Here is a 55974-nt window from a genome sequence, read left to right as displayed (position 1 = left end):
AACGGCGGCGGTGTCCTTGCGCCAGATGGCGCCAGCCAGGGCCTGTTCGGCGGCCGCGCCACCGGGTAGGCCGAGCCGGTAACCGCGCTCGATTGCGCGGTCGAGCACGCTGCGCGCGGCGTTGGCCTGCGCCACGCCGACCAGACGCGGGCCGCTGCCGTCGTCGATGGCCAGCCACAGCACCGGTTTCGGGCGCGGCTGCGGCCACACCGGCAGGCCCAGCGCGGCGATCAGGCCGTCGACGTCGGATTGCCGGAAGCGGGCCACCAGCACGGTGCGGAAGGTCGGCGCGCCACTGCGCGAGGTGCCCTGATCCTGGCGGTAGTCGTAGTGATCGACGTAGTTGGGCGCATTGCGCAACGCCTGCGGCACGCCGGGGCGGCTCATGACGCTGCGGTCGCCGGACACCTTGCCCAGCACCGCCCCCAAAGCACGCGCCAACGCGCCGGGGCGATCGGACTCGCTCTGGCTGTTGACCGGCACTTCGGCATCGTAGGCGCCCTGCGCCTTGGCGACGTCGCCTTCGGTGCGCAGATCGGCCTGGGCGTAGGCCGGCAACACGGGCATGGCGACCACGAGGGCGAGAAAGAAAGCGAGACTGCGGCGCATCGACGGTTCCATGACGTAAGCGTATCCGGGTGAATTGTTGCCCGAATGGGACGCTAGCGCCAACGTGGCTGTTAAAATCGCCGCCTTTACCGCCGAGCCACCCCACCCGTGACCAGCCCAACGCCTTCCAATCCCTCGCCCATGACCTACCGTGACGCGGGCGTCGACATCGATGCCGGCAATGCGTTGGTCGAACGCATCAAACCCCTGGTCAAGCGCAGCTTTCGACCGGAGGTGATGGGCGGCCTGGGCGGCTTCGGTGCCTTGTTCGACCTGTCCGGCAAGTACAAGGAGCCGGTGCTGGTCTCCGGCACCGACGGGGTGGGCACCAAGCTCAAACTCGCCCAGCAACTCGGCCGCCACGACACCATCGGCATCGACCTGGTCGGCATGTGCGTCAACGACGTGCTGGTGCAGGGTGCCGAACCGCTGTTCTTTCTGGACTACTTCGCCACCGGCAAGCTGGATATCGACACCGCCGCGGCGGTGGTCGGCGGCATCGCGCGCGGCTGCGAGCTCTCCGGGTGCGCGCTGATCGGCGGCGAAACCGCCGAGATGCCCGACATGTACCCGCCAGGCGAATACGACCTGGCCGGCTTCACCGTTGGCGCGGTGGAAAAATCGCAGCTGCTGGACGGCGCGCAGGTGCGCGAGGGTGACGTGCTGATCGGCATCGCTTCCTCCGGCCCGCATTCCAATGGGTATTCGCTGATCCGCAAGATCTACGAGCGTGCCGGGGCGCCGGCCGATCTGGTGCTGGACGACGGCGTGGCGCTGATCGATGCGCTGATGGCGCCGACCGCGCTGTACGTCAAGCCGATCCTGGCCCTGCTCAAGTCGCACGGCGAGGCGATCCACGCCATGGCGCATGTCACCGGCGGCGGGCTGACCGAGAACATCATCCGGGTGATCCCGGACGGCCTGGGCCTGGACATCGACGCCACGGCATGGACCTTGCCGCCGGTGTTCGCCTGGCTGCAGCGCGAAGGCGCGGTGGCCGATGCCGAAATGTGGCGCACCTTCAATTGCGGCATCGGCTTCGTGCTGGTCGCCGCACCGGCACAGGCCGCCGCGCTGGAACAGGCGCTGGACGCGCAGTCGATGGCGCATTGGCGCATTGGCCAGGTGGTGACGGCACAGGGCGACGAACGCGTCCGGATTGGTTGACCCAAGGAGCACTCGCATGGAAGCCGCGCCCGTTTACGTCTCTACAACTGCCACCGCCGAGGATCTGCAGCAACTGAAGTTGCTGTCGATCTTTCATTACGTGCTGGCCGGCATCACCGGGCTGTTTTCGTTATTCCCGTTGATCCACCTGTTCATGGGGCTGGCGATCGTCACCGGCCACCTGCCGATGACCACGACCAATGCCGACGCGCCAGAGATTGATCCCCGCTGGTTCGGCTGGTTCTTCGTGGTGTTCGCGGCAGGCTTCATCGCCTGCGGCCTGACATTGGCCGGCTTCATGGCGTATGCGGGTCGCTGCATCGCCCAGCGCAGACGGCATCTGCTGTGCCTGATCGTCGCCGGCATTTCCTGCTCATTCATGCCGTTCGGCACCGTGGTCGGCGTGTTTACGCTGGTGGTTCTGCTGCGGCCGCAGGTCAAGGCGTTGTTTGTCTCCAACGCGGCAGCCGCTTGAGCTGCGTCTGCGATACAACGATGGGCGTGATCGTATGAGCCTGCGCCTTGCCGTCCTGGCCTCCGGGCGCGGCAGTAATCTGCAGGCCATCCTCGATGCGATTGCCGCCGGGCGGTTGGCGGCCGAGGTGGCCGGTGTGTTTTCCGACCAGGAACAGGCGCCGGCCTTGCAGAAAGTGGACGCGTCGCGACGCTGGAGCGCCAGCCCACGCGCGTTCGCCGACCGCGCGGCGTTCGACAGTGCATTGGGCGATGCCATCGCCGCAGTGCAGCCGGATTGGGTGATCTGCGCCGGCTACATGCGCATCCTGGGCGAGCCTCTGGTGCGCCGCTTCACCGGCCGCATGCTCAACATCCATCCCTCGCTGCTGCCCAAATACCGCGGCTTGCACACGCATGCGCGGGCGCTGGAGGCCGGCGATGCCGAGCACGGTGCCAGCGTGCATCTGGTGGTGCCGGAACTGGATGCCGGCCCGGTGATCGCCCAGGCCCATGTGCCGGTGTTGCCGGACGACACCGCCGAGTCACTGGCGGCGCGGGTGCTGGACCGCGAACACCCGCTGCTGCTGGCCACGCTGCGGTTACTGGCCAGCGGCCGGGTCACCACGCCCGACGGGCGCGTGCATATCGACGGTCAGTGCCTGTTTACACCACTGCGACTAGAGTCCGCTGGCATCGCGCTCGTTTAGCGCGGACACGCGCCCCTCATTCCCTCTCGGACATCCTTGCGGCCCCGTGCCTCGCTCCCGCGCATGAAAGTCCTCCCCTTCGCTGTCGCGTTGTTCACCACGGCCCTGCTTTGCCAGGCCGGTATCGGCCGTGCGCAACAAGCGCCGGCCGCCGCGCCCATGCCCGCGCAACCTGCCGCTCCGGCCTTGCCGGCCAGCACCTGGACGCCGCCGGCGCTGGAGCCATTCGTGGCGACCTACCAGGCGTTCTACCGCGGCAAGGAAGCCGGCGACGCCACCATGCAGGTCAGTCACGGCGACGGCAACCAATGGCGTATCGACATGGCCGTGCGCGGGCGCAAGGGCTTTGCCAGCATCCTGGGACTGAACCTGGAGCAGAGCACCGTGTTCCGTGTCGATGGCGACACCTACGTGCCGCTGACCCAGAGCACCGTGCGCAAGGCGATGTTCTTCGGCAAGAAGGTCACCGGCGTCTACAACTGGCAGGCCGGCACCGCGCAGTGGGACGGCGACCTGAAGAAAGAGCGTCAGCAGCCGATTCCGCTGCAGCGCGGCGACCAGAGCGCGCTGTCGCTCAATCTGTCGCTGATGCGCGACGCACAGCCCGGCCGCAGCCTGAGCTACCGCTACGTCGATGTCGGCCGGGTGCGCCAATACGATTACCGCGCCGCCGATGCCACCGAAGTGGTGCAGGTGGGCGACCTCAGCTACGACGCGTTGCGCGTGTACCGCGTCAACAGCGGCGACAACGAAACCATCCTCTGGATTGCCAACGGCGTACCTACGCCGGTCCGCATCCTGCAACGTGACAAAGGTGAGGATCAGGTCGATCTGCGCCTGGTCGAATACCAAGGAGCCTGACCCATGAAGACGTTCTCCCGTACCAGTTCGTTGATTGCCGCAGCGGCCCTGGCGGTTGCCAGCCTGCCCGCGCTGGCCGTGCAGCCGTTCCAGGCCGATTACTCGGCCAATTACATGGGCATGCAGGCCAACGGCACCATGACCCTGGCCGCGGCCGGCGCCAACCAGTGGCGCTACACGCTCACCATCCAGAACCAGCTGGCCAACCTGACCCAGAGCACGGTGTTCGAAGAGGCCAATGGCCAGCTGCGCCCGGTCAGCAGCAACGACACCTCTTCGATGATGGTCAAGCGGCGCAACGTCACCGCCAACTACGATTGGAAGACCAGCCAGGCTACCTGGAGCGGCGACATCAAGCCGGACCGCCGCGGCCCGGTCAAGCTGCAGCCGGGCGATATGGATGCGCTGTTGATCAATCTGGCCATCACCCGCGACCTGGCCGCTGGCAAGCCGCTGAACTACCGTATGGTGGACGAAGGCCGCATCAAGCCGATGAGTTACAAGGTGGTGGGCAAGGAAACCATCACCGTCAACGGCAAGCAGGAACAGGCCACCAAGGTGTCGCGTGTGGACGGCGACAAGGAATTGATCGCATGGGTGGTCAAGGACCTGCCGGTGCCGGCGCGCTTGCTGCAGAAGGAAAAAGGCCAGGACGCGCTGGATCTGACCATCAAGGCACTGCGCTGACGACTCGCCAGGCCGCCGCCTGATCTCGGGTGTGCGGCCGGACGTAGGAGCGCGCTTGCGCGCGATGAGGCGTTATCGATATAGCCCCATCGCGCGCGAGCGCGCTCCTACGAATGAAGATGGTGCATCTGCGGGTTCATTGCGCTGCGCATCGACCATCAAAAAGCCCGGCAGCGTGCCGGGCTTTTTTGTGTCTGCATGTGTCTCGCCACAGCTCGCACCTGGCACGACTCATCTCGCACATCAAGGCACATGCAAGACGCGCAAGGCTCTCAACGCCCTCACGCACTCACCTCACGGCTTGGCCGCAGCCTTGTCATCGCCGGTACTGAACACCGTGCGGCAATCCACGCGAATCTGCGCTTCGGTTGAGCGCCAATAAAACAGATCGCAATGGCGCTTGCCTTCGACGGTTTTCTTGACCGCCACCGCGTAGAACGATTGCGCGATTTCCTCGCGGCTGGCCGTGCCGTCGCCGTTCCAGTCCATGTCCTTGAACTCGACGCCCTGGGTGATGGCCATGCCGACCGACCAGGCGTAGACCAGCCACGCCAGGATCAGCACGATCACCCCCAGCAGCACCTTGCGGCGGGTGGTGAATTGGCCGCGCAGGATCATGCGATGCGCCGGATGGTCGCGCCCAGCGCCCCCAGCTTCTCCTCGATGTTTTCGTAGCCACGGTCCAGGTGGTAGATGCGATCGATGGTGGTGTCGCCGTCGGCGACCAGGCCGGCCAGGATCAACGAGGCCGACGCACGCAGGTCGGTGGCCATCACCGGCGCGCCGCTGAGGCGTTCGGCGCCGCGCACGATCGCGGTATGCCCTTCCACCTGGATATCCGCACCCAGGCGCAGCAGCTCGTTGACGTGCATGAAGCGGTTTTCGAAGATCGTCTCGTTGATCACGCCTACGCCCTCGGCCACGCAGTTGAGCGCCATGAATTGCGCCTGCATGTCGGTGGGAAACGCCGGGTACGGCGCAGTGGTCAGGTTGACCGCGCGCGGGCGCTTGCCGTGCATGTCCAGGGTGACGCTGTCGGCAGTGGTGGTGATCGTCGCGCCGGCTTCGGTGAGCTTGTCCAGCACCGCGTCCAGGGTGTCCGGGCGCGCGCGGCGCACGGTGACGCTGCCGCCGGTCATCGCTGCGGCCACCAGGAAGGTGCCGGTCTCGATGCGGTCTGGCAGCACCGCATGGTGGCCGCCGCCCAGGCGCTCGACGCCCTGCACCGTGATGCGCGGCGTGCCGGCGCCTTCGATCTGTGCGCCCAGCGCGATCAGGCAGTCGGCCAGGTCGGTGACTTCCGGCTCCATTGCCGCGTTTTCCAGCACGGTGGTGCCTTCGGCCAGCACGGCGGCCATCAGCACGTTCTCGGTGCCGGTGACGCTGACCATGTCGAACACGTAACGCCCGCCCTTGAGCCGGCCGTTGCTGGTGGCCTTGATGTAGCCGTTTTCCACGCTGATGTCCGCACCCAGCGCCTGCAGGCCCTTGATGTGCTGGTCCACCGGACGCGAGCCGATCGCGCAACCGCCGGGTAGCGACACTTCGGCGGTGCCGTAGCGCGCCAGCAGCGGGCCCAGCACCAGGATCGAGGCGCGCATGGTCTTGACCAGCTCGTACGGCGCGATCTGGTGGGTGACCGAGCGCGGATCGACCAGGATCGAGCGCCCCTTGGCCAGCGTGCCTTCATCGATGGTGACCTCGGCGCCCAGCTCGCTGAGCAGCTTCACCGTGGTGATCACATCGTGCAGGTGCGGCACGTTGCTGATCTCCACCGGCGCATCGGCCAGCAGGGTCGCGCACAGGATCGGCAGCACCGCATTCTTGGCGCCGGAAATATGGACCTCACCGTGCAGCGCTTGGCCGCCGGTCACTACGATTTTTGCCATGGGAACTCAGGGAATCCGAAATGAAGTCAGGGGAATGCGGAGGCGGTCAGGCGCACGCTGGAGCCTGGCGGTCACGCGCAGGGGCGCGCGTCCAGCCAGGTGCTACCAAAGGCTCAGGCCTCGTCGGGGGTCAGCGTCTTGAGCTGCAGCGCGTGGATCGCCCCGCCCATCAGCTCGCCCAGGGTGGCGTAGACCATGCGGTGGCGGGCCAGCGGCGCTTTCCCCACAAAGGCCGGGCTGACCACGGTCGCCTCGAAATGCACGCCATCCTCGCCCTGCACGTCGACGCGGGCTTCAGGCAAGCCGGATTCGATGAGTTTACGGATGGTTTCGGCGTCCAAAGGGCGTTTCCTCATAAAATGAGCGCACATTCTACTCTTCACCCGAGCCCTGCATGGCCGTCTCGCACTTGCCCTCCGCCACCGTCAGCGACGCCAGCCTGGTCGCCAGCGGGCAGCGCGTGCTCGAGATCGAGCAGGCGGCCCTGGCCGCGCTGGGCGCGCGCATCGGTGCGCCGTTTGCCGCCGCCTGCCGGCTGGTGCTGGCCTCGCGCGGGCGGGTGGTCGCCACCGGCATGGGCAAATCCGGGCATATCGCGCGCAAGATCGCCGCGACCCTGGCCTCCACCGGCACCCCCGCGTTCTTCGTGCACCCGGGCGAGGCCGGGCATGGCGACCTGGGCATGATCACCGAGGCCGACATCGTGCTGGCGCTGTCGTATTCGGGCGAATCGGACGAAGTGCGCATGCTGCTGCCGGTGCTCAAGCGCCAGGGCAACCCGATCATCGCCATGACCGGCCGCCCGGCCTCCACCCTGGCGCAGGCCGCCGACGTGCACCTGGATGTCAGCGTGTCTGCCGAAGCCTGCCCGCTGCACCTGGCGCCGACCTCCAGCACCACCGCCTCATTGGCGATGGGCGATGCGCTGGCGGTGGCCCTGCTGGACGCGCGCGGCTTCACCGCCGACGACTTCGCCCGCTCGCATCCGGCCGGCAGCCTGGGCCGCCGCCTGCTGCTGCACATCACCGATGTGATGCATGGCGGCGACGAGCTGCCGCGCGTGCGCGAGGACGCCAGCCTGAGCGAGGCGCTGATGGAGATGAGCCGCAAGCGCCTGGGCATGACCGCCGTGGTGGACGCGCAGGAGCGGCTGATTGGCCTGTTCACCGACGGCGATCTGCGCCGCGCGCTGGACAGCGACATCGACGTGCGCAGTGCCGGGATTGCCGAGGTGATGACCCGCAACCCCAAGACTATCGGTGCCGACCAGCTGGCCGCCGAGGCCGCGCGGCTGATGGAGGACTACAAGATCAATGGCCTGATCGTGGTCGATGCGCAGCAGCGCGCGGTCGGCGCATTGAACATTCACGACCTGTTGCGCGCCAAGGTGGTTTAACAGGTTCAGTTTTCAACCGCCGGACCCCGTTCTCACCGATTCGTGCCGATGCCCTATTCCCCCCTGCAAGACCTTCCTGCCGACCTCATCGACCGCGCCGCCCGCGTGCGCCTGGCGTGTTTCGACGTCGACGGCACCCTGACCGACGGCCGCCTGTACTACGACCACGCCGGCAACGAGAGCAAGGCCTTCAATGTGCTCGACGGCCAGGGCCTGAAGCAGCTGGAGCATGCCGGCATCCACGTGGCGCTGATCACCGCACGCGCCAGCCTGTCGGCGGAAAAACGTGGCCAGGATCTGGGCCTGCATGTGCAGATCGGGGTCAAGAACAAGCGCCTGTCAGTGCTGGCGCTGTGCCAGGAGCACGGGCTCTCGCTGGACGAAGTGTTGTTCATGGGCGATGACCTGCCCGATCTGCCGGCGTTGTTGGCGGTCGGCTTGCCGGTCGCGCCCGCCAACGCGCACCCGTGGATCGCCGAACGCGTGCAGTGGCACACCCGCGCACGGGGCGGCGAAGGCGCCGCGCGCGAGGTCTGCGACGTGGTGCTGGCCGCGCAGGGCCAGGTCGACAGCATCCTCGCGAGGTTCTCGGCATGACCTGGAATTGGCGCACCACGCTCGGCGCGGTGCTGCTGGCCGCGGCGATCATCAGCGGCTGGTCGGCCTGGCAGCAGCGCGCGCGTCCGGTTGCTGCGGCGGTGGACGATTCCAAGGCCGACTACGTGCTGCGCGACTTCGAGCTGATTGCCCTGGACAAGGAGAGCGGCAAGGAGTCGATGACGCTGCGTGCGCCGGAAATGCACCGCAACCGCGCCGACCAGACCTCGGAGATCACCACGCCGGTGTTCCTGCTGCCCGACAACGCCAACAACCCGTGGACGCTGCGCTCCAAGACCGGCTGGATCAGCCCCAAGGGCGATGAAATGCGCCTGCGCGGTGACGTGGCCGGCGACAGCCCCACCACCGGCAACACCCCGCCCACCACTTTCCGCACCGAGAGCCTGGACGTGTTTCCGCAGCAGAACCTGGCCAAGACCGCCGCGCCGGTCACCATGCGCCGGCCGGGTATCATGCAAAGCGGGGTCGGCTTCGAGGCCGATCTCAAGACACGCCAGTACAAGCTCCTTTCCCAGGTCAAGACCCGCTATGAACCGAATGCTGCCCGCTAAACTGGCGTTTGCCGCACTGCTGCTGCCCGCATTGGCGATGGCCAAGACCAGCGATCGCAATCAGCCGATGACGATCGACTCCAACAGCAACGATTGCAACATGCTCGATGACAGCGGCAAGTGCCGTTTCAGCGGCAAGGTGGTAATCACCCAGGGCACGCTGGAAATCCACGCCGACACCGCCGACATCTTTCAGAAGAACGGCCAGACCGATCGCGTGGTGCTCAACGGCAAGCAGGCCACGCTGAAGCAGGAGATGGACGACGGCGCGATGATGAACGGCCAGGCCGACAACATCGAATACAAGGTCGCCGACGAAATCATCATCCTCACCGGCAATTACAAGGTGGATTCGCCCAAGGGCACCAACGCTGGTCAGCGCATGGTCTACAACACCAAGACCGGCAACATGCAGAGCGGCGGCGACGGCAGCCGCGTGCGCACCATCATCCAGCCCAAGACTGCCGCGCCCGCCGCGGCGCCCGCACCGGCCAAGCCGCAGGGGAAGAAGTAATGCTGGTCGCCACCGGTCTGCGCAAGAAGTACAAGCAGCGCGAAGTGGTCAAGGAGTTCGGCCTGACCCTGGAGGCCGGCGAAGTGGTCGGCCTGCTCGGCCCCAACGGCGCCGGCAAGACCACGTGCTTCTACATGATCGTCGGGCTGGTCGAGGCCGATGCCGGGCGTATCGAACTGGACGGCCGCGACCTCACCGCCGAGCCGATGTACGCGCGCGCCAAGCTCGGCGTAGGCTACCTGCCGCAGGAGCCGTCGGTGTTCCGCAAGCTCAGCGTGGCCGACAACATCCGCCTGGTGCTGGAACTGCGCGACGACCTCGACGGGCCAGGCCAGGAGAAAGAACTGGCCTCGCTGCTGGAAGAACTGCAGATCACCCACGTGGCCGACCAGCTGGGCGCCAGCCTGTCCGGTGGCGAGCGGCGCCGTTGCGAGATTGCCCGCGCGCTGGCCGCCAAACCGCGCATGATGCTGCTCGATGAACCGTTCGCCGGCGTGGACCCGATTTCGGTCGGCGAGATCCAGCGCATCGTCATCCACCTCAAGGAACGCGGCATCGGCGTGTTGATCACCGATCACAACGTGCGCGAGACCTTGGGAATCTGCGACCGCGCGTATATCCTCGCCGAGGGGGGCGTGCTGGCGCAGGGGGCACCGGACGCTTTGCTCAACAATCCCGACGTGCGGCGCGTCTATCTGGGGGACACCTTCCGCCTTTGAGCGCGTCGCCGCGCCATAGGTCATCCAGCTAGTGTCCGCATGAAAGCCCGGCTCCAGACATCGTTAGGACAGCAGTTGGTCATGACGCCGCAATTGCGTCAGGCGATCAAACTATTGCAGATGTCCACCACCGAGCTGGAAGTGGAAATCGCCGAAGCGGTGGAGACCAATCCACTGCTGGAGTGGGCCGACGAAGCCGCACATGCGGCCAGCGAGGCGCCGGTCGAACCGTCGCCCTCCGCCTCCAACGAAGAACGCCAACGCGACGAGCCGGCGCCTGCCGAGCGCGACGACGACTGGTCGCAGGACGAGCTGCAATGGACCGGCACTGGCAGTGGCGGCAGCTTCGACGATGACGACAACGGCGACGCCGCCGAACGCGTGGCCGAGTCCGAAACCCTGGCCGACCACCTGTTGTGGCAGTTGCATTTGTCACCGCTGTCGCCAAGGGACCGCCAGATCGGCGCGATCCTGATCGATGCCCTGGACGAAGACGGCTACCTGCGCGAGCCGCTCAGCGCGATTCTGGAGACGCTCAACCTCGGCAACGTGGACGAGGCCGAAGTGCTCACCGTGCTGCACCAGATCCAGCGCTTCGACCCGGTGGGCATCGGCGCACGCTCGCTGGGCGAATGTCTGGCGCTGCAGCTGCAGGTGCTCGATGCGGCGACGCCTGCGCGCGAGCTGGCGCTGCAGATCGTGGCCGGGCCGCTGGAGCGGCTGCCGCGCAGCGGCATTGCTGGCCTGGCCCACGAACTCAAGCGCTCTGCCGCCGATGTCGAGCAGGCCGTGCAGCTGGTGCGCTCGCTGGACCCGCGCCCGGGCAAGCAGATCAGCGCGCTGTCGCAGGACACCTATGTGGTGCCGGACTGTGTGATCTGGCGCCAGCGCGGCGTCTGGCGCGCCGCCCTGGCCGGCCGCGCGCAACCCAAGGTGACCATCCACCGCGGCTACGAGCAACTGATCCGCAGCTGCGGCGAATCCGACGCCGGCTACCTGCGTGGCCAACTGCAGGAAGCGCGCTGGCTGCTCAAGAGCCTGGAGGCGCGCGGCGAAACCCTGCTGCGGGTGGTGCGCTGCCTGCTGCAGCACCAGGCCGGGTTCCTGGAGTTCGGTGCGCAGGCGCTGCGCCCGCTGACCCTGCGCGAGATCGCCGGTGAGTTGGGCCTGCACGAATCGACGATTTCGCGTGCCATCGCCCGCAAGTACGTGCGCACGCCGCGCGGCACCATCCCGCTGCGCTCGTTCTTTGCCTCCGGCATCGACACCGACAGCGGCGGCGAGGCCTCCAGCACGGCGATCCAGGCGATGATCCGGCGCCTGATCGATGCGGAAAACCCGCGCAAGCCGCTGTCTGACGCCAAGTTGGCAGATCTGTTGAAAACTTCCGGCGTGCCAGTAGCGCGCCGAACCGTTGCGAAGTATCGTGAGGCCATGAACATTTCCGCCTCCCACGAACGCGTGCGCATCGCCTGACGTTGCAACCACCGCAACGCGGGCCTGTGCCGGGTTCGCCGGACCACCGGAAAGGTTCATTGGCCCACCGACCAATGGAGGTATCCGATGCGTATCGAGACGTATGGCCACCAGCTTGAAGTGACCCCCGCCCTGCGGGACTACGTGGCAAGCAAGCTGCAGCGCCTGCAGCGCCACTTCGACCAGCACTGTGAAGTCCGAACTCAGCTGGCCGTCCGCAAGCCAGACCACCATGTGGTCGCCACCGTCAACCTCCCCGGCCGCATTCTGCACGCCGATGCCAGCGGTTCCACCATGTACGCCGCCATCGACCTGTTGGTCGACAAGCTCGACCGCCTGGTGCTCAAGCACAAAGAGAAGAAATGTAACCACCACGCCCGCGAGGTGCGCGACAATCCCGCATGACGCTTCTCGCTTGATGCCCTCATGCCTTTAACCGATCTGATGGCGGCCGTGCGCACCATGGTGTCGCCGGCCGCCGATCGCGACACCGTCCTGCATACCGCCGCCGAGCTGCTGTCCTGCCGCCAGGCCGGTACCGACGAACTGTTTGCCAACCTGTGCGAGCGCGAAGCCCTTGGCAGCACCGCCATCGGCCACGGCATTGCCATTCCGCACGGGCGCTGCCCCAACCTCACCGAACCGCGCGGCGCCTTGCTGCGGCTGCAGACGCCGGTGGAGTTCGGCGCCGAAGAAGCGGTGGACCTGGTGTTTGCGATGGCGGTGCCGGCGCACTACACGCATCAGCACCTGATGCTGTTGTCGGAACTGGCCGAGCGCTTTTCTGACAGCCATTTTCGCCAGCAGCTGCGCGCCGCGCCCGATGCGCAAGCGCTGATGGCGCTGCTGACCGAGGTACCGCCCCCACACGCGAGCGCCGCATGAATACCAGCATCACCGCACGTGAGCTGTTCGACCAGCAGCGTGACAAGCTGGCGCTGCGTTGGGTCGCCGGGCAAAAGGGCGAGCACCGCGAAATCGAAGCCGGCAGCAATAATGCGCGCCGGCCCTCGCTGGCCGGCTATCTCAATGTGATCTACCCAAACAAGGTGCAGATCCTCGGCACCGAGGAGCTGGCCTGGCTGGATTCGCTGGATGCGCGGCAACGCTGGGAGACGATCGAAAAGATCATCCAGGTGCAGCCGCTGGCACTGGCAATCAGCAAGAACCAGTCCTGCCCGGAAGACTTGCGCGCGGCGGCGGATGAATCCAATACCCCGCTGTGGATCTCGCCCAAGCGCGGCCATGAGCTGCTCAACCACCTTTCCTACCATCTGGCGCGCACGCTGGCACCGCGGGTCACGCTGCATGGCGTGTTCATGGAGATCTATTCGATCGGCGTGCTGATCACCGGCGAGGCCGGCTCGGGCAAGAGCGAACTGGCACTGGAACTGCTCAGCCGCGGGCACCGCCTGGTGGCCGACGACGCACCGGAATTCACCCAGATCGCGCCGGACGTACTCGACGGCACCTGCCCCGAGCTGCTGCAGGATCTGCTGGAAGTGCGCGGCCTGGGCGTGTTGAACGTGCGCGACATGTTCGGCGACACCGCGGTGAAGAAGAACAAGTACCTGCGCCTGATCGTGCACCTGACTCGCCCAATGACCGAGCCCACACCTTCCGGCTACGAGCGCCTGACCGGTGATTCCGGCAGCCGCCACGTGCTGGACCTGGACGTGCCGCTGATCACCCTGCCGGTGATGCCCGGCCGCAACCTGGCCGTGCTGACCGAAGCGGCCACCCGCCTGCACATCCTGCGCACCAAGGGCATCGACCCGGCGGCGATGTTCATCGCCCGCCACAGCAACCTGCTGGAGCGACGCACCCCATGAGCATTGCCGCGTCCACCTTGATGATCGTCAGCGGGTTGTCCGGGTCCGGCAAGTCGGTGGCGCTGAAGACCTTCGAAGACCTCGACTATTACTGCTCGGACAATCTGCCGGTCGAGTTGCTGCCGGACTTTGTGCGCAGCCGGCTGCGGGGCAACCCGCTCGGCGACCAGCGCCTGGCGGTGGGCATCGACGTACGCAGCCGCAGCGACCTGACCCAGCTGGCGCAGTGGCGGCAGGCCGCACAGGAATACGGCATCGAGGCACGCCTGCTGTTTTTCGAAGCCAGCGACGAAGCCCTGCTCAAGCGCTACGCCGATACCCGCCGCCGCCATCCGCTCAGCCAGCTCGGCCTGGCGTTGCCGGAAGCGATCACCCGCGAGCGCGAATTGACCGCGCCGCTGCGCGCGCAGGCCGATGCCATCATCGATACCAGCGCGCTCAACGTGCATCAGCTGCGCCGGCGTGTGGTCACCGAGTTCGCGCTGGGCAATAGCGACCGCTTGTCCCTGCTGTTCGAATCCTTCGCCTACAAGCGCGGCGTGCCGGCCGAGGCCGACTTCGTCTTCGATGCGCGTGTGCTGCCCAACCCGCATTGGGACCCGGAGCTGCGCCCGCTCACCGGCCGCGATGCCGGCGTGCGCGACTACCTGGACAAGGAGCCGGACGTGATCCGCTATTCGGCGCAGATCGTGGACCTGCTCGATACCTGGCTGCCGCGGCTGCGCAACGACACCCGCAGCTACGTCACCATCGCGTTCGGCTGCACCGGCGGCAAGCACCGCTCGGTGTATCTGGCCGAACGCATGGCGCGCCACGCACGCGAACAGGGCTGGCCGGAAGTGGCGACGTTTCATCGCGAGCAGGATTGAATCTCGGGATTGGGGATTGGGGATTGGGGAATCGGGATTCGGGAATCGTTGAAGCGTTGTGCTGCGGTCTGCGCCGCGGCTGGTCAGCTGGAGGGAGACTTGCGTTTGCCTGATGCGGTTACTGGTGCGCGCTTTATGTGATTGGGCGTTGTTGTCGCTGAGCAGGGCATGGCCGACGCACTTATTGCATTGCTCCATCTCCACGCGGTCGAGCACACTGACCCAAGCGCTACACGTCGGCACGCATGGCGAAGTAGAAACCCGGCAAAGGCGTCGCCAAGTCACGCAGGCTACGAGCATCGTCGCTGAGCACTCTGCTGCAGCGCTCGCTTGCCGCGATACCGATGCAGACGCAACGCACATCACATCGTCACCGTGTCAGCGGAGCGTACATCGCCCGCAATCCACTCCCAATTGCAGCAGGCTAAACGCCCATTCATTTCGCAACACATCGGTGCCCGGCAAACGCTATCGCGTGGTCATGCTGACCTGTTAACGTTTCGGCATGGCCTGTGGCATTCTCCTCATTACTCATCCCGGCATCGGCGCATCGTTCTTGGACGTGGCGACGGGGCTGTTGCGGCATTTGCCGTTGAAGACCGAATCCTTCGAGGTTCCGCTCGATGCAGACCTGGACGCGTTATTGCCCCAGGCCTCGGCAGCGATGCGTCGGGTCGACAGCGGCGACGGCGTGTTGGTCATGACCGACCTGTACGGCGCCAGCCCCAGCAATCTCGCCAGTCGGCTGGCCAAGCTGGGCACCCCGGTTCGCCGTGTGTCTGCGCTCAGCCTGCCCATGCTGCTGCGGGTGATGAACTACCCCGAACAAGGTTTGCAGGAGCTGCCCGCCACCGCGGCGGCCGGTACCCGCAACGGAGCGATCATCGACGATGCTTGAACGCGAACTCATAGTTTCCAATCGGCTGGGACTGCATGCGCGGGCAACCGCCAAGCTGGTGCAGACGCTGTCGTCCTTCCGCGCCAACGCCACGCTGGCGGCCAAGGGCCGCGAAGTGAATGCCAAGAGCATCATGGGCGTGATGCTGCTGGCTGCCGGCCAGGGCACCAGCGTGATGGTGCGCCTGGATGGCGAAGACGAGGCCGAGGCGCTGCAGGCGTTGGTGGACCTGTTCGAGCGCCGCTTCGACGAGGACAGCTGAGCATGCGCTGCGTCGGTGCCGTGCTGACCGACACGGCGCGGCTGCGCCAAGGCCGCGCATGAGTCTGCGCTTGCGCGGACATGCCGCCTCGCGCGGTAACGCATTGGGGCGCGCCCGCGTCCGCCAGAGCCACACGCTGGAGGTGGCCGAGCAACGCGTGCCGGCCAACCAGGTCGAAACGCAGCTGCAGCGTCTGCACGCGGCCATTGCCGCCGCACGCACCGAGATGCAGCAACTGCGCGACCGCCTGCATGGCGCGCTGGCCCGCGAAGTGGGCGAATTCCTCGAACTGCATGCCCTGTTGCTGGACGACCCGGAGCTGCTGCAGGGGCTAGACGATTTGATCCGCACGCACCGCTACAGCGCCGACTACGCGCTGCGTGTGCAACGCGATCGGCTGGCGGCCGTGTTCGACGGCATGGAAGATGCCTACCTGCGCAGCCGCATGGACGATCTGGACCATGTGATCGGCCGCATCCATGCGTTTTTGCACAAGCGCGCGCCCGATCTCAAGGGCGTGGCCGGCGAGATCCTGGTGTGCGACAACGTGGCACCGTCGGAGCTGGCGCAGCTGCAGGCGCAAGGCGTGGTCGGCATCGTCACCACCGCCGGCAGTGCGCTCTCGCATAGCGCGATCCTGGCGCGCAGCCTGCACCTGCCCTTGGTGGTCGGCGTGGCCGATGCGGTGCAGCGGGTCAACGATGGCGACGTGCTGATCGTCGATGCCGGCTCCGGCCAGGTCATCGTCGACCCCACGCCCGAGCATCTGCGCGACTACCGCGAGCGGCTGCGCACGCTGGCCAAGGAACAACGCGAACTGGGCCGGTTGCGCTCCAAGCCGACCCGCACGCGCGACAACGTCGACATCACCCTGCTGGCCAATGCCGAGTCGCTGGAAGACGTGGCCAAGGCGCATGCGCTGGGCGCGAGCGGGCTGGGGCTGTACCGCACCGAATTCCTGTTCCTGCAGCGCAACGAGCTGCCGGACGAAGACGAGCAGTTCCACACTTACCGCGACACCGTGCTGGGCATGAGCGGCCGGCCGGTGACCATCCGTACGCTGGATCTGGGCGCGGACAAGGCCGACCGCACCGGGCTCACCCTGAGCGATGAGGACAACCCGGCGCTGGGCCTGCGCGGGGTGCGCCTGTCGCTTGCCCGGCCGGCGGTGGCCCAGGCACAGCTGCGCGCGATCCTGCGCGCGTCCGGCTACGGCCCGGTGCGCATTCTGGTGCCGATGGTCAGCGGGCGCGAGGAAATCCTGTTGGTGCGCAAACAGCTGAAAAAGCTCACCGCGCAGCTGCGCGACGAAGGTCACGAGATTGCCGAGCACATTCCGCTCGGCGCGATGATCGAGGTGCCGGCGGCGGCATTGGCGCTGGACTGCTTCATCGACGACATCGACTTTTTGTCGATCGGCACCAACGACCTGGTGCAATACCTGCTGGCGGTGGACCGCAACAACGAGGCGCTGGGCGAGCTGTATTCGCCGTTGCATCCGGCGGTGCTGCGATTGATCGCGCAGGTCATCGCCACCGGGCGGGCGCACAACAAGCCGGTGGCCGTGTGTGGCGAAATCGCCGGCGACCCGCGCTTCGTGGCGATGCTGCTGGCGTTGGGCCTCACCGAGTTCAGCCTGCATCCGGCCACCTTGCTGGAGGTGCGCCGCGCGGTGCGCGACCTGCATCTGGGCCAGTTGCGCGTGCATGGCGAAAAACTGCTGCGCGCGCGCGACCGCAAGGGCATCGAAAAATGGCTGGCAAGCGTGGCGCAAGGCCTGCTGCACTGAGCTGCGCCACACCCACGCCCGCAGCGCGCGGGCACCGCTGCACATGCACTGTATGTTTCGTCACCGTGCGCAAGCGATAATGCCCTGCTGATCCAGCACCGCGGCCTCTGAAGAGACGCGTTCACTCCACCAGGGAGCCGCGCATGGCCGAAGCCGTCCGCCACGACAAGACCGCGCGCCAGCTACGCCTGCTGTCCGACGCGCTGGACAGCGGGCGTCTCGGGCCGGTGCGCCGGCTGGTCAATACGTTGGCGCCGGCGGAGATCGGCAACCTGCTGGAATCGCTGCCGCCGGGCAAGCGCGAAGTGGTGTGGGGGCTGGTCGACCCGGAAGACGATGGCGAGGTGCTGCTGCACGTCGGCGATGAAGTACGCGAGAGCCTGCTCGCCGACATGGACCCGGACGAAATCGTCGCCGCGGTCGAAGACCTGGACATCGACGACCTGGCCAACCTGGTCGAGGACCTGCCCGATACCGTCATCGACGAAGTGCTCAAGTCGATGGACCGCGAGAACCGCGAGCGGCTGGAGCAGGTGCTTTCGTATCCGGAAGACACCGCCGGGCGCCTGATGAACCCGGACGTGGTGACGGTACGCGCCGACGTCAACGTGGACGTGGTGCTGCGCTACCTGCGCCTGCGCGGCGAACTGCCCGACCACACCGATCACCTGTACGTGGTGAGCCGGCGCCACCAGTATCTGGGCCGGGTGCCGTTGGCGGCGCTGGTCACCCATGAAGACAGCACGCCGGTCAATCGGCTGATCGACGACGAGCAGCCGGCGATCGATGTCGGCGATGGGTCGGACGAAGTGGCGCGCCGCTTCTCCGACCATGACTGGATCTCCGCCCCGGTAGTGGACGACAACAACATCCTGCTCGGCCGCATCACCATCGATGACGTGGTCGACATCATCCGCGAGCAGGCCGAGCACCAGGCGTTGAGCGCCGCCGGCCTGGACGAGGACGAAGACATGTTCAGCCCGGCGCGGCGCGCGTTCCGCCGCCGCCTGATCTGGCTGGGTATCAACCTGTGCACCGCGTTCCTGGCCTCCAGCGTGGTCAGCCAGTTCGAAGGCACCATCGAAAAACTGGTCGCGCTGGCGGCGTTGATGCCGATCGTGGCCGGCATGGGCGGTAATGCCGGCACCCAGGTGCTGGCACTGATGGTGCGCGGCCTGGCGCTGGGGCAGATCGGCTCGTCCAACGTGATGACCTTGCTCAAGAAGGAACTGACCGTGGCGCTGATCAACGGCATGGTGCTGGGCATCGGGCTGGGCGTGATTGTGCTGGTGTGGTTCCGCCAACCGATGCTGTCGCTGGTGATCGGCACCGCATTGACCTTGAACATGCTCACCGCCGCGTTTGGTGGCGTGCTGGTGCCGGTGACGCTGAAACGCCTCGGCTTCGACCCCGCGCTGGCGGGCGGCGTGATCCTGACCACGCTGACCGATGTGATGGGCTTTTTGAGCTTCCTCGGCCTGGCCACCTTGATCCTGCTGCGCTGAGCCGATGACGCGCGCCGCGCCCTCGCCGCAACGCGACATGCCGCGACACGCGTTGGCGGCGATACTGCAGGCCTGTCTTTGCCAGGGAGTGCTGCGTGATGCGTCGTTGTCTTTTGCTGGTGGTGCTCGCGCTGCTGCTGGCCGGCTGTTCCAGCTTGGTTGACCGGCACCAGGACACCCGCAGCGGTCACTTCGTGACGCGCTCGCTGGAGATCGAAGGCCGGCACTATCAGTACCAGGTGTTCGTGCCAGTGGGCACGTCACCGCAGCCGCGGCCGATCGTGCTGTTCCTGCATGGCTCGGGCGAGCGTGGCGACAATGGCCGTAACCAGGCCGAGGTGGGCGTTGGCCCCTACCTGAGCGAACACACCGCCGACTTTCCCGCCCTGGTGGTGTTGCCGCAGGTGCCGGACGACGAGGAATGGCTGGGGATCAATGCGCGCATGGCGATTGCCGCGCTGGATGCCACCAGTGCCGAGTTTTCCGCCGACCCGCAGCGCACCTATCTCACCGGTATTTCGATGGGCGGCTATGGCGCCTGGGAAATCGGCCTGATGCAGCCGCAGCGCTTTGCCGCCATCGTGCCGATCTGCGGCGCGCTCAAGGCCCCGCGCGATGAGCGCCGCACCTTGTACGTGAGCCTGGTGGCGCAGGAAGCCGACCCGTATACCGCAGCGGTCACGCGCCTGAAGCACGTGCCGATCTGGATGTTCCATGGCGCCAAGGACGAGGCGGTCCCGCCGCACGACGACCGCGCGCTGTACCGCGCCGCCAAGGGCGTGGGCGCCAATGTGCGTTACAGCGAATACCCCAACGGCAACCACAACGCCTGGGACGCCACCTACGCTGATCCGGCGATGTGGGACTGGATGTTCAAGCAGCGCCTGCGCTAGCCGGCTGGGAAGACCTAAACCTGGCGAACGATGGCGCAGCGGCGAGGCCGGCACTTCTGCGTGGCCTTGCTGCCTGGCTGCAGCTGCGGTTGTAGCGCAACAGATCGCGCTGCGGCCCACTGGTCACCACAGCGGCAAGGCCGTTGTGGCGACTCGGCGCTGCACGCAACCGCCCTGCCCTTGCAGGCTCGCAGCCGCGCCGTCGCTGCTCGTGCTCGCAGCACGGTACGCGCACACGGCGCGCTGCGCTGCGCACGCCCGCAGCCTTCAGTGGTGATAGCCAGTCTCGGCGGTGATCTTGCCGCGGAACACGCGGTACGACCACACCGTGTAACCCAGGATCAGCGGGAGCAGCAGCACCAGGCCGACCAGCGCAAACAGCTGCGAAGACGGTGGCGCGGCGGCCTGCCAGATCGTGTAGACCGGCGGCACCAGGTAGGGCCACATGCCCAGCACCAGCCCGAGGAAGCCGAGCACGAACAAGGCCATCGCCAGCAGGAACGGCGGCGTGTCCGGCTGGCCGGCGTCGGTGGCGCGCCACAACGCCACGCCCACCACCGCTACCAGCACCGGGATCGGCATCAGCCACAGGTAGTGCGCGCCTTCGAACCAGCGCTCCATCACGTGCGATTGCAGCGAGGGCAGCCACGCACTGACCAGGCCGATGAACACCAGCACCGTCAACGCGAGCGGCCGCGATAGCTGGCGCGCCAGTTGCTGCACGTGGCCGTCGGTCTTGAGGATCAGCCAGGTGCTGCCGAGCAGTGCATAGCCGGCCACCAATGCCGCGCCGGTGAGCATCGCGAATGGGCTAAACCAGCCCCAGATGCCGCCGACGTACCGGTCGTTCTCGATCGGCAGGCCCTGTACCAACGCACCCAGGATCACGCCCTGCGCAAAGGTCGCCAGGATCGAACCGGCGGCAAACGCGTTACTCCACAGCCGCCGCGAGCGATGCGCCTTGAAGCGGAATTCGAACGCCACGCCGCGAAACACCAGCGCCATCACCATCAGCAGCACCGGCAGATACAGCGCCGACAGAATCACCGCATACGCCTTGGGAAACGCGGCGAGCAGCCCTGCCCCGCCCAGCACCAGCCAGGTTTCGTTGCCGTCCCAGATCGGCGCGGCAGTGTTCATCATCAGGTCCAGCTGCGCTTCGTCCTTGCGAAACGGCGCCAGGATGCCGATGCCGAGCACGAAGCCATCCAGCACCACGTACATCAACACGCCAAAGCCGATCACCGCGAACCACGCCACCGGCAGGAAGGTCGTCATGTCCATCAGGCAGCTCCATCGATCGGTTCGTCGGCGGCCGACAGCGGCCTTGCGGGCGTGTGTTCGCCGTGATCCAGTTGCGGCGCATCGTGCGGGGTGGGCCCGAGCTTGCCGATCTTGACCAGGTACCAGATGCCCCAGCCAAACACGAAAGCGTAGCCGGCCACATACACCGCCAGCGAGATGGCGGTCATCAACGTCGACTGCGGGCCCACCGCATCGGCGGTGCGCAGCAACCCATACACCACGTACGGCTGCCGGCCCATCTCGGTCACGAACCAGCCCGACACCAGCGCGATGAAGCCGCTCGGCAGCATCCAGCGCCAGGTGGCCAGCAACCAGCGCCACTGCACGAGCTTGCCGCGCCACCAGGCAAACGCCGACACCCAGGCCACCAGCAGCATCAGGCTGCCCAGCCCGACCATGATGCGGAACGCGAAGAACACCGGCAGCACGGGCGGGCGATCGGCGGCCGGCACCGTGGTCAGCGGCGCGATGCGGCCGTCCAGGCGATGGGTGAGGATCAGACTGCCCAGCCGCGGAATGGCGATCTCGTAATCGTTGCGCTCTTTCGCCGCGTTGGGCACCGCGAACACCACCAGCGGGAAGCCCTCCCCCGGCGCTTCGTCGTGCCAGTGCGCTTCCACCGCGGCGATCTTCATCGGCTGGTGCTCGAGCGTGTTCAAGCCATGCATGTCGCCAACAAAGATCTGCAGCGGCACGGTGATCGCCGCAAACGCCACCGCCAGCTTGAGCATGCGCAGGCCTGCCTCGCGGTGCACGCCACGATGCAGATACCACGCACCCACCGCGCCCACTACGAAGCAGGTGGTGATGAACGAGCCCAGCGCCATGTGCGCCAACCGGTACGGGAACGACGGATTGAAGATGATCTTCAGCCAGTCCACCGGATGCACGATGCCGTCGACCACCTCGTAGCCGGCCGGCGTCTGCAGCCAGCTGTTGGACGACAGGATCCAGAACGTGGAAAACAGCGTGCCCAGCGCCACCATGCAGGTGGCGAAGAAATGCAGGCGCTCGGAAATCCGGCCCCAGCCGAACATCATCACGCCCAGGAAGCTGGCTTCCAGAAAGAATGCGGTGAGCACTTCATAGCTGAGCAACGGGCCGATCACGCTGCCGGCAATGCGGCTCAGCTCCGGCCAGTTCGCACCGAACTGGAAGGCCATGACGATGCCGCTGACCACGCCCATGCCAAAGGACACGGCGAAGATCTTCTGCCAGAAAAAATACAGCTCGCGCCAGACCGGCAGGCGGGTGCGCAACCAGCGCCATTCCAGAAATGCCAACAGGCTGGACAAGCCGATGGTGAACGCGGGAAACAACACGTGGAACGCGATGACGAACCCGAACTGGATCCGTGACAACAGCAGGGCGTCCATGGAGAAAGCTCCAGGAAAGTGGGGATGACCGCCAGCGCGCAGGCTGCGGATCGATCGCCGAGGAATCCCTGTGATGTGCGAGCAGATCCTTCGTGCGACAGGATCATGATAGGGACGCGTGCGCCCGTTCCCGATGCGACACGGCGTCGCACTGCGTCAACGTGTCGCGTCGCAATTGCGTTGAATCAAGGCATCTGGCTGCGTTGCGGCGCCGTACCGCGCGATTGCGAACGCGCGGCATCGCGCTATCGCGCAGGTATCACGCGTCTGCCATTGACTGCCGACACACACGGCCACGTGAGCGCCGTTCGCCACGCTGCTGCTAGCGGCGCACGTGGGCGCCGCCTGTCAGCCAATACGGTCTAGCGCTTGCGCATCCGCCGCGCCAGCTCGCTCACCAGCGCGATGCCGGCGGTGAGCCCCACCATCGACAGGAACTGCGCGCGGGTGTCTGCCGAAAATGCCAGCAGCACGAAGATCACCGCCAGGATCGCCAACGCCAGCAGCGTCAGCACCGGGTAGCCCCGCATGCGGAACGGCAAGGCGATGCCCGCGCGGTCGGCGCGTGCACGCAGGATCAGCTGCGACAGCAACGAGATTGTCCACACCAGCAAACAGGTGGCACCGACGATATTCAGCAGCATCGGCAGCACCTTGCCGGGATACAGCAACTCCAGCACCGCGGCGGCAAAGCCGAACAACACGCTGGCGATCACCGCTACCAGCGGCACCTGCTGGCGGCTGGTGTTGCCCAGCCAACGCGGCGCTTCACCGCGCTGGGCCAGCGAGAAGATCATGCGCGAGGCACCATAGAGATTGGCATTGAGCGCCGACAACAACGCTACCACCGCCACCAGCGTGATGCCGGTTGCCGCACCAGGAATGCGCGCCACTTCCAGCACTGCGGCAAACGGCGAACTCAGTGCATCACTGGTCCACGGCACCACCGCGACGATGACGCTGATCGAGCCGATATAGAACACCAGGATGCGCCAGGCCACCGTGCGGATGGTGCGCGCCAGGCTGCGTCCGGGGTCGGCGGTTTCAGCTGCCGCCACCGCCACGATCTCGGTACCGCCGAAGGCGAACACCACCACCAGCAGTGCGGTGCCGATGCCGGCCAGGCCCTTGGGCGCGAACCCGCCGTGCTGGGTGAAATTGGACAATCCCGGCGATGCCACACCCGGCAGTAACCCGGCCAGCAATGCACCGCCAATCATCAGGAAGATCAGGATCGCCACCACCTTGAGGATGGCGAACCAGAATTCGAACTCACCGAAATTACGCACGCCCAGCAGGTTGATCACGGTGAAGGTGGCCATGAACACCGACGCCAGCATCGGCACCGGCAAGGCCGGCCACACCGTGGCCAGCAGGCTTGCCGCGCCCACTGCTTCGGCGGCGATCACCACCACGATCTGCAGCCACCATAACCAGCCGACGGTTGCGCCGGCGGTGGGTCCCATGGCATCGGCCGCGTAGACCGAAAACGCGCCGCTGGCCGGCTTGGCCGCGGCCATTTCACCGAGCGCGTTCATCACGATGATCACCAGCGCGCCGGCGATCAGATAGGACACGAGCACGGCCGGGCCGGCCGCGTGGATGCCGACCCCCGACCCCAGGAACAGGCCTGCGCCGATCGCCGTGCCCAGGCCCATCATCATCAATTGCCGGGGTTTGAGCGCATGACGCAGCGCAGGCGCAGCGGACGAAGCAGTCTCAGCAACAGGATCGGTCGGAAGCGGCATGGACAGGATCGACGATGACGGGAACGCGACACGATACCGCGTCGCGCGCTCCGCCGCGCCTCTTGACGGCGGCACCGCCACCGCACTCCGGCCGCGAGCCCTGTCGCGGCGTGCGCGGTGCAACGGCGGCCACGCACGTGCAGGCCCCGCGTACCCGTGCGCTCCTTGCTGCAGCCGTGCGGACATCGCCACGGGCACGCATGGCACGCTGAAGCACGCACCTGGCAGGCGGCGACGGAACAGGCCGCGCGCCATGCGGTGAGCACCGCGCGTCGTCCTCGCCCCTCATCGCCCACGCCGCATCGCTCCCCCGTTAGCGCCTCGCAGGCCCAGCGATGCCGGTGGGTGTATTGGGCCATTCGCTTGGCAAACGCTTGCAAAAAGAAACCCCGGCCAAGGCCGGGGTTTCAGTCACACAGGGTGGCGCCACGCCATCACTCGGCCAGGTTCTTGCCCGCCCCTGCGGTGGCGATCACCTTGGCCTTGACCTGCGCGGCCGGCGTGACCGTGTAGATGTAGCCCAGCGATTCGGGGAACACCTTGGTGCTGATCCAGTTGGTGGCGTTGGCGTAGGGCTTGCTGCCATCGGGCGTGCCCCAGGTGATGCCGCTGCCGACGTAGTTGTTGATCAGGTCCCAGTAGCCGATCTCGCTGCTGTCGCGCGAGGTCACCGGGTTCTTGATGTTCTCGAAGTAATTGGACTCGATCTTGGCAATGCCGCCCATGCGTACATTGATGCCGGAGGTGGTGACGTTGTTGAAGTAGTTGTTGTAGATGTGGCTCAAGCCACGGCGCTGCAGCGGCACGCGCGATTCCACGTTCTCGAAGCGGTTGTGGTGGTAGGTGGTACGCGCGGCCGAGTTCTTGGAGTCGCTGTCGCTGTAACCGTTCAACGCCACCTTCTGGTAGTTGTAGACGTAGTTGTAGGACACGGTGACGTGATGCACGCCCTTCTTCATGTCGATGCCGCCATCGAAGGAGGCATCACCGGCGCCGGAGCACTTGGTGAGCGAGGCGAACACTGTGTTGTGGTCGACCCAGATCTTGGATGGCTCGCCACTGGAGTTGCCTTCCAGCGAAATCGAATCGGCATCTTCGCCGCCCTGCAACAGACCGATGGTCATGTTCTGGATGATCACGTTGTGCGCATTGCCCACCACGCGAATGCCGAAGTTGGCAGCCGAACCGTTGGCACCCTTGATGGTGACATCGCTCTTGTTCTTGATCTGCACGGTCTTGGCGGGCAGCTTCCACTGCGCGCAGACATCCTTGATGGTGCCGAAGTCGAACTTGCCGGTGTAGTTCAGCACCAGGCCGCCGCTGCCGGAGTAGCTGTCGATGGCCGACTGCATCGCCTCGAACGTGGCCACATTCACCGGAACCTTGTTGCCGCCGCCGGTGGTGGCGGCACCGTAGCCGACCGGACCTGCGATCGCGCCCGCAGCGCAAGCGGACAGTGCAAGCGCGAGTGCGCCCTGAAGCGCGCGTGCATCGCCGCTGGGGATCCATCGTGTCGTGTTTGCAAGCTCTTCCAAACCGGTTATCGATACAGGTTGCAGATGCGCGCCTGCAGCAGCAGCGCGATCGCCCAGAGTCTTACGGATGGCGCATGGGTCAATGCTGCGCACGCGATGATCGGCTGAGTCGGCCAAGCGAAAGCAACTACGGCTGAGCATGCACGAGTGGCGCAATCGCGCGCATCGCGTGGTGCTATCGAGCGCGGCGGCAAATGCTCCGCACAGTTGTGGGGGATGCAGCGCAACGTAGTGCGCAGCACTACCAGACAAGGCCGCAGCACGATGATGTACGCATGCTCGGCACGACGGTGTGGGCTTGGCCGGCCGGGAGGCGGCGATCAAGACGGGTCGAAGGCGCACATGGCTCGATGCCGCAACGTGCAGGGAGGAACCAAGGCAGAGCTGCCCATCATTCCGATGTCGTGTGCGTGGCCATGAACACGCTGCCACGCGCGCGCGAGGCTGGTGTGGCTCGGCACCTGATGGCGTCCGACTAAGAGCGGCTATCAAAACGACTGCGCAGCCGCCACGCGGGCGCGGCCGGTGCTCGAAATCGGCATGTATCTCCACACACTCCGGTTCCTTCGCGCCGTCCGCACCCACCTGATGACTGCTCGCTACGTTTTGTTAGCCGCCCAAAGTGCTCAAGCGCGCCCGTCTGCGGAACCGCGCGGTCGTCGGCATGTCTACCAAGGCCAGCAACCCGCGGCCCTGCAGCGTTACACCCGCTCAGACGGTGCGATTGGCCAGCGCCGAGGTGCGGGTCAGTTGCCCGCCTGGCCAAGGGCTGTGGTCGTCGAGGAAGTTGCCGACCAGGCGCATGCAGGGCTCGCGCTCTTCCACATGCGGCATGTGGCTGGAGTTGGGGAAGACATGCCAGCGCGCATCGGGAATCAACCGTGCGTAAGGCTCCACGGTTTCCGGCGTGGCTTCATCGTATTTGCCGGACAGCACCAGCGTCGGCGCGGTGATGCGGTGCAAGCGTTCGATGATGCTCCAGTTGCGCAGGCTGCCCACCACGTGGAATTCGGTCGGGCCGTTCATCGCGTGGTAGACGGTGGGATCGGCATCGATCGCGGCAAAGGTGCGCGCCACCTCCGCAGGCCAGGGCAGCACCCGGCACACGTGCTGCGCGTAGAACGCCTGCGTGGCGGCGCGGTAGGCGGGCGAATCCAGGGTGCCGGCGGCTTCGTGTTCGTCCAGGGCGGCCTGTACGGGCTCGGGCAGGCGTGCGCGCAGGCGCAGCGCGGCGGCCCGCCACAAGCCCATCGACGCGGGCGAGTTGGCGATGACCAGTGCGCGCAGTCCGGCAGGGCGGCGCACCGCGTGTTCGGCGGCCAGCATGCCGCCCCACGACTGGCCCAGCAGCGCGTACTGGGCCAGCCCGAGATGGCTGATCAGCGCGTGCAGCTCATCCAGGAACAGGCCCACCGTCCAGAAGCTGGGGTCGGCATTAGGCAGATGGGTGGAATGCCCGTTGCCCAATTGGTCGTAGTGAATGACCGCGCGGCCGCTGCCGGCCAGATCGGTAAAGCTGTCGACGTAGTCGTGCGTGCAGCCCGGACCGCCATGCAGCACGATCAGCGGGCACGCATCGCTGTGCAGGTCGCCGGTGATGCGGTACCAGGTGCGATAGCCGCGAAATTCGACGAAACCCTCGGTGCACTGCATGACCTGCGCCCACTTACGGCAATGAGAGCGGCGAGCCTACCCAGCGCAGCGGGTCGGGATAACTGGCAAATTTGCCAGGTTAGCCATGCATCTTGAGGCATAACAGATCCGCGGATGCCGTCTGCGCTGCGAATGCCCGCGCCCTTGGTGCCTGGGCTAAACAGCTTGATGCGTGCTTGGCCAGTTGCGCTGATTGCCTGCGCCAATCGTGGACACCACGACTCGTTCAATCTGACGATCGAGACCGCGTGCCGTCAGCATCCACGTTAAGTGCGATGACACCGGTCGGCAATTGCGAAACGCGCGAATTGCGACACTGTCGTGTGTGCGAGGTGCCCTGAGGCCGGCATGCGAACACCGGTCTGCCAGCGCTCCCCGAACATGAACAACCACGCCCGCGCCAACGACGCGGCCGGCAAACCCGACCAACTGAGCCTTCCTACAACTCCAGCAGCCGGTAATGCATGCCGCGTACCACCGCTTCCACGCGATTGCGTGCGCCCAGTTTGCGGGCCGCCGAATTCAGATGCAGGTTCACGGTGGCCGTGGAGCGGTTGAGCGTGGCGGCAATGCTTTTGGCAGTCATGCCCTTGGCCGAGTACTGCAGGCATTCGCGCTCGCGGCGGGTCAAGGCAATGTGGTGGCAGCGGCGCTCCTGCGGATCGAGCAGCTCCTGCGCGCGTGCCTGAAAGGCGTGCGCCAGCAGCAGGAATGGCGGCAGCTGGGCTTCGGCCAGGCGCGGAGCCTCGGCCTGGGTGGCATTGACCGCCGCGCTGAAGGTCGCAAACGCGCCACCGGGCAGGTGCAGCGGCACGGTGACACCGGTGCCCATATCGCTGTCGCACAGGTAGCGGGTGACCTGCCGATGCTGGTCGCCCACGTATTCCACGCCCTCGGTGCGGCCTTCGGTGCGGTACGACCATACGAACGGCGTGGTGCGGCGGGTGGCGCGCTGCTGCACCGGGTCGTTCTGGTAATAGCCGTGTTCGCACCAGACGTTGTGCATGTCGTCGGGCGCATTGCGCTGCAGGAACACCGACGGGGTGATCAACGCGCCCTCCATGCTGAGCGGCACCGGGGCGTAGTCGTACACCAGCGACTGGAATCCCAGCGCGCAGACATCGCGAAACACCCGGTCCAGGCAGGCATTGAGCGTCTCGCGGGCCTGGAGATCGCGGCCCAGGCTGGCCAATGTGTCAAACATGGTGCATGTCCTTCGGTGCCGGCGACTGCCACTGGATGACATCCAGCATGGAAAACCTAGCATTTTTACCAATGGATGGGCTCGCCGGGCGCTTTATGTTCACAATGCCGGGGCAACAACCGCCCCCACGGCACTGGCTGCGCGCCAGCGCCGCCAGGCACCGCCCGGCCCTTCCCTCAGCGGATATCTGCATGACCGACACCCCAGGCCGCAGCGACGCGGCCACGCTGGAACGCTTCGGCTACGCCCAGGAACTCAAGCGGCAGCTCAGCCTGAAGGACTTGCTGATCTATGGCCTGGTGTTCATGGTGCCGACCGCGCCGTTCTCGATTTTCGGCGGGGTGTTCGACATCAGCGCGGGAATGGTGCCGCTGACCTATCTGGTGGGCTTCGTGGCGATGCTGTTCACCGCACTGAGCTACCAGCAGATGTCGCAGGCCTTTCCGGTGGCCGGTTCGGTGTATGCGTATGTGGGGCGCGGTTTGAGCGGCGGCATGGGATTTCTGGCCGGCTGGGCCATCCTGCTGGACTATTTACTGGTACCCACCCTGCTCTACGTGGTCGGCGCCAACGCCATGCACAACGTGCTGCCACAGGTGCCGCAGCCAGCGTGGATCGCCTTCTTCGTGGTGCTCAACACGGTGGTCAATCTGCGCGGCATCGAGACCACTGCGCGTGCCAACCGCTTCTTCCTGTATGCGCAGCTCATCGTGCTGGCGCTGTTCGTGGTGCTGGCGACACTGGCCATCCAGCGCGGCGTCAACGGCGCACAGTGGACCCTGCGCCCGTTCTACAACCCGCAGGCGTTTTCGCCGCAGTTGATTTTCAGTGCACTGTCGGTGGCGGTGGTGTCGTTCCTGGGCTTCGATGCGATCTCCACGCTGTCGGAGGAAACCCGCGGCGGCAACCGGGTGGTCGGACGCGCGACGCTGTTGGCGTTGGTGCTGGTGGCCGGCCTGTTCGTGCTGCAGACCTGGCTGGCGGCGTTGCTGCAGCCGCACTTGCAGCGTTACCCCAACGCGCAAGCGTCCAACGATGCGTTCTTCGAGATCGGGCGGCTGATTGCCGGGCCGTGGATGCAGATTGTGATTGCGCTGACGGTGGCCATCAGTGCGGCGATCGCCAATTCGTTGGTGGCACAGGCGGCCACCTCGCGGCTACTGTTCGCAATGGCACGCGACCGCCAATTGCCCGCGTTCCTCCGCTATATCCATCCGCGCACTGGCGTGCCGCAGCGGGCGATCCTGCTGGTGGCGGCCCTGAGCATGGTGCTGGGAGAAGTGTTCGTCGGGCAGATCGCGTTGCTGTCCTCGCTATGCAATGTGGGCGCGCTTACGGCCTTCGTGCTGCTGCATGTGGCAGTGCTTTGGCACTTTCGCGCGCATGGCCGCAAGGTGCTGCACGGGCTGGTGCCAGTGATCGGCATCGTGATCCTGGCCTACGTACTGATCAATGCCGACCTGCATGCGCAGCTGGGCGGCAGCGCCTGGATGGTAGTTGGACTGGCCGTACTGGCCTTCCTCAAGTTCAGCGGACGCTCGACCGAATTCCGCGCTACTGACGCGTTGTAAATTCCAATGCTGCGTGCGTGCCTGCGTGTGTGCGCGTGCATGCGTACGTGCGGTGAGCGCACGTCGAAGCTACCGCGCCATCTTCGACGTTGAATGCAGCGCATGGACTGCGCCATGCGTCTCCATGCGGATGCCGCACGCAATGCGTACAGATGATGTCATGCGTGCTGCTCAGTGCTGCGCGCGCCACCGCCTGCAGATGCCGCTACGCCGTCGCGCAGCATGGCGACACTCAATGTTGCGTCGCGCAATTGCATGCGTTCGCGTGCCGCGCTGCGCTCAAGCATTCAACCGAGCACCGGTAAGGACTGCCGTTTGAAGCGGCAACCATCGATACAACGCGCCAGATCGCACATTTTCGTGAAAGTCACTTCATGAAAGAGATTTTAAGCACATATTCAGCATTGAACTTTCGCTAGTCTCGTGACGCGCCATCGATGGCGCACGCGGACCACGGCCCCCGCCGTTGCCCAGCGTTCCCTGACGAGAAGGACTATCCATGAATCGCAAGAATGCGTTGTATCTCGCGTTGTTCTCCGCACTTTCCGGCACGGCGCTGGCAGCGCCGCCGACCGAAATGGACGCCGCGCCGGTGACCACGGCGCCGCAAGCCGCCAAGTTGGGTGCCGCACAGCTGCAGTCGGCCAGCCTGCGTGGTGGCGTGCTGCCAACCCGTGTTGCGCAATTGGCTGCACCCGGCAGCAGCGAACTGGCACGCGTGCGCGAGCGTCGCATTGCGCAGGTCAAGCACGGGCTGCCGTTGCAGATCGGTTTCTCGCGCGCGGTGACGCAACCACTGGTCAACCTGTCCAAGCTGGATTGGCAGATGACCAGCGATGGCGGCCGCGTGGCAACGCTGACGCTCAGCTCTGCGCAGGCCGCTGCATTGCGCGCCTCGCTGGTGCTGCGGGGGGCCGGCGCAACGCCGGGCGATCCGTCCAAGGTGACGCTGCGTTTTGCCGGCGACGATGGTCGCGTGTTCGAGCAATCCGGTACCAGCTTCAGCACCAGCGGCAATGACATCGGCTGGTCGCCGACGGTCAACGGCGACACCTTGCTGGTCGAGCTGTCGCTGCCGGCTGGGCAATACCCGCAGAACTTCAGCCTGTCGGTGCCGCAGTTGTCGCACCTGGACATCAGCCCCACCGCCAGCCCGCGCGACATGATGACCATTGCCATTGGCGAGAGCGATTCCTGCCAGAACGACGTCGTTTGCCGCGCCAACCCCACCGCTGGTTTCACCAGTGCGTCCAAGGCCGTGGCGCGCATGGTGTTCACCACCAGCCAGGGCTCGTTCCTGTGCACGGGTACCTTGCTCAACAACACCAACACGCCCAAGCGCAATCTGTTTTGGACCGCCGCACACTGCATCAGCACGCAAACGGTGGCCAATTCGCTGCAGACCTATTGGTTCTACGATGCGGCCAGTTGCAACGGCAATACCGTCAGTGCGCAGGCCACCACGTTGACCGGCGGTGCGTTCCTGCGCCATGCCAACACCACGCGTGACACTGCATTGCTGGAGCTCAAGACCGCACCGCCCAGCGGCGCGTTCTACGCGGCGTGGAATAGCGCGGCCATCGGGGCCACCGGCACGTCGATCGTCGGCATCCATCACCCCTCTGGCGACGTGAAGAAGTACTCGCTGGGCTCGGTCACCGGGCTGAACACCTCCATCGACGGCAAGACCCCGCTGTACCGCGTGGTCTGGAACGATGGTGTGACCGAGGGCGGCTCGTCAGGCTCGGCCTTGTTCACCGTCGCCAGTGGTGGCGCCTACCAGCTGCGGGGCGGCCTGTATGGTGGGTATTCGTACTGCACCGCGCAGAGCGATCCGGATTATTACTCGCGGTTTTCGGATGTGTATTCCACCATCTCCAGCTTCCTGGGCCCGTAAGGCCTGATGGAGGGTCGAGCGACTGTGTAGCAGTGCTGCGTGCGCGATCCTTGTGGTCGCGCACGCGTTTGTCTGAAGCGTGCACCTTTGCGTGGCTCGGTGTCTTGCCAGGCGATGTACAAGTGGTTGTTAGGCATGTCGTGCAGCGCGGCGCTAGCTGTTACCGCTCATGCGGGCTCACTCTGAGGGTTCCACCGCCGCGGCGAGCGGCGATTTGCGCAGCAACGCCTTGCGCAAGGTGTCCGCATAACCGCGGTATTCGTCCGCGCGATGGCGGTACATCGCTGCGGTATTCGGTTGCGCACGGGTGTTGGAATCGGCCATCCGCGCCACCAAGGTGGCCCGCTCGTCGATGATGCGCAAGGCAATGCGCAGGGCCTCGTCCACCGACCCTTCGGTGGCCGACAGCAGACTCTCGCCTGTGTAGGCATGCCCGACCTGGCAGCGGAACCGCAGCACAGAACTCTGCGATATCTGCGACAGCACGCCGCCACATGCCGGGCAACTCATCGCAACCGGCGTGGCGATCTGCGCGGTGTCGTCGGTCGTGGTCAATGCACCGCGTGCGATCGCCACTTCAAGACGCAAGGCATCGGTGATCACCCGCGCCGGCCCTGCCGCTGTCTGCGCCAGTTCCGCAATCAGGCCACCCAACTCGGCGCTGCTGCGAACGGCATCGGCGGGCACCCGCTGCAGTGCACTCAGCGGCATGTCGCTGGCCACCGCCTCGCCAGGATCCTGCACCAGCACCGTGCCCCCGCAGGCGTGAATCGCGTCAAGACCTGCGGTGCCATCGTTGAGCATCCCCGATAGCAGCACCCCCACCGTTCTGGGCCCGAAGGCCACCGCCGCCGAGCGGAACAAGGCATCGATCGAAGGCCGCGACATGTTTTCGCGCGGGCCGGTGCCCAGCACGATTCGCCCGTCGGCCACCATCAGGTGACGGTCGGCCACCGCGACATAGAGCATGTGCGGTTCGATGCGCATGCCATCGGCGGCCTCGACCACGGTAATGCCGTTGGCACCGGCACTGACCGTGCGCATGATGCCGTGACCGTGCGCCGACATGTGCAGCACCACCAGAATGGCGGCAGGCGTCTGCGCTGGCAGCGCACCCAACAGGCGCCGCAACGCCTCGCCGGCGCCAGCCGATCCACCGATCACGATGACATCGCGGTGCTGCTGGGGGTGCAGGTCGTTGTCGACCATGGGCGACTCCAGTGATGAGCCAGTTTCACCATCGCGTGGGCCGTGTTGGCGCAGCGCGTAGAGCCATGTAAACGGCGACGAAAGAAGACGGTCTCTTCGCATCGGTGAAGCGAGCGCGGGCAGCGACCTCATGCAGCACGGTGCACACACTTGGCATCTGAATGCGTGATGGCACGCCTGCAGGCGCCCTTCGGTATCGGCGCCGATCCGCGGTGGTGCTAGGCTCAGCGCTCCATTCCGCGCGAGAGCCGGCATGACGGACACAACGGGATGCCGCGACCTGGCGCACGCGCTTGCCGAGCTCTGGCGTTTGAGCGAGCTGCATCGTGCAAACGAAAGCGCCTTCTGGGACGGCTTCGCCACCTTGATCAGCACGCTGGAGATCAGCGGCATGACCGCGCGCGAAGTACGTACCGTGCTTTGCAGCGAAATCATGGCATTACGCACGCTTGGCACGCGCACCTATCGCCCTGGCATGCTGCGTTACGCGGTACCGGTCATCGTGCAGCGCTGAAGCGCGGCGCGATTCGTCACTGAGGGGTAATGCGGTCTGCGGCGGCTGCCGAAGCAGCCATCACCCCACAACATCCCGCTTTCTTTTCCGCATGGTTGCGCTGCCGAGACAGCGCGTCCTAACCCATCGGCGGCACGGGGTAGCCGCACCCGTGCCGCCGCCAGCAGTGCCGACTCAGCGGTTGCCGCCGCCGCTATTCTCGCCACCCTTGCGGCCGATGTCGGCCATGTGTTCGCGGTCCTGGCTCACCGATTCACCGCCCTTGCGACCGGCTTCCCTGGCTTCTTCGGAGTCGAACTCATGTGCATTGCCGCTGGCGTGTGCGGCCTTGCCGCCCTTGCTCGCAATCTCGCGTTGCTTGTCTTCGTCCATCGATGCGAAACCACGGTTGCTGGTGTTTTGATCAGCCATTGGTGTACTCCTCAACTGTGTGGAACACGGCAGAAATACCGTAGGCGTAGTGTTGATCCGGGCCGATTAAACCCACGTCCAGCCGATGCCACGAGCACGTAGACGAGGCTGCCGCGCACGGGCGGCACCATCGCGGCGTGCTAACGCGGCGTTGGCTTGCGGCATCGCCTGCCACCTGCGTGCAACGGCGCGCATACTCCACGTGCGCGTGCCGATCATGCACACTGTTGGCCCCGCTCAGCCAAGGACGCGTATGCGCCACTCTTCCCCTTCCTCTGCCGTTGCCACGCTGGTGCTGGTCTTGGGCGTAACCGCTGCGCCGGCCATGGCCGCAGCCAAGCCCGCCAACAGCGAGGACGTCAAGGCCTATGCCCTGCAGCTGTGCCTGGATGCCAATTACCAACGCGCAGGCAAATATGCCGAAGACCAGTTGCGCGACCGCTCGTTTCTGACCACCACTTACGCGCTCGACAACGCACGGGCCGGGGCCACTGCGCGCTTGCACGAGTTCGTCGCAAAACAGACGGCCGACTTCCACCGCGCCGAGGTGCCAATGAAGGACGAGCAGCGGCTGGGGCCGTACAACCGGATCTTTGCGCAGTGCATGGCCTTCTATCGGTCAGCGCCACTGAGCGAGTTTGTGCAACGCCTGCGTTGAGCATCCCGAGTAGACGCGACTGCGACCTTGCTGTGCAGGCGCGCGTTCCGTTGCAGTCGCTTGATCAGCTGCGTGCGGCGGGCGTTGTGCCGGCACGTCCCGTCCAGGGTGCGTTGCTGCATGTCGCGGCACCGCAGTTATTTACGCACGGCGGCGATTACGCCGTGACCGGCATCGTGGTGCGCGAGGGGCCTATCGGTACCGACACCAGCGCAACGGAACTGCGGGTGCACCTACAGCTGCTGCCCCCGGCTTCACCGAAGTCCCCAGGCTCACCGAGCCCGCCCTGCTGCCGGCATCGATGCTGAGCACGTTCCCGCGCTTGCAGGCAACCGTGGCGCAGGCGCAGGTGAGGCGGTCTGTCCGCTTCTCGCCCTGGTATGGCCGTGGATGGATTGAAGTACCGCCGCACCTGTACCCGGATGCCGAGGCAAGTGCGTGTGTGTATGAGCAGGACCGCGTCATGGACGTACGCCTGGCGACCGTCCACGCCGCATGCCAGACAGCCGCTGCCCACACCCAGACTTGCGCCACCATCGGTGCGCGGTTGGCCGCTGAACGCGATGACCTGCAACGCTGCCTCAGCGAATAACCGAAACAGCGACAGCGGCGCTGGCGGGCCGCACCGCTGCGTGACGGCTTTACAGCGTAACGACCCTGCTGTCCGTTTAGCCCCAGGTGCTTTGATCCACCTTGCAGTAGCTGTCGATAAACGCCTGCTGGGTCGGCAGCTGTGTCACGACGTGCTGCAGTGGCTGGCGGATGCCATCCAGCAACTGCTGCAGATGCTGGTCGGGCAAGGCGCGCGTCAACGGATGATGCTGCGCGGGCGCGATGCCCTGCCCCATCAGCACATGCGTCCAGGAATCGACACGGAACAGTTCGTCGCCATCCTGCCAGGCGTGCGCGCCCTCGCGCCATGCACGCAGGCGCAGCTGCAGCGACTCCGGCAATTCCATCGCGCGGCATTGCCGCCACAGCGCCTCCTGGCGCTGGGTGGCGTGGTAATGCAGGATCACGAAATCGCGCACGTGCTCGGCTTCGGCGCGGCTGATGCGGTTGAACAGGTCCACCTGCGATTGCGCGATGCCATCGGCGGGGAACAGCGTGATCAGGCGCATCACCGCCACGATCGCCAGATGGATGCTGGTGGATTCCAGTGGCTCCACGAAACCGCTCGCCAGGCCCAGCGCCACCACGTTCTTGTTCCAGGTCTGCAGCCGGCGGCCGGTGACGAACGGCACCAGCATCGGGTCGCGCCGTGGCGTGCCTTGCACCGCTGCCAACAGCATGGCGCTGGCTTCATCGTCGGAGAGATGCGCCCGTTCGTAGACCAGCCCGTTGCCCACGCGATGCTGCAGCGGAATCTGCCAGCGCCAGCCGGCCGCATGCGCAATGGCGCGTGTATACGGCACCGGCGGCTCCACCGATTCGGTCTGCACCGCAACTGCACGGTCGCAGGGCAGCCAATGGCTCCAGTCTTCATAGCCGGTGTGCAGGGTCTGCTCGATCAGCAGCCCGCGAAAACCGGTGCAATCGATGAACAGGTCGCCCTCGACCACCTGCCCGTCTTCCAGCACTAGCGCCTCGACGAAGCCACTGTCGGCATGTTGGCGCACCTGCTGGATCTTGCCCTCGATGCGGGTGGCACCATAGCGCTGCGCGTGGGTGCGCAGGAAGCGCGCGTACAGGCCGGCATCCAGATGGTAGGCATAGTTCACTGCGGGCTGCTGCAGCACCGCGAAGCGGTCCGCACGCGCGGCCTGCGCTTCCAGGCAGTATTCGTCGAAGCCGCTGTGCATGCCACGCCGCTGCGCCTCCAGCCAAAAGTGGTGGAACGCGCACACCAGCGTGCCCTGCCCGGTACTTCCAAACGGGTGGATGTAGCGATCACCCTGGCCTTGCCAGCCTTCAAAAGAGATGGCCAGCTTGAAGGTGCCGGCTACCGCACGCAGGAATTCCTGCTCGTCGATCTGCAGGAAGCGATGAAACGCGCGGATCGGCGGCACGGTGGATTCGCCCACGCCAATCGTGCCGATCTGCTCGGATTCCACCAGCACGATCTCCAGCAGCCCGCGAAACTGATGCGCCAGCGCGGCGGCGGCAACCCACCCGGCGGTGCCACCGCCGGCAATGACAACCTTGCGAATGCGTGCCTGCGTCACTGCGCGTTCCTCGAAGAAGGGGGAAAAGTGAACCTGATCAGCGATTGAGCCGGGCGATCAGCAGTGCGCGCAGTTGCCGCGCGAGCGCCGGGTCGATGGTGCCCAGCACCTGCCGCGCGGCCTCGGGCAGATGTGCGCCAGCCTGCTCGGCTGGACCGAATACGTAGTAATCGAACACTGCGCGCCAGGCGGCTTTTTCCGCGGCGGGCCGGTCGCGAATGGCCCACAGCGCGTGATACAGCGCCGGCATCGGTGCGGGCACGTGCGCGGGCATGCTGCCCCACCAGTAATTGATCAGCACGTTGAAGGGCTGCAGCGCCATCACGTGGTGCCACCACATGCTGGGAATGAACACCGCATCGCCCGGCTGCAACACGGCGGTACGCGCATGCGGCAACGCCTGCGCAAAGCGCGGATAGCGCTGCAGATCGGGCGCGGCCAGGTCCACCATGCTCACCACCTGCCCGCCCGGCGTCGGCTCCAACGGCCCGGGATACAGGTTGGCAATCTGCTCTGGCGGAAACAGCGTGAAGCGCCGCTGCCCCACCGCGCAGCAGGCGAGATTATTCGGCACGTCGTAATGGCACGAGGCGACCACGCGGTTGCCGATCCAGATGCTCGGCTGCACGTTGCTGCCGCTGGCGCGCATGTCCAGGTCGTTGCCCGCACGCAGCCCGGGCAGGTAGTCATCGACCGGCAGCGAGGCCAGGTAATAGGTGGGCGGCTGCGCATCGTTGCGATGCGCTTCAATCGCCTCCAGCACACTGCTCAAGCTGCCACGGCGCACTTCGAAGTTGAGGTCGGTGACGTCATCGGTGTAGAACGGGCGCCCGGCAATCTCCGGGCCGCCATACGAATATTGCAGCGGCTGCGCACGGTCGAACCTGCGCAACACAGCCATTGCCTCGGCATCGCCACGCTGGCCGGCCTGCACCAGCTGCCAGTCGCGTGCCACCCCGCGCAACACCACCGGCTGCGCTGCGGCACAGAGCGCGGCCAGCGGCAGCGCATCGGCCGTGCAATCGCTGCGCTCGGCAATTGGTGCCATGGCGTCGAACGGCGTGGTCATCTGCGTGGGCTCACGCGTGCGCGGCGGCAGGTGTGGCAGTGGCCTGCTGCAGACGACGCTGTTTTTCAGCCATCAAGCGGCGCAGATTGTGCTGCGAGGCCAGCATCAGGAAGGCACCTTCCAGGTAACCGGCCTGATGCAGCTGATGCAGTGCATGCGCGTCGAGGGATGCCAGGCGTTCGCGGTCGATGGCATACAGCCCGTCCAGATGCGCGCCGTGGTTGGCGTCCAGCGTGATGTCCAGCCGCACCGGCTGGATCAACCCGAGCGCATCGAACGCCGCGCACATCGGCTGCCCGGCATCCATGCCATCACGGATGCCGCGCAACACATCGATGATGTGCTGCAGATACGGGCTATGGCCGCCCTGCGGCAAGAACACCGGCTCGCCGTCCGTGCGGCTCAGGCGCGGATGCTCCAGGTCGACATGGATCACCGGCTCCTGTACCAGCGCGCCATCGATGCGCTGCTCCTGGAAGCCGATCAAAAATGGCCCTTTGGCAATGATTCCCGGCAGGTAGCTGGCATTCCAGCGCTGGTCCTGCAGGAAGAGGTTCTCGTCGTGCGCAAAGCCCAGCACCGCCACAGCCTGGTATGCGCCGCTGGCGGGATCCTTGCGAAAGAACAGAGGGTATTCGCGCTGCAACTCGGCAAATTCGGTGACGAAGGCCGGCACCAGGCCAACCGCATCGCCAAACTGCGCCCCGAACTGCAGGATGACGCGCACATCGTGATGCGCCACATTGTTGAGCACTGCGTATCGCGTCATCGAAACTCCGGCGGGTAAGTGGCCTGCCCGGCCCTCTCCGCTGCAAGGCGGCGATGGAGCGGCCGCTGCATCAAGCGTCTGCTGCAGGCGAGCATTGCGAAAAAGCGCGCCGCCGGCAAGCCGCACAGCACCATGCAACTGCAGACGTGCACGCACGGCATCCGCGTGCGACACGTTCACCACGGTCGCCAGGCCAGGCGCATTGACGCACCGGCCTCAAGCGGTGCGACAGGGCAATGCGCAGCTGCCGCAGAGCCGGCAGCTGCGCCCCATCAGCGGTTAGAACGCGTAGCGCACGCCCAGCGTATAGCGCGGCTGCTGGTCGATCAGGCGGATGATCTGTTTGTCCGACCGCCCGTGCCAGCGCACGTCCTCGCCCGTCAGATTGATGGCTTCAAAGCCGATCGACAGCTGCTTGCTGAAGGCGTAGCTCACGCTGAGGTCCCACTGCTGATATGCCTCGACGTAGTACGGGTTGCGGTTGGAGTTGTCCTGGTTGGCGGCGATCAGATACTCGTCGCGCCAGTTCCATGCCAGACGCGCGCTGAAGCCGTACTTTTCGTACATCAGCATGGCATTGGCGGTGTCGCTCAAGCCCAGCAAGGCGAACTGGTCGCGGTCGATCACAGTGTTGTCGAAGCCGACATCGCCTTCCACGATGGTGTAGTTGGCATAGATGCCGAAACCGCTGCTGCCGAAGAAGTACTGCCCGCCCAGCTCCCAACCATGGATATTGGCCTTGTTCTGGTTGATCGGCCGCGACACATCGAACTGGTACAGCGGGTCGCTCCTGTTGCCGGTGATGTCGTAGGCGTTCTCCAGCGCCAGGCTCTGCGCGGAGCTGCCGTTGTAGGCACCCAGGCCGCCGGTGGCTGCGGCGTTGCGCAACAACGCCATGGCCGCGAACAGCGAGGTGTCGTTGGCCGAGCATGCCGCGGCCACGTCATTGCCGGACGCACCCACCTGGGCTGCGCAGGCACCGCTTTGCAGGAAGGCCAACGCCGCCTGCGCATCCGGCCCGGAGGTGGGGTCGGTGAGCCCGTACAGCGATTCGCGCGACACGGTGTTGCCGATGAAGTTGCTGACGCGCTTGTTCCAGAACGTGGCCGACACATAGCTGGCGTCGGCGAAGTACCACTCCAGCGCCAGGTCGAGGTTGTCCGATTCCAGCGGATCGAGCTGCGGGTTCTGCGAGTCGCCACCGGCACGGTTGGAGGGGTTGATCAGGATCGAACCGTTGGGCGTATTGGGCGTGGGCCCGGCAATCAGGTTGTTATAGGGCGCACGCGCAATGGTCTGGCCGAACGAGGCACGCCCCTTCAGCTGGTCGGTGATGTCGATGCTGAAATCGAGATTGGGCAGGATGTAGTTGTAGCTGGTCTTTTCACTGAAGGGCTGCAGCTCTGCCGAACGGACCAGCTGGAAGTCGTTATTGGACTGCCACAGCAAACCGGTTGGCGTGGCCACCTGCGACACCGATTCCACATCGGTGCGCTCGTAGCGCAGGCCCAGCCGCGTATTGGTGGTCATGCCGGCGATGTCGCCCTGCAATTCCAGCTGCACGTAGGCCGCTCGGGTCTTCTCTTCCACCTGGTTGTCGGCGCTGTATTGCGGGTTGTAGCGCGTGGTGGCGCCGTACTGGCTGCCACCCCACAACGCGAGTTGGTCGGCATCGCCACGCCAGGCGCTGGGCGCCGCGCCATTGGCATTGAAGTCCTTGAACATGCCGGTGATGCTCACCGGCTGCAGCAACGCCACCATGCCCGGCTCATTGCCGGCATTGGCCACGCTCCAGTCACCGAGCGTGGAGTTGGTGTCGCTGGTGAGCCGGTTCATCTTGGTATTGGCCGAGCTCACGCCGAACTGGAAGCGGCCGTCGTCGAAGTCGAACGTGCCGTCCACACGCCCTTCCTTGATCTCGGTCACCTGCGATTGGTAGTAGATGCGCAGCACCTGCGAACCCAGATTGCCCGCGGTGAAGTCCGGGTTGACCACGCCATTGGTGCCGGCCAGCGAATCGGCCGCGGTGGGGTACCAGGTGCGTGCGCCGATCGGCAGCGAATTGTTGAACCACAGTTCCTGGCCCCACTGCCCGCCGCACAGCGGGCCGCTGGCGCAGTTGTTGGTACCGGCAAGGCTGAAATAGGTGGCGCTGCCGCCGGTGACCGGGTCGTTGGGCAGGCTCTTGGTCTTGGAGTTGTGCGCATCGAAACTCAGCTGGAAGCGGTCGCTCACCTGCCAGTCCGCGTTGAAGCCGAGCGAGCCGAGCGTGTACTTCTGCTCGTTGCGCTGCTGCTCCATGCCGAAGTCCTTGGCACCACTGGGCACATCGCGCAGATACACCGGCGTGGCAACGGCCTGGCCGGTATCGAAGGTCAGGTCGGTGAAGCTGTTGGCGCGCTGCAGCCAGATGCCCTGCTCGCCACGCTCCTCGCGGATTTCATTGGACGAATAGGTGTAGTCCAGGGTCAAGGTCAGGCTGTCGGTGGGCGCAAACTGCATCACCGCCTGGCCATTCATGCGCTCGCGCTGGAAGTCGGCGAACGCGTAGCGGAGGTCGTTGGGCATGCCGTACAGCTGGCCGATCGCCGGTGCGTTGGTCACCACCGCATCCGGACGCAGCGCGGGGTCGGTGCCGGTCCAGCGCTGGATATTCCAGGTGTTTTCGGTGGCCTGCACCGAGCCGCCATGGCGCTTCTGGTAGCTGGCGCTCAGGCCGATACCGAAGGTCTTGTCGGGGTTGGTGTAGCTGAAGATGCCCGACACTTCCGGGGTGAGCGAATCGCCGAACGGCTGCGAGCGGTCAGACACCATCTTGGCGCCGGCATTGGCCACCACGCCGGAATGGTTGAACGGCTTGTCGGTCTGGATATTGATGGTGGCGCCGATGCCACCGCTGGGCGCCGTGGCGCGGCTGGTCTTGTAGACCTCGATGCCGGTGATCGCTTCAGAGGCCAGCTGCGCGAAGTTGAACGCGCGCGTGCCCACGTCCACGCCGCCGATTGGCGTTTGGCCCGGTGCGCCGAAGGCATCCGCGCCCGGGATCAAGCGCCCGTTGAGCGTGACCGTATTGAACTGCGGGCCGAAGCCGCGCGCGGTGACCTGCGCGCCCTCGCCATCGCGGCGTTCGATCGAGATGCCGGTGATGCGCTGCAGCGACTCGGCCAGGTTGGTATCCGGGAATTTGCCGATGTCTTCAGCGCTGATCGCATCCACCACGCCGGCGGCGTCGCGCTTGATGCCCATCGACTGGTCCAGGCTGCTGCGGATGCCGGTGACGTTGACGGTGTCGAGCGTGGTGGCAACGTCGCTGCTGGACTGTGGCGGCGGTGCTTGCGGCGTCGTGTCCTGCGCAAAGGCGGGATTGATGACCAGCAAACCGCCAACGAAGGTGAACATGGCCTTCGACTTGAAACTCTTCAACGTACGACGCATCGATGTGTCCTCGGGTGGTGTGCAACTGCCCACGGCCGTGCGCGCGACATGCGACACCGCCACTGTCTTTGCCGGCATCCCTGCGGATGCCTGGCGAACTGCCTGCAGCAAGTTCTGTAATCCCCTGCGGTGCAACTCAACGACGGATCCCCCGAGCCAGTCGTGTCCTGCCCGTCGCGTACGACGGCGACTTCCTCTGATCCGTTTCAGCTGATGACTGCGCCAGTGGCCCTGCTCTGCAATGGCCGCCGGCGTGATAGCGCTAACACGCGGCGCAGCCTAGTCACCGGCAACAGCGCTTGTCACCGTGCGTTGCAGCAAATCTTTAACAACCCGACCGGGCCTGCAAAAAGCGCTGCGCTTGAGCCCGCAGCGCAGCTTCAACAACGGCGTGGCTGTAAGCGTTACCAAGCATGCGTCGAAAACACACCGCCAAAACGCGCTGAAAACAGGCCGCATAACCGTTGCAGGCGTGACCATGCCGACACTTGCGCAAGCGCCCTGCCAACGCGGCCGGATGTGGATCGCTTATCGAAGAACGATGCGACGGTGCGGGCCGCAACCCGCGTGCGCAGTGCTGCGTGCAAACGGTGGCGTTGCTGCATGACGCACACGACAACGGCGCAATCGCTGCAATCGATTGCGCCGTTGTGGCCTTGCTCAACAGTGCGTGCCGTCAGGAAAAAGTGCGCAGCAATGCGCGCGACGGCGGCGGTGCTGGCGCCTAGCGGGCAAGCTCCAGCGTGTTGTCGGCACGTGCCGCATCAGGCAGTACATGGACCGGATCCAGACGCACGCGCAGTACCTTCTGCGTAGTCGCCAGCGTGAGCTTGGGTGCGGTTTGCTGCAGCCAGGCTTCCACCGGTACCCGCCGGTCCAGGTGGCTGCCGTCTGCCAGATCCGCGCGCAGCGTGACCGGCATCACCAGCCGTTGCCGGCTGCGCAGGGTGACCTGCAGGCCCTTCACTGGATCCTTGTCCACGTAGTGCGCCTCGCTGATGCCCATGTCCAGCTGCCAGTTGTTGAAGTACCAGCCCCGCCACCACCAGCTCAGGTCCTCACCGCTTTCGCTTTCCATCAAACGAAAGAAATCCGAAGGCGTCGGATGCTTGAACGCCCAGGTGGCGATGTATTTGCGAAAGGCCGGATCAAAGCGCGCAGGCCCCAGGATTTGTTCGCGCAACAACACCAGGCCCAGCGCACCCTTGAAGTAGGTCAAGGGGTGGCGGTAGGTCTCGCTGGTGGCATCGGCGGTGTCCATCAAGGTCGGTGCGTTGGCGTCGGCCAGCAACGGCAAGATTTCGTCCACCGGGTTGCCGCCCTTGGGCGCATATTCCGAATCGCGCTTCGGCGCGTATTCGCCCTTGTTGAAGGCATCCGATGCGTAGACGTCGATGAAGGTGTTGAACCCTTCGTCCATGAAGGCATGCCGGCGCTCGTTGGAACCGACAATCATCGGGAACCAGGTGTGGCCGATCTCGTGTGCGGTGATCCAGAACAGGTCCTTGCCGCCATCGTCGAACCCATCGAACACGATGCCCGGATACTCCATGCCCGCGCCGTAGCCGCCCAGGTTGATCGCGGCCGGCCACGGGTATGGGTACCACTGCGAAAAATGTTCGATCGCACCTTTGACGTACTCGGTGGAGCGGTTCCATTTCGCCTCGCCCACGCCCTCTACCGGATACACCGACATCGCCAGCGACTGCTTGCCATCGGGCAGATTGATACGCGCGGCATCCCACACGAAGGCCGGTGACGCGGCGAAGGCCACGTCGCGGGTGCTGTCCATGTGGAACCGCCAGGTACGGGTGCGCGTGCTTGCCGGCGCCGCAGCACGCGCGGCCACCTCGGCAGGCGTGCGAATCAGCACGGTGCGATCGCTGCCGCGTGCCTGGGCCAGGCGTTGCTGTTCGGTGCGGCTGAGCACCTCATCGGGATTGGTCAGCGCGCCGGAGCCGGCCACCAGAAATCCGTCTGGCACTGTCACCGCGTAGTCGAAACTGCCGTATTCCAGATAGAACTCCGAGCCCAGATACGGCTGCGTGTCCCAGCCACGCAGGTCGTCGTACACGGCCATGCGCGGGTACCACTGCGCAATCTCGTAGATCTCGCCCTGCTTGCTGTTGCTCACCGCCGTGCGCCCACCCCAGGTGCCGGGAATGCGGTAGCGGTAGCGGAGATGCACGGTGAGCGCCTTGCCCTGCCCGGCCAGCGGCTGCGGCAGGTCCACGCGCAGGCGCGTGTCGTCCACCAAGAACGGCACCGCCTGTCGGCGCCCGCCGCTGTCCACCTCGACGCTGGCGATCTGCATGCCCTCGGTGGCCTGGGAGCGGCGCGATGGCCGGCTGACGGCAGCACGCGCGTCGGCACGGTAGCGGTTCTGGTCCAGCTGCAGCCACAGCACGTCGAGCGTGTCCGGGCTGTGGTTGGTGTAGCGGATCGTCGCCTCGCCGGTGAGGGTGTGGGTGGCCGGGTCGATCTGCGCAGTGAGGTCGTAGTCGGCCCGGTTCTGCCAGAACAGCGGCCCCGGTTTACCACTTCCGCTGCGATACGCGTTGGGCGCATCGGGCAGCTGCAAGGGCGCGAACAGCGCCAGCGGGTCGAACGGGCTGGCCGCTGCAGGAGCGGCCGCTGGCGGGGCCGCCAGTGCAGTGAACGAAAGACACGCGAGTGCAAGCGCAACAGCCAGCGAGCGGCGCACGGTGGGGAACATGCGAAGTCCTGCGACGGGGGGGGGGGAACGACCATCCTACGGCGGCCCACCTCATCCGGGCACTGCCATTGGTCCCGGTGCGCGCTCAGCCGCCGGCAGTGCCCGACAGGCGCACTGCGCCGTCACCACCCTCGGCCAGGTGTGTCGCCGGGATTGCTCAGGCGGCAGCGGCGCAGCGACAGGCAGCCGCAGCCGATGCAGTCGGTGAGCTGGTCGCGCAGGGCCTGCAGCTCGGCAATGCGTGCGTCCAGCTGGCCACGCCAACGTGCCGACATGCGCGCCCATTCCGCGCGCGTGGGTGTGCGCTGGTCCGGCAGCACCGAGAACGCATCCAGCACCTGCTGCAACGGGACGCCGAGCCGCTGCGCCACGCGGATCACCGCGATCCGCCGCAGCACATCACGCGCATAGCGGCGCTGATTGCCGGCAGTGCGCAGGCTACGGATCAACCCCTTGCGCTCGTAGAAATGCAACGCCGACACCGCCACGCCACTGCGCTTGGCCACATCCCCCACGGACAACTCACGCTGCATTGCCTTGACCTCAACCTTGGTTGAGGCAGGATGCTGCGCGGCCATGGCGGGATGCAAGCCCTGCCCGCGCTGCCGTTTCACGCTTTGCTTTCTTGGATGTTCAATGACGACCCACACCACTCTGCCCACTGCATCGCCCACCGAGGCGCGCGCCACCTCCATTCTCGCCGCGCCGTACCGCGCCACCACGCTGGGCATGGTGGCGTTGGTGGCGCTCAACGCGTTTGAATCGCTGGCAGTGGCCGCGGCCATGCCCACGGTGGCGCGCGAATTGAATGGTCTGCCGCTGTACGCACTGGCCTTCGGCGGCACCTTGGCGACCAGCGTGGTGGGCATGACCGCGGCCGGGCGCTGGAGCGACCGGCGCGGGCCGGCGGGCGCATTGGGCGCCGGGTTGCTGTGCTTCGTCCTGGGGCTGGTTATCGCCGGGCTGGCACCGAACATGCCGCTGCTGATCGCTGGGCGGCTGCTGCAGGGCCTGGGTGCAGGCGCTTATTCGGTAGCGCTGTACGTCATCGTGGGCCGCCTGTATCCGGAGGCCCTGCGCCCGCGTGTGTTTGCCGCGTTCTCTGCGGGCTGGGTGGTGCCGTCGTTGATCGGGCCCGGCATCAGTGGCCTGATCGTGCAGCACGCCGGCTGGCGCTGGGTATTCCTGTCGGTGCCGCTGCTGGCGATCCCGGCCGGCCTGATGCTGCTGCCGGCGCTGCGTGGACGCGACTGGAGCACGCAGGCCGCGCTGCCCGGCAACGACGCGCTGGGCTGGGCGATTGGCGCGGCACTGGGTGTGCTGGGCGTGTATGTCGGTGGCCAATTGCACGGCCTGTCCGCCGTGCTGGCGATGGCGCCGGCGTTGGCGGTCACCGGCGTGTGCGCCTGGCATCTGCTGCCGGCCGGCACCTTGCGGCTGGCACGCGGCCTGCCCAGCGTGATCGCGTTGCGCGGGATCGCGGCGGCAGCGTTCTTCGGCTTCGAAGCGTTTCTGCCGCTGCTGTTGTCGCGCGAGCGTGGCCTGTCGCCGCTGCTGGCCGGCATCGCGCTGAGCGTGGGCGCCTTGGGCTGGTTCAGCGGTTCGTGGTACCAGGGCCACAGCACCGCTGGCTGGTCGCGGCCACGGCTGCTCAAGACCGGCGCAGTGCTGATGTCGGCGGGCATCGTGATCAGTGCGGGCGCGATCTGGCCAGCCGTGCCGGTGCCGGCCGCCATCGCCGGCTGGGCCGTGACCGGGCTGGGCATGGGCCTGTTGTATCCGAGCCTGTCGGTGCTGACCTTGTCGCTGTCACCGCCCGCCAAGCAAGGTGCCAACAGCTCGGCCTTGCAGCTCAGCGAGGCGATTGCCGTGGCGGGCGTTCTTGCGGTGGCCGGCGCGCTGTTTGCCGCGCTATTGGGCTCGGCCACGCCGCTGGCCTATGCCAGCGTCTTTGCGCTGGCGTGGGTGCTGGCGCTGAGCAGCTTCTGGGTGGCGCACCGGGTGTGAGGGTAGCGGTGGCGAACGTCACTGCGTCGCGTTGCTGCGAGCGCGTGGCCCAAGAGCCACTCCGCAGCGTGCTGCGCGCGCGTGGGCTGGCTGCTGGCCCGGTGCAATTGGACGGCGTGGTTGGCACGTCAGGATTCGTGGACGGCGCAGCGCGTGTGTCAGATAAGCACCCGACCGAACCAGTCCACAGCTGCACGATCACTTTGCCGAGTCTGCCGGGTTCGCGCCGATCACAGCTGCGAACACACACCTGCAACCGAGTGGTCATTTTTTCGCCACCCATCTTGACAGCGTGACGGGCCGGGGCCTGTGCCCACTTGTCCACAGCCTTGTGCAGTTTTCATCCACAGGGGATGTGGAAAACCCGATCAACGCAGTGCGGGCGGCACGGCTTGCGTGACGTTGCCGGTGTGTGCAAGGCGGCTTGACGCGATGTGCTGCATGCAGGGCCGCACGCTGCGATGGATACGCATGGCGTAAGCAACCATCTACTGCCGGTTCCAAACGCGTGGAGTGCACGCCGAGATCGAGCCCAAGCGATTGGCGCGCAGCACCTCAGCAGAGAGCCGGCCGCCGCCGCGCGTCCGTGCGCATGCCACTGATGTAGCTGCTCGAAACCGGACCCGCGCATGCAGCGCACACCGCCACCTCGCAGTGGCGGTGCACGCACAGCAGCGTCTTAGAGCGGCTAACAAAACGTAGCGAGCAGTCGTCAGGTGGGTGCGGACGGCGCGGAGGAACCGGAATGTACGTGGGTACATGAGGATTCCCAGCACCGGCCGCGCCCGCCTGACGGCTGCGCAGTAGTTTTGATAGCTGCTCTTAATCCACGATCACGTGCGGCACAAACCGCGAGGTATCGCGGGTGATCGGGCCGTCGTCGTCGCGCATGCCCAGGCCGGCCGGGCGATCAGCCACCACCCAGCTGCCGACCAGCGCATGCCGGCCGTCGAACACCGGCAGCGGATGATGCGCCTGCAGGATGGCCGGGCCATCCAGGTACGGCCCATCGGTGTGTGCCATCTCGCCCTGCGCGGTAACCAGCGCGATGTTGGCGCCCTCGCGCGACAGCAGCGGCTTGCGCACCCACCCGGCAGTAGGCGCCTCGCCGGCCTGTGCAAAGCGCGCGGCGAGCAGGTTGGGGTGGCCCTGATGGCGCTCCCACAGCAGCGGCAGGATGCCCTTGTTGCTCAGCACTGCCTTCCATGCCGGTTCGATCAGACGCACCCGGTTGGCGATCAACGCCGGGCCGAAGCGCTCTTCCATCATGAATTCCAGCGGGTACAGTTTGAACAGCGTGTGGATCACCCGGTCCTGCTCATCGGTGAACCAGCCATCGGCGCTGAGGCCGATGTCTTCGATCGCCACTTCCTCGGTACTGATGCCCACCTGGTGCGCGCAATCGCGCAGGTAGCGCACGGTGGCGCGATCTTCCAACGAATCACGCACTGCAGAGAAATGCATCTGCGGGCCAATCGCTCCATCCACCGCCAGCGCACCCAGGGTTTCGCACAGCAAATCCTGGATCAGGTTGTACTGGTCGGTGCCCTTGGGCAGCGCGCCGCTGGCAATCTTCTGTTCCAGCCACAGCCACTGGAAATACGCCGCCTCGTACAACGAGGTCGGTGTGTCGTAATTGAGCTCGTACAACTTGGCCGGGCCGTTGCCGGCATAGGCCAGATCCATGCGGCCGTACAGATGCGGGTCGCGGTTCTTCCAGGAGGTAGCGATCCAGTCCCAGTAGAACGGCGGCAGTGCCAGCTGCGTCATCAACGCTTCGGAGCCGACCACCTCGTCGACCAACTGCATCGCCATGTCGTGCAGTTCCTGCGTCGGCGTCTCGATGTCGTCTTCGATCTGCCGCAACGAAAACGCGTAGTACGCGCTTTCGTCCCAGTACGGTTCGCCGTCGATGGTGTGGAACTGGAAGCCGAGCGATTCGGCCTGGGTGCGCCAATCCGGGCGCTCGGCGATGGCAATGCGTTGCATGTCAGCCGCCAAACCCGGAGCTGCGCCCGCCACTGCCGAACGAGCTGCGCGCCGCGGCGCTGGAGCCAAAACCCGAGCGCGACACGGTAATGGCGCGGGTTGGCATGTCCACGCTGCCGGCGCGGCCGCGCACGGTGCCGATGCGGTTGCTGGCCAGATCGCCGTTGGGCTTGTAGTAGCCGCCGCTGCGGTAATCGCGGTATAGCGGCATCGCGCCGCCATAGCGATACCCGCCGCCGCTCATGTTGCCCAGCGCGTAGCCGAGCAGGAAGCCGCCCATCGGCGGGATCCAGCTCTGCTGCCCCTGGGTCTGGCCAGGCACTTCTGTGCAGCTGCCAAATTGCGCATCGCACTCGTAGCGCGAAGGGAAGCGCGGCGCGGCCTGCTGGTGCTTGGCCACGGCCTCGTCATAGGCCTTCAGACACTGCTGGATGTCGCCCTGTTCCTGCTTGATCTGGTAGCAGTCCGAGGCCGACTGCAACACCACGCCGGTTTCCGGCTCCGAGCCGCAACCGGTGACGAAGGCGGCCGGCAGCGCGGCCATCAGGGTGAGCTTGAGATTGCGTGATCGCTTCATGCCTGCGCTCCGTTACGGCGTGATCGCCGCGGCGTTGATCAGGCCAACCGCGATCGACACGCCGGCCGAAAAAATACCGGCGGCGGCGACGTTGTCGGTGATTTGCCGCGAGATGCGCCCGGCCACCAGGTTGGCCAGCAGATACGCCACCACCTGGATACCGCAGGCCACCACGCCCCAAATCAAGGCGTCCACCAGGCTCACCGAATGGGTGATGGCCGAATGCAGCGGCAGCGCCACGCCGATCAGGTTGCCGGCCAGCGCGGTGGCGGCCGCCACGTTGCCCTGGCGCAGCAGGGTGAAATCCTTGTGCGGGGTGACCAGGGTCACCAGCACCACCGCGACGATCAACACGCCCAGGCCGGTGCCGAAGTAGGAAAGAAACGCGAGGAAACTCTGCAGATTGATCGGGTTCATGACAGGACCAGGGTGGTGGAAGACGGGTAAGCGCTCAGGTGATGTCCAGATCGGCGACAGTGACGTCGATGCCGACCGCGTAGGTCACGCAGAATTCGTTGGGCCCGGAATCCTCGCCGGTGACCAGCAGGAATTCCTCGCGCTGCAGCTCCGGCACCGGCCGGCTGTAGAGCATCGCGTAGTGGGTCAGGTCGCCATCGCGGCGCGGCGGCTGATAGCGGTACAGCACCTCGTCGTAGGCAATCGGCGGAATGCGCGCGGCATCGTCGGTGGATTGGGTGGCACGGTCCCAGCGCTTGCCGGCGTACTCGATCTGCGCCGCACCCAGATGCGGATGCTGCATCACGAACTCCTGGAAGGCCTGCTTGCTCGGCGGATTCACCGTCTCGCAATACACGAAGGCCTTCATCGCCTCCAGATCGCCGCCCACGGTGGTGATCTGCAGAAACGCGTCATCGTCCAGATAGAACCGGTGCAGCGCATAGCCATCGCCCAGATTGACGTGGCCATAGCACGGGATGCCCTGATGCCCACCGGGCAATTCGGCGGTCATCGCCTCGGGCGCCATGCGGTACAGCGTGGTGTCGATCTCGAGCTGGCCACCCACGCGCAGCCCCAACGGCAGCGCATGGCCGATCGCGCCGGTGCCGGTGGTCGGCAGCGGTGTTGGCTGGGATTGGCCGAACAACTTGCTGAAAAAACTCATCGTCATGCACCTCGTGGCGATGGGGAAGCGGAAACGGCCGCAGCGCGCAGGGTCTGCCACGCGATGGACTGCGCAGGCACGCGCTGCTCGGCCAGGTAATACAGCATGGCACCGGCCGGGACAGCGGTCTGTGCGGGCGGGTTCAACCGCAACGCGCCATCGGGCGCGCGCAGGCCCAGCAACAAGGCACCGCGCTGGCTGAAGTCAGCCGCCAGCAGGCTGTAGTCCAGCGCCTCCAGCGGTGCCGGCACGGCCAGGCTGAACTGCGTGGGGCCATCGTCCACCGACAACAGCTCGGCGGTGATCGCCGCACTGCCCGGATCCTGCGCGGCGCGGGCCAGGATCTCGGCAGTCATCGGGCGCGTGCATTCGATCGCCGGGTAATGGCAGGCCACCAGCCGTGCGGCGCTGGCCGAATCGAAATGCGCCACGATGTGCGCGCGCGGCGCATGCGCCATCAGTGCGAAGACTGCGGCCAGGGTCTGGTCGTCGGACGGCGGATTGACGATTACCCGCGCTGCACCGGCGATGCCCGCACGCAGGTAGACATCGGTGTGGGTGTACGACTCGGCAGCCACGAAACGCATGTGGTCGGGCATCGGGTTTTCGGCCACGCCCTCGGCCACCAGCACCACGCCTTCGTCGTCGGTGGCGGTGTCGGACAACAACAACTCCAGCAAGCGTGCCGAGGCCGCGCCTTGCCAGCCGATCAGGATGGTGTGCCCGCTCAACTGCGCGTAGGCCATCTTGCCCATGTGGTGGCGCCTCCAGAAGGTGATGAGCACCGCGCTGGTCTTGGCCAGCACCGTGGCGAACAGCGCCACCGCGCCCGGCATCAGCACGAACGCAGCGATATAGCGCCCGGCCACCGAGCCCGGCGACAGATCGCCGTAGCCGATGGTGGTGGCAGTGGTCATGTAGTAATACGGAAACGCGTCCAGGCCGACGAGCTTGTGCTCACCGGCCAGCACGAACAGCACCCAGCTCAACCCCATGTGCGCCAGCAGGGCCAGCGCCACCATGCCCCAGCTCACGCGGCGCACGTGGCGCCGCAAGACCCGGTACAGCCGTCCGACGATGATCATGGCGCGTCCTGTGCCGGGGGGTGCGGTCAGCTGTCGCTGCGCGGAACCTGCTGCACGTCGCGGACCTGGCCGATCAGCGGCGCGGTGCCGCTGGCGGTGTCGTGCCCGAGCTGAGCGGCCGGCTTCTTGAAGCGCGCCAGCACCGCAGCGGCGTTGGATTCGCCTTCCATCAGGCCGGCCGCGGCCAGACGCCGGTTCAGATCGCCATCGCCGGTGGACGATTCGAGCTCCTCGGCCGATTCGATGCGTGCGGAGGTTTCGGCCTGGCGCGCCTTGATGCGCTCCAGCGATTCCAGTGCCGATCCCATCTTGCTGCTCGCACCGGAATGCCGCGCGGCAATCGCGGCCTGCGCTTTCTGCACCGCATCGGTGGCCTTGACGGTGTCGATCTGCTGGCGCATGCCGCGCAGCTGGTTTTCGGTTTTCTGGATGGTGGCCTTGAGCGTCACCACCGACTGATCCAGCGCGGTCTTGGAGGCCTTGTCGCCGGCGTCCTCGCTTTCCAGCGCCGCCAGTTTCACCGCCACATCGTGCGCCAGCGCTTCATCGTTCTTGGCCAGCGCGCCTTCGATATAGCGCGTGTACTCGGCCATCTTGCCGGCGCGCGCGTCGATCTTCTGCTGTGCCAGCTTGCTCTGCGCCATCAGCTTGGTGAGCTCTTCGCGCGAACGCGTGAGCTGGGCGCCGGCATCGCGCATTTCCTGGTCCAGGATGCGCAGGGCGTTGGCGTCCACGGCCTTCTGGCCGGTTTCGTGTGCGGTGCCACGCAGCAGCGTGATCAGCTTGGAAAAGATACTCATGACAACACGCCTTTAGGAAAAGAACGGCTTGAGGGATTCGGCGGCATCCAGCGTATTGGCCGCCAGGGTCTGGATTTCCTCGTCGATCTGGTCGAGCGTCGAGGAGGCCGACAATTCGCCGAACACCACGTACGCGTCCTTGCCGTCGACCTGCACCAGACCTAGATTGGAGAGCGGATTGAGCGGGTTGAGCCGCAGGCACGCGTCGTTGAACGCGGCACGGTCGCTGACCTGGTCGGCGTTGGCCAGCAGCGTGGACACAAACACCTGCGAACCGGACGCGGCCACCTGGATCTGCATGTCGCCGTGATCGGCCAGGGTGAGGTTGATGGCCGGCTCCAGCCCGTCGATCAGTTCGACCTCGATCGGCTGGTCGCGGTAGCGCTCGGCCAGCAGGCCGTGCAGTTCAACAGTGGTGTACTGCGTCATGGGATGTCCTGTCCTTTGGTCATTCGGCGGCGGAGTGCGGCGGCGGTGAGGCCGCAACGGTCAAGCGATGGGCGGACATACTACAGAGACTTGGTGAACAGCAGAACGGCCGCCAGGCAGGGGGCATTCAGGGCCACGTCGCTGCCATCAAGCACCGCCGGCGCTGCGGCCCGGCAGGGCCGTGGCCTTACGGATACAGCATCCGCTTGCTCCAGTGGCTGGCCGCGTCCGCCTCGTAACGCCAGCGCTCGTGCAGGCGGAATTTGGCGCCGTACCAGAACTCGAACGCCTGCGGCACCACGCGGAATCCGCCCCAGCCATCCGGGCGCGGCACGTCGCGGCCGTCGAAGGTGGCTTCGACCTTGGCAATGGCCGCATCGAACTCCTCGCGCGAGCCCAGCGTCTGCGACTGCAGCGACGCCCAGGCACCGATCTGGCTCATGCGCGGCCGCGAGGCAAAATAGGCGTCCGATTCATCGGCACTCACCAGTTGCACGCCGCCTTCGATCCGCACCTGGATGCCGGCCTCGCGCAGGCTGCGCCAAAGGAACAGCAGCGCCGCCTGCGGGTGGGTCTGCAGGTCGCGGCCCTTGGCGCTGTCCAGATGCGTGTAGAACACGAACCCGCGTGCGTCGAACGCCTTCAGCAACACCGTGCGCGCGCTCGGCCGGCCGTCCAGGTTGGCGGTGGCCACGGTCATGGCGCTGGCCTCGATCTCGGCACTGTTCTGCGCCTCGGCGTACAGCGTGGCGAAGGTGGCGAGGGCTTCTGCGTACAGATCGGTCATGGCAGGACAAGGGAAGCGAAACAGACGCCTATTGTGGGCGCATCGCCGCCGCTGCGCCTATGGCCCTGGTGTCGCAGTGGCTGCTGCGGCCAAGCGGCGGCGCAGGATCTGCAGCGACAGCCCACGCCGCCGGGAGGATCACGCATGCCGCACGCGGCCCAGGGCCGCAATGCCAATGTTACGATCTGGGCGCATGAACCCCGCTCCCAATCTCGTGATGATCGGCCCGATGGGCGCCGGTAAAAGCTGCATCGGCCGCCGCCTGGCCGAGCGCTTCGGGCTGGATTTCGTGGATGTGGACCAGGCCATCGTCGAGCAGGTCGGCAGCAGCATCCCCGCGATCTTCGAACAGCACGGCGAAGCGCGCTTTCGCCAGCACGAAGCCGAGGCCCTGCACGGCCTGCTCGCGCAGAGCAACAAACTGGTCTCCACCGGCGGCGGCGCGATCCTGGATGCGGGCAATCGCCAGCGCATCCGCGAGCGCGGCTTCGTGGTGTACCTCCATGTGAGCGTGCCGGCCCAGCTCACCCGGCTGGCGCGCGACCGCAATCGCCCGCTGCTGCAGCGCCCGGACCGCGAACAGGTGCTGCACGGCATGGCCGCGCTGCGCACCCCGCTGTACCAGGAAGTGGCCGACCTCACCCTGGAAACCGATCACCTTTCCCCCGCCGAGGCCACCGCGCAGTTGGTGCTGCGCCTGGCCGCGCAATGGCGCATGTCGAGTACCCCTGCATGACTCTTTCCCCCTCCTTGCGCAGCGTCGAAGTCGACGGCGCGCAGCCGTACACCATCTCCATTGCGCCGGGCCTGCTGGCCGACGGCGCGCGCCTGGCCCGCCACGTGCGCGGCCGCCACGTGCTGCTGCTCAGCGATACCCAGGTGGCGCCGCACTATGCCGCCGGCGTGCGCGCTGCACTGTTGCAGGCGCACCCGGACCTGCAGCTTGGCGAACTGGTCATCGCCGCCGGCGAAGCCTCCAAGACCCTGGACAACTTTTCCCTGGCGATCACCGCACTGGCCGAACTGGGCGCCACCCGCGATGCCTGCGTGTTCGCGCTCGGCGGCGGCGTGGTCGGCGATCTGGCCGGCTTTGCTGCCGCCTGCTGGATGCGCGGGGTGGATTGCGTGCAACTGCCCACCAGCCTGCTGGCGATGGTGGATTCCTCGGTCGGTGGCAAGACCGCGGTGGACATCCCGCAGGGCAAGAACCTGGTGGGGGCATTCCACCCGCCACGCGCGGTGATTGCCGATACCGACACCTTGCGCACCCTGCCCACGCGCGAGTTGCGCGCCGGTCTGGCGGAGGTAATCAAGTACGGCGCCATCGGCGACCCGCTGTTCTTCCAGTGGCTGCATGCCGAACGCCGCGCGCTGCTGGACGGCGACCCGGCCGCGCTGGCGCAGGCGATTGCACGCAGCTGCGAGCACAAGGCCGACATCGTGGCGCGCGACCCGCTGGAAAAAGGCGAGCGCGCCCTGCTCAACCTGGGCCACACCTTCGGCCACGCCATCGAGACCGAACAGGGCTACGGCGCGCCGGGTAACGACAACCTCAACCATGGCGAAGCGGTGGCAGTGGGCATGGTGCTGGCAGCGCGGCTCTCGGCCGCACTGGGCATGGCTGACGCCCAGGACACCGAGGCACTGCGCACCTTGCTGGATGAGTTCGGCCTGCCCACCCAGATCCCGGCCGGCCTGGCACCGGAATCCCTGCTCGGCCGCATGCGGCTGGACAAGAAAAACATTGCAGGCCGCCTGCGCCTGGTGCTGTGGCGCGGGATCGGCAAGGCCGAAGTCGTCCCCGACGTGGACGAAGCCGCGGTACTGGAGATTCTGGCCGGCTGAGGTTTGCGCCGGCCGGCTGGAGGTTTGCGCTAGCCGGCTTAGGTTTGGCGCTGGTCATGGTGAGGTCGGGCCCCGGCCCGGTGCGCCTCGCGTGGAGCGCCGGCTGCGGTGGTCACGTGTGGCTGGCGCATAACGCTGGGTGCCGCGTTACGCCCGCAAGTGGCCGCGTCGACATGCCCGCCCTCGTAGGAGCGCGCTTGCGCGCGAGACGCTTTCCCGGTGACGCACATCGCACGCGACGCCTTTCCGTTCCCGATAACGCCCGTCGCGCGCAAGCGCGCTCCTACACACGGCCATCGCCCTGCTCGACCACGTTGCCCAGGAACCTGACGAAGGTGCTTTGCCGGCCGCCAGACCGCCGCCACACATCTGCAGCAATAGCCAGACAAGCCCCAGCAC

51 protein-coding genes, 2 other RNA genes and 2 pseudogenes (1 of these 55 only partly in view) are annotated in these 55974 nt (G+C 66.1%); 28 read left to right on the top strand and 27 right to left on the bottom strand.

Going from position 1 to position 55974, the window contains the following annotated elements:
• Positions 1–621 carry the 5' portion of a DUF2066 domain-containing protein gene (locus ACD584_RS05005; protein ID WP_016944112.1) on the bottom strand. It extends 492 nt beyond the left edge of the window, so 621 of the gene's 1113 nt are visible here — the first part of the coding sequence; it begins with the start codon at positions 619–621; its stop codon lies off the left edge, out of view.
• 129 nt (positions 622–750) lie between these two features.
• Here ACD584_RS05005 and purM point away from each other — a divergent pair, with 129 nt between their 5' ends.
• The 5 genes from purM to ACD584_RS04980 all read left to right on the top strand — a co-directional run bounded on the left by purM (position 751) and on the right by ACD584_RS04980 (position 4487).
• Positions 751–1776 (top strand): phosphoribosylformylglycinamidine cyclo-ligase, encoded by a 1026-nt coding sequence (gene purM, locus ACD584_RS05000; RefSeq protein WP_070690313.1) that lies wholly within the window; start codon positions 751–753, stop codon positions 1774–1776.
• Between the two features lie 16 nt (positions 1777–1792).
• Positions 1793–2251: a hypothetical protein gene (locus ACD584_RS04995; protein WP_076036621.1), complete on the top strand. Its 459-nt coding sequence runs from the start codon at positions 1793–1795 to the stop codon at positions 2249–2251.
• A gap of 34 nt (positions 2252–2285) precedes the next feature.
• Entirely contained in the window at positions 2286–2939 is a 654-nt protein-coding gene (purN, locus tag ACD584_RS04990) for a phosphoribosylglycinamide formyltransferase (RefSeq protein WP_070690308.1), read from the top strand.
• Positions 2940–3002: 63 nt separating this feature from the next.
• A complete protein-coding gene (locus ACD584_RS04985; protein ID WP_070690306.1) occupies positions 3003–3800 on the top strand; it encodes a DUF3108 domain-containing protein in 798 nt (265 codons plus the stop codon).
• Positions 3801–3803: 3 nt separating this feature from the next.
• Positions 3804–4487, top strand: coding sequence for a DUF3108 domain-containing protein (locus ACD584_RS04980; protein WP_012437779.1), 684 nt, complete (start codon positions 3804–3806; stop codon positions 4485–4487).
• A 294-nt stretch (positions 4488–4781) separates the two neighbouring features.
• Here the strand turns inward: ACD584_RS04980 and ACD584_RS04975 are convergent, their stop codons facing one another.
• From ACD584_RS04975 to ACD584_RS04965, 3 genes are all read right to left on the bottom strand, one after another.
• Entirely contained in the window at positions 4782–5105 is a 324-nt protein-coding gene (locus tag ACD584_RS04975; protein ID WP_014508471.1) for a hypothetical protein, read from the bottom strand.
• A complete protein-coding gene (gene murA / locus ACD584_RS04970) occupies positions 5102–6376 on the bottom strand; it encodes a UDP-N-acetylglucosamine 1-carboxyvinyltransferase (RefSeq protein ID WP_070690304.1) in 1275 nt (424 codons plus the stop codon). Before murA ends, ACD584_RS04975 begins: the two co-directional genes overlap by 4 nt.
• A gap of 113 nt (positions 6377–6489) precedes the next feature.
• Entirely contained in the window at positions 6490–6717 is a 228-nt protein-coding gene (locus tag ACD584_RS04965; protein WP_011037923.1) for a BolA family protein, read from the bottom strand.
• Positions 6718–6770: 53 nt separating this feature from the next.
• Here ACD584_RS04965 and ACD584_RS04960 point away from each other — a divergent pair, with 53 nt between their 5' ends.
• The 15 genes from ACD584_RS04960 to ACD584_RS04890 all read left to right on the top strand — a co-directional run bounded on the left by ACD584_RS04960 (position 6771) and on the right by ACD584_RS04890 (position 19698).
• On the top strand, positions 6771–7772 hold the full coding sequence (locus ACD584_RS04960) for a KpsF/GutQ family sugar-phosphate isomerase (protein WP_011037924.1): 1002 nt from the start codon (positions 6771–6773) through the stop codon (positions 7770–7772).
• Between the two features lie 48 nt (positions 7773–7820).
• Positions 7821–8369 carry an HAD family hydrolase gene (locus tag ACD584_RS04955; protein ID WP_070690302.1) on the top strand — a complete coding sequence of 183 codons (549 nt, stop codon included), beginning with the start codon at positions 7821–7823 and terminating at the stop codon, positions 8367–8369.
• Complete coding sequence (gene lptC, locus ACD584_RS04950; protein ID WP_014508474.1) at positions 8366–8941, top strand: LPS export ABC transporter periplasmic protein LptC; 576 nt, start codon at positions 8366–8368, stop codon at positions 8939–8941. The genes ACD584_RS04955 and lptC overlap by 4 nt, the downstream gene beginning before the upstream one ends.
• Positions 8919–9455 carry a lipopolysaccharide transport periplasmic protein LptA gene (gene lptA / locus ACD584_RS04945; protein WP_011037927.1) on the top strand — a complete coding sequence of 179 codons (537 nt, stop codon included), beginning with the start codon at positions 8919–8921 and terminating at the stop codon, positions 9453–9455. The genes lptC and lptA overlap by 23 nt, the downstream gene beginning before the upstream one ends.
• Complete coding sequence (gene lptB, locus ACD584_RS04940) at positions 9455–10174, top strand: LPS export ABC transporter ATP-binding protein (protein WP_011037928.1); 720 nt, start codon at positions 9455–9457, stop codon at positions 10172–10174. The genes lptA and lptB overlap by 1 nt, the downstream gene beginning before the upstream one ends.
• Positions 10175–10255: 81 nt before the next feature.
• On the top strand, positions 10256–11650 hold the full coding sequence (locus ACD584_RS04935; RefSeq protein ID WP_016944115.1) for an RNA polymerase factor sigma-54: 1395 nt from the start codon (positions 10256–10258) through the stop codon (positions 11648–11650).
• 87 nt (positions 11651–11737) lie between these two features.
• Positions 11738–12055, top strand: coding sequence for a ribosome hibernation-promoting factor, HPF/YfiA family (gene hpf, locus ACD584_RS04930; RefSeq protein WP_070690298.1), 318 nt, complete (start codon positions 11738–11740; stop codon positions 12053–12055).
• A 21-nt stretch (positions 12056–12076) separates the two neighbouring features.
• Positions 12077–12535, top strand: coding sequence for a PTS sugar transporter subunit IIA (locus tag ACD584_RS04925; protein ID WP_011037931.1), 459 nt, complete (start codon positions 12077–12079; stop codon positions 12533–12535).
• Entirely contained in the window at positions 12532–13482 is a 951-nt protein-coding gene (gene hprK, locus ACD584_RS04920) for an HPr(Ser) kinase/phosphatase (protein ID WP_016904610.1), read from the top strand. The genes ACD584_RS04925 and hprK overlap by 4 nt, the downstream gene beginning before the upstream one ends.
• Complete coding sequence (gene rapZ / locus ACD584_RS04915; RefSeq protein ID WP_014508477.1) at positions 13479–14351, top strand: RNase adapter RapZ; 873 nt, start codon at positions 13479–13481, stop codon at positions 14349–14351. The genes hprK and rapZ overlap by 4 nt, the downstream gene beginning before the upstream one ends.
• Before the next feature lie 505 nt (positions 14352–14856).
• A complete protein-coding gene (locus tag ACD584_RS04910; RefSeq protein ID WP_076036620.1) occupies positions 14857–15249 on the top strand; it encodes a PTS sugar transporter subunit IIA in 393 nt (130 codons plus the stop codon).
• A complete protein-coding gene (locus tag ACD584_RS04905; RefSeq protein WP_011037934.1) occupies positions 15242–15511 on the top strand; it encodes an HPr family phosphocarrier protein in 270 nt (89 codons plus the stop codon). Before ACD584_RS04910 ends, ACD584_RS04905 begins: the two co-directional genes overlap by 8 nt.
• 58 nt (positions 15512–15569) lie before the next feature.
• Positions 15570–17300, top strand: coding sequence for a phosphoenolpyruvate--protein phosphotransferase (gene ptsP, locus ACD584_RS04900; RefSeq protein WP_040940920.1), 1731 nt, complete (start codon positions 15570–15572; stop codon positions 17298–17300).
• A 143-nt stretch (positions 17301–17443) separates the two neighbouring features.
• Positions 17444–18805 (top strand): magnesium transporter, encoded by a 1362-nt coding sequence (mgtE, locus tag ACD584_RS04895; protein ID WP_011037936.1) that lies wholly within the window; start codon positions 17444–17446, stop codon positions 18803–18805.
• Between the two features lie 98 nt (positions 18806–18903).
• Complete coding sequence (locus ACD584_RS04890; RefSeq protein WP_076036619.1) at positions 18904–19698, top strand: prolyl oligopeptidase family serine peptidase; 795 nt, start codon at positions 18904–18906, stop codon at positions 19696–19698.
• Between the two features lie 267 nt (positions 19699–19965).
• Here the strand turns inward: ACD584_RS04890 and cydB are convergent, their stop codons facing one another.
• The 4 genes from cydB to ACD584_RS04870 all read right to left on the bottom strand — a co-directional run bounded on the left by cydB (position 19966) and on the right by ACD584_RS04870 (position 25632).
• Positions 19966–20982, bottom strand: coding sequence for a cytochrome d ubiquinol oxidase subunit II (cydB, locus tag ACD584_RS04885; protein WP_011269599.1), 1017 nt, complete (start codon positions 20980–20982; stop codon positions 19966–19968).
• A complete protein-coding gene (locus ACD584_RS04880) occupies positions 20982–22379 on the bottom strand; it encodes a cytochrome ubiquinol oxidase subunit I (protein WP_076036618.1) in 1398 nt (465 codons plus the stop codon). Before ACD584_RS04880 ends, cydB begins: the two co-directional genes overlap by 1 nt.
• A gap of 362 nt (positions 22380–22741) precedes the next feature.
• Positions 22742–24127 (bottom strand): amino acid permease, encoded by a 1386-nt coding sequence (locus ACD584_RS04875; RefSeq protein ID WP_014508483.1) that lies wholly within the window; start codon positions 24125–24127, stop codon positions 22742–22744.
• Positions 24128–24561: 434 nt separating this feature from the next.
• Positions 24562–25632 carry a polysaccharide lyase family 1 protein gene (locus tag ACD584_RS04870; protein WP_076037814.1) on the bottom strand — a complete coding sequence of 357 codons (1071 nt, stop codon included), beginning with the start codon at positions 25630–25632 and terminating at the stop codon, positions 24562–24564.
• 570 nt (positions 25633–26202) lie between these two features.
• Here ACD584_RS04870 and ACD584_RS04865 point away from each other — a divergent pair.
• Positions 26203–26277, top strand: a non-coding RNA gene (locus tag ACD584_RS04865) — sX9 sRNA.
• Positions 26278–26373: 96 nt separating this feature from the next.
• Here the strand turns inward: ACD584_RS04865 and ACD584_RS04860 are convergent.
• Entirely contained in the window at positions 26374–27315 is a 942-nt protein-coding gene (locus ACD584_RS04860; RefSeq protein WP_076036617.1) for a proline iminopeptidase-family hydrolase, read from the bottom strand.
• Positions 27316–27754: 439 nt separating this feature from the next.
• A complete protein-coding gene (locus ACD584_RS04855) occupies positions 27755–28519 on the bottom strand; it encodes a LuxR family transcriptional regulator (protein WP_014508487.1) in 765 nt (254 codons plus the stop codon).
• Positions 28520–28710: 191 nt separating this feature from the next.
• Between ACD584_RS04855 and ACD584_RS04850 the strand changes: the two genes are divergently transcribed.
• Positions 28711–30090, top strand: coding sequence for an APC family permease (locus ACD584_RS04850; RefSeq protein ID WP_070690279.1), 1380 nt, complete (start codon positions 28711–28713; stop codon positions 30088–30090).
• A gap of 499 nt (positions 30091–30589) precedes the next feature.
• Positions 30590–31987 (top strand): serine protease, encoded by a 1398-nt coding sequence (locus ACD584_RS04845; protein ID WP_116923775.1) that lies wholly within the window; start codon positions 30590–30592, stop codon positions 31985–31987.
• A 177-nt stretch (positions 31988–32164) separates the two neighbouring features.
• Here the strand turns inward: ACD584_RS04845 and ACD584_RS04840 are convergent, their stop codons facing one another.
• Complete coding sequence (locus tag ACD584_RS04840) at positions 32165–33196, bottom strand: chemotaxis protein CheB (RefSeq protein ID WP_076036615.1); 1032 nt, start codon at positions 33194–33196, stop codon at positions 32165–32167.
• 253 nt (positions 33197–33449) lie between these two features.
• On the opposite strand from ACD584_RS04840, the gene ACD584_RS04835 reads away from it, so the two are divergent.
• A complete protein-coding gene (locus tag ACD584_RS04835; protein ID WP_228437973.1) occupies positions 33450–33710 on the top strand; it encodes a hypothetical protein in 261 nt (86 codons plus the stop codon).
• 201 nt (positions 33711–33911) lie between these two features.
• Here the strand turns inward: ACD584_RS04835 and ACD584_RS04830 are convergent.
• Positions 33912–34121 (bottom strand): annotated as a pseudogene (locus ACD584_RS04830) (KGG domain-containing protein); the annotation flags it as partial.
• A 325-nt stretch (positions 34122–34446) separates the two neighbouring features.
• Between ACD584_RS04830 and ACD584_RS04825 the strand changes: the two are divergent.
• Positions 34447–34779 carry a hypothetical protein gene (locus ACD584_RS04825; protein ID WP_225042213.1) on the top strand — a complete coding sequence of 111 codons (333 nt, stop codon included), beginning with the start codon at positions 34447–34449 and terminating at the stop codon, positions 34777–34779.
• A 668-nt stretch (positions 34780–35447) separates the two neighbouring features.
• Here the strand turns inward: ACD584_RS04825 and ACD584_RS04820 are convergent.
• From ACD584_RS04820 to soxR, 6 genes and pseudogenes are all read right to left on the bottom strand, one after another.
• Positions 35448–36944, bottom strand: a complete 1497-nt coding sequence (locus ACD584_RS04820; RefSeq protein WP_076036612.1) for a tryptophan halogenase family protein — start codon at positions 36942–36944, stop codon at positions 35448–35450.
• Between the two features lie 37 nt (positions 36945–36981).
• On the bottom strand, positions 36982–38013 hold the full coding sequence (locus ACD584_RS04815; protein WP_076036611.1) for a cupin-like domain-containing protein: 1032 nt from the start codon (positions 38011–38013) through the stop codon (positions 36982–36984).
• Positions 38014–38023: 10 nt separating this feature from the next.
• On the bottom strand, positions 38024–38782 hold the full coding sequence (locus tag ACD584_RS04810) for a SapC family protein (RefSeq protein ID WP_019237432.1): 759 nt from the start codon (positions 38780–38782) through the stop codon (positions 38024–38026).
• A 279-nt stretch (positions 38783–39061) separates the two neighbouring features.
• Positions 39062–42217: a TonB-dependent receptor gene (locus ACD584_RS04805; RefSeq protein WP_175611602.1), complete on the bottom strand. Its 3156-nt coding sequence runs from the start codon at positions 42215–42217 to the stop codon at positions 39062–39064.
• Between the two features lie 724 nt (positions 42218–42941).
• Complete coding sequence (locus ACD584_RS04800; protein WP_175611601.1) at positions 42942–44933, bottom strand: M1 family metallopeptidase; 1992 nt, start codon at positions 44931–44933, stop codon at positions 42942–42944.
• An 85-nt stretch (positions 44934–45018) separates the two neighbouring features.
• Positions 45019–45466: pseudogene (gene soxR / locus ACD584_RS04795) on the bottom strand (redox-sensitive transcriptional activator SoxR).
• 103 nt (positions 45467–45569) lie between these two features.
• Between soxR and ACD584_RS04790 the strand changes: the two are divergent.
• The gene (locus ACD584_RS04790; RefSeq protein ID WP_076036608.1) at positions 45570–46940 is read left to right on the top strand and encodes an MFS transporter; all 1371 of its coding nucleotides are present in this window, start codon (positions 45570–45572) and stop codon (positions 46938–46940) included.
• A 686-nt stretch (positions 46941–47626) separates the two neighbouring features.
• On the opposite strand, the gene ACD584_RS04785 is transcribed toward ACD584_RS04790, so the two are convergent.
• From ACD584_RS04785 to pdxH, 9 genes are all read right to left on the bottom strand, one after another.
• Positions 47627–47701, bottom strand: a non-coding RNA gene (locus tag ACD584_RS04785) — sX9 sRNA.
• Between the two features lie 61 nt (positions 47702–47762).
• Positions 47763–48929 carry a glutathionylspermidine synthase family protein gene (locus tag ACD584_RS04780; protein WP_076036607.1) on the bottom strand — a complete coding sequence of 389 codons (1167 nt, stop codon included), beginning with the start codon at positions 48927–48929 and terminating at the stop codon, positions 47763–47765.
• 1 nt (position 48930) lies between these two features.
• A complete protein-coding gene (locus ACD584_RS04775) occupies positions 48931–49506 on the bottom strand; it encodes a DUF1190 domain-containing protein (RefSeq protein WP_012437758.1) in 576 nt (191 codons plus the stop codon).
• Between the two features lie 12 nt (positions 49507–49518).
• Positions 49519–49923, bottom strand: a complete 405-nt coding sequence (locus ACD584_RS04770) for a DUF350 domain-containing protein (RefSeq protein ID WP_011037960.1) — start codon at positions 49921–49923, stop codon at positions 49519–49521.
• A 34-nt stretch (positions 49924–49957) separates the two neighbouring features.
• Complete coding sequence (locus ACD584_RS04765; protein ID WP_040940907.1) at positions 49958–50635, bottom strand: YjfK family protein; 678 nt, start codon at positions 50633–50635, stop codon at positions 49958–49960.
• Positions 50632–51714, bottom strand: a complete 1083-nt coding sequence (locus tag ACD584_RS04760) for a potassium channel protein (RefSeq protein WP_075285474.1) — start codon at positions 51712–51714, stop codon at positions 50632–50634. The genes ACD584_RS04765 and ACD584_RS04760 overlap by 4 nt, the downstream gene beginning before the upstream one ends.
• A 26-nt stretch (positions 51715–51740) precedes the next feature.
• Entirely contained in the window at positions 51741–52514 is a 774-nt protein-coding gene (locus ACD584_RS04755) for a PspA/IM30 family protein (RefSeq protein WP_011037963.1), read from the bottom strand.
• 12 nt (positions 52515–52526) lie between these two features.
• Positions 52527–52943, bottom strand: coding sequence for a YjfI family protein (locus ACD584_RS04750; RefSeq protein WP_014508507.1), 417 nt, complete (start codon positions 52941–52943; stop codon positions 52527–52529).
• 187 nt (positions 52944–53130) lie between these two features.
• Positions 53131–53730 carry a pyridoxamine 5'-phosphate oxidase gene (gene pdxH / locus ACD584_RS04745; protein ID WP_076036606.1) on the bottom strand — a complete coding sequence of 200 codons (600 nt, stop codon included), beginning with the start codon at positions 53728–53730 and terminating at the stop codon, positions 53131–53133.
• A 193-nt stretch (positions 53731–53923) separates the two neighbouring features.
• Here pdxH and ACD584_RS04740 point away from each other — a divergent pair, with 193 nt between their 5' ends.
• Both ACD584_RS04740 and aroB read left to right on the top strand, forming a co-directional pair.
• Positions 53924–54466 (top strand): shikimate kinase, encoded by a 543-nt coding sequence (locus ACD584_RS04740; protein ID WP_011037966.1) that lies wholly within the window; start codon positions 53924–53926, stop codon positions 54464–54466.
• Positions 54463–55575, top strand: a complete 1113-nt coding sequence (gene aroB / locus ACD584_RS04735; protein ID WP_076036605.1) for a 3-dehydroquinate synthase — start codon at positions 54463–54465, stop codon at positions 55573–55575. Before ACD584_RS04740 ends, aroB begins: the two co-directional genes overlap by 4 nt.
• The last annotated feature ends 399 nt before the right edge of the window (positions 55576–55974 follow it).

Origin of the sequence: Xanthomonas sp. NCPPB 2922, from assembly GCF_041520885.1 — a bacterium.
GTDB classification, from domain to species: Bacteria; Pseudomonadota; Gammaproteobacteria; order Xanthomonadales; family Xanthomonadaceae; genus Xanthomonas; species Xanthomonas campestris.
The sequence above is the reverse complement of the archived record's forward strand: the minus strand, read 5'-3'. Positions and strand labels throughout refer to the sequence as shown.

Excerpts from the sequence above, each read along its gene's own strand:
- ACD584_RS04910 (WP_076036620.1), top strand. The coding sequence starts at position 14,857 with ATGGCCTGTGGCATTCTCCTCATTACTCATCCCGGCATCGGCGCATCG.
- ACD584_RS04770 (WP_011037960.1), bottom strand. The coding sequence starts at position 49,923 with ATGAACCCGATCAATCTGCAGAGTTTCCTCGCGTTTCTTTCCTACTTC.
- ACD584_RS04760 (WP_075285474.1), bottom strand. The coding sequence starts at position 51,714 with ATGATCATCGTCGGACGGCTGTACCGGGTCTTGCGGCGCCACGTGCGC.
- ACD584_RS04790 (WP_076036608.1), top strand. The coding sequence starts at position 45,570 with ATGACGACCCACACCACTCTGCCCACTGCATCGCCCACCGAGGCGCGC.
- ACD584_RS04775 (WP_012437758.1), bottom strand. The coding sequence starts at position 49,506 with ATGAAGCGATCACGCAATCTCAAGCTCACCCTGATGGCCGCGCTGCCG.
- ACD584_RS04860 (WP_076036617.1), bottom strand. The coding sequence starts at position 27,315 with ATGCAGTGCACCGAGGGTTTCGTCGAATTTCGCGGCTATCGCACCTGG.
- hprK (WP_016904610.1), top strand. The coding sequence starts at position 12,532 with ATGAATACCAGCATCACCGCACGTGAGCTGTTCGACCAGCAGCGTGAC.
- ptsP (WP_040940920.1), top strand. The coding sequence starts at position 15,570 with ATGAGTCTGCGCTTGCGCGGACATGCCGCCTCGCGCGGTAACGCATTG.
- ACD584_RS04995 (WP_076036621.1), top strand. The coding sequence starts at position 1,793 with ATGGAAGCCGCGCCCGTTTACGTCTCTACAACTGCCACCGCCGAGGAT.
- ACD584_RS04935 (WP_016944115.1), top strand. The coding sequence starts at position 10,256 with ATGACGCCGCAATTGCGTCAGGCGATCAAACTATTGCAGATGTCCACC.
- ACD584_RS04805 (WP_175611602.1), bottom strand. The coding sequence starts at position 42,217 with ATGCGTCGTACGTTGAAGAGTTTCAAGTCGAAGGCCATGTTCACCTTC.
- ACD584_RS04875 (WP_014508483.1), bottom strand. The coding sequence starts at position 24,127 with ATGCCGCTTCCGACCGATCCTGTTGCTGAGACTGCTTCGTCCGCTGCG.
- ACD584_RS04815 (WP_076036611.1), bottom strand. The coding sequence starts at position 38,013 with ATGACCACGCCGTTCGACGCCATGGCACCAATTGCCGAGCGCAGCGAT.
- ACD584_RS04985 (WP_070690306.1), top strand. The coding sequence starts at position 3,003 with ATGAAAGTCCTCCCCTTCGCTGTCGCGTTGTTCACCACGGCCCTGCTT.
- purN (WP_070690308.1), top strand. The coding sequence starts at position 2,286 with ATGAGCCTGCGCCTTGCCGTCCTGGCCTCCGGGCGCGGCAGTAATCTG.
- ACD584_RS04800 (WP_175611601.1), bottom strand. The coding sequence starts at position 44,933 with ATGTTCCCCACCGTGCGCCGCTCGCTGGCTGTTGCGCTTGCACTCGCG.
- ACD584_RS04855 (WP_014508487.1), bottom strand. The coding sequence starts at position 28,519 with ATGTTTGACACATTGGCCAGCCTGGGCCGCGATCTCCAGGCCCGCGAG.
- ACD584_RS04955 (WP_070690302.1), top strand. The coding sequence starts at position 7,821 with ATGCCCTATTCCCCCCTGCAAGACCTTCCTGCCGACCTCATCGACCGC.
- pdxH (WP_076036606.1), bottom strand. The coding sequence starts at position 53,730 with ATGACCGATCTGTACGCAGAAGCCCTCGCCACCTTCGCCACGCTGTAC.
- hpf (WP_070690298.1), top strand. The coding sequence starts at position 11,738 with ATGCGTATCGAGACGTATGGCCACCAGCTTGAAGTGACCCCCGCCCTG.
- lptC (WP_014508474.1), top strand. The coding sequence starts at position 8,366 with ATGACCTGGAATTGGCGCACCACGCTCGGCGCGGTGCTGCTGGCCGCG.
- ACD584_RS04890 (WP_076036619.1), top strand. The coding sequence starts at position 18,904 with ATGCGTCGTTGTCTTTTGCTGGTGGTGCTCGCGCTGCTGCTGGCCGGC.
- ACD584_RS04850 (WP_070690279.1), top strand. The coding sequence starts at position 28,711 with ATGACCGACACCCCAGGCCGCAGCGACGCGGCCACGCTGGAACGCTTC.
- murA (WP_070690304.1), bottom strand. The coding sequence starts at position 6,376 with ATGGCAAAAATCGTAGTGACCGGCGGCCAAGCGCTGCACGGTGAGGTC.
- ACD584_RS04740 (WP_011037966.1), top strand. The coding sequence starts at position 53,924 with ATGAACCCCGCTCCCAATCTCGTGATGATCGGCCCGATGGGCGCCGGT.
- mgtE (WP_011037936.1), top strand. The coding sequence starts at position 17,444 with ATGGCCGAAGCCGTCCGCCACGACAAGACCGCGCGCCAGCTACGCCTG.
- ACD584_RS04960 (WP_011037924.1), top strand. The coding sequence starts at position 6,771 with ATGGCCGTCTCGCACTTGCCCTCCGCCACCGTCAGCGACGCCAGCCTG.
- ACD584_RS04835 (WP_228437973.1), top strand. The coding sequence starts at position 33,450 with ATGACGGACACAACGGGATGCCGCGACCTGGCGCACGCGCTTGCCGAG.
- ACD584_RS04755 (WP_011037963.1), bottom strand. The coding sequence starts at position 52,514 with ATGAGTATCTTTTCCAAGCTGATCACGCTGCTGCGTGGCACCGCACAC.
- lptB (WP_011037928.1), top strand. The coding sequence starts at position 9,455 with ATGCTGGTCGCCACCGGTCTGCGCAAGAAGTACAAGCAGCGCGAAGTG.
- ACD584_RS04980 (WP_012437779.1), top strand. The coding sequence starts at position 3,804 with ATGAAGACGTTCTCCCGTACCAGTTCGTTGATTGCCGCAGCGGCCCTG.
- ACD584_RS04840 (WP_076036615.1), bottom strand. The coding sequence starts at position 33,196 with ATGGTCGACAACGACCTGCACCCCCAGCAGCACCGCGATGTCATCGTG.
- lptA (WP_011037927.1), top strand. The coding sequence starts at position 8,919 with ATGAACCGAATGCTGCCCGCTAAACTGGCGTTTGCCGCACTGCTGCTG.
- ACD584_RS04750 (WP_014508507.1), bottom strand. The coding sequence starts at position 52,943 with ATGACGCAGTACACCACTGTTGAACTGCACGGCCTGCTGGCCGAGCGC.
- ACD584_RS04780 (WP_076036607.1), bottom strand. The coding sequence starts at position 48,929 with ATGCAACGCATTGCCATCGCCGAGCGCCCGGATTGGCGCACCCAGGCC.
- rapZ (WP_014508477.1), top strand. The coding sequence starts at position 13,479 with ATGAGCATTGCCGCGTCCACCTTGATGATCGTCAGCGGGTTGTCCGGG.
- ACD584_RS04880 (WP_076036618.1), bottom strand. The coding sequence starts at position 22,379 with ATGGACGCCCTGCTGTTGTCACGGATCCAGTTCGGGTTCGTCATCGCG.
- ACD584_RS04905 (WP_011037934.1), top strand. The coding sequence starts at position 15,242 with ATGCTTGAACGCGAACTCATAGTTTCCAATCGGCTGGGACTGCATGCG.
- ACD584_RS04810 (WP_019237432.1), bottom strand. The coding sequence starts at position 38,782 with ATGACGCGATACGCAGTGCTCAACAATGTGGCGCATCACGATGTGCGC.
- ACD584_RS04825 (WP_225042213.1), top strand. The coding sequence starts at position 34,447 with ATGGCCGCAGCCAAGCCCGCCAACAGCGAGGACGTCAAGGCCTATGCC.
- cydB (WP_011269599.1), bottom strand. The coding sequence starts at position 20,982 with ATGGACATGACGACCTTCCTGCCGGTGGCGTGGTTCGCGGTGATCGGC.
- ACD584_RS04925 (WP_011037931.1), top strand. The coding sequence starts at position 12,077 with ATGCCTTTAACCGATCTGATGGCGGCCGTGCGCACCATGGTGTCGCCG.
- ACD584_RS04765 (WP_040940907.1), bottom strand. The coding sequence starts at position 50,635 with ATGACGATGAGTTTTTTCAGCAAGTTGTTCGGCCAATCCCAGCCAACA.
- ACD584_RS04975 (WP_014508471.1), bottom strand. The coding sequence starts at position 5,105 with ATGATCCTGCGCGGCCAATTCACCACCCGCCGCAAGGTGCTGCTGGGG.
- ACD584_RS04845 (WP_116923775.1), top strand. The coding sequence starts at position 30,590 with ATGAATCGCAAGAATGCGTTGTATCTCGCGTTGTTCTCCGCACTTTCC.
- aroB (WP_076036605.1), top strand. The coding sequence starts at position 54,463 with ATGACTCTTTCCCCCTCCTTGCGCAGCGTCGAAGTCGACGGCGCGCAG.
- purM (WP_070690313.1), top strand. The coding sequence starts at position 751 with ATGACCTACCGTGACGCGGGCGTCGACATCGATGCCGGCAATGCGTTG.